The organism is Tessaracoccus luoxuelianae (assembly GCF_054483915.1).
In genome coordinates, this window is sequence record NZ_CM137013.1 from 230,687 (window position 1) to 285,862 (window position 55,176).

54 protein-coding genes (2 of these 54 only partly in view) are annotated in these 55,176 nt (G+C 69.3%); 24 read left to right on the forward strand and 30 right to left on the reverse strand.

The genetic code is table 11. The features are described from left to right. Positions 1–76, reverse strand: partial view of a VOC family protein gene (locus tag ACX1D1_RS00780; protein ID WP_459055518.1) — the 5' portion only. Its footprint begins 812 nt before the window's first position; 76 of the gene's 888 nt are visible here — the first part of the coding sequence; its start codon is at positions 74–76; the stop codon falls past the left edge of the window. A gap of 136 nt (positions 77–212) precedes the next feature. On the opposite strand from ACX1D1_RS00780, the gene ACX1D1_RS00785 reads away from it, so the two are divergent. Beyond that, positions 213–1,610, forward strand: a complete 1,398-nt coding sequence (locus tag ACX1D1_RS00785) for a uridine kinase family protein (protein ID WP_459055519.1) — start codon at positions 213–215, stop codon at positions 1,608–1,610. A gap of 341 nt (positions 1,611–1,951) precedes the next feature. Here ACX1D1_RS00785 and lacZ read toward each other — a convergent pair whose 3' ends face one another. From lacZ to ACX1D1_RS00805, 4 genes are all read right to left on the reverse strand, one after another. Then, positions 1,952–4,960 (reverse strand): beta-galactosidase, LacZ type, encoded by a 3,009-nt coding sequence (gene lacZ / locus ACX1D1_RS00790; RefSeq protein WP_459055520.1) that lies wholly within the window; start codon positions 4,958–4,960, stop codon positions 1,952–1,954. Beyond that, positions 4,957–5,769, reverse strand: a complete 813-nt coding sequence (locus ACX1D1_RS00795) for a carbohydrate ABC transporter permease (protein ID WP_459055521.1) — start codon at positions 5,767–5,769, stop codon at positions 4,957–4,959. Before ACX1D1_RS00795 ends, lacZ begins: the two co-directional genes overlap by 4 nt. Then, on the reverse strand, positions 5,762–6,721 hold the full coding sequence (locus tag ACX1D1_RS00800) for a carbohydrate ABC transporter permease (RefSeq protein ID WP_459055522.1): 960 nt from the start codon (positions 6,719–6,721) through the stop codon (positions 5,762–5,764). The genes ACX1D1_RS00795 and ACX1D1_RS00800 overlap by 8 nt, the downstream gene beginning before the upstream one ends. Before the next feature lie 71 nt (positions 6,722–6,792). Then, positions 6,793–8,097: an ABC transporter substrate-binding protein gene (locus ACX1D1_RS00805; protein ID WP_459055523.1), complete on the reverse strand. Its 1,305-nt coding sequence runs from the start codon at positions 8,095–8,097 to the stop codon at positions 6,793–6,795. Between the two features lie 224 nt (positions 8,098–8,321). On the opposite strand from ACX1D1_RS00805, the gene ACX1D1_RS00810 reads away from it, so the two are divergent. Next, positions 8,322–9,365, forward strand: coding sequence for a LacI family DNA-binding transcriptional regulator (locus tag ACX1D1_RS00810; protein ID WP_459055524.1), 1,044 nt, complete (start codon positions 8,322–8,324; stop codon positions 9,363–9,365). A gap of 48 nt (positions 9,366–9,413) precedes the next feature. Then, positions 9,414–10,133 (forward strand): NYN domain-containing protein, encoded by a 720-nt coding sequence (locus ACX1D1_RS00815; RefSeq protein ID WP_182781268.1) that lies wholly within the window; start codon positions 9,414–9,416, stop codon positions 10,131–10,133. Between the two features lie 25 nt (positions 10,134–10,158). Here the strand turns inward: ACX1D1_RS00815 and ACX1D1_RS00820 are convergent, their stop codons facing one another. The 3 genes from ACX1D1_RS00820 to ACX1D1_RS00830 form a co-directional block, all read right to left on the reverse strand. Beyond that, positions 10,159–11,055, reverse strand: a complete 897-nt coding sequence (locus tag ACX1D1_RS00820; protein ID WP_459055525.1) for an LppM family (lipo)protein — start codon at positions 11,053–11,055, stop codon at positions 10,159–10,161. A 152-nt stretch (positions 11,056–11,207) separates the two neighbouring features. Then, positions 11,208–12,182 (reverse strand): squalene cyclase, encoded by a 975-nt coding sequence (locus ACX1D1_RS00825; RefSeq protein WP_459055526.1) that lies wholly within the window; start codon positions 12,180–12,182, stop codon positions 11,208–11,210. Positions 12,183–12,304: 122 nt separating this feature from the next. After that, the gene (locus ACX1D1_RS00830; RefSeq protein WP_459055527.1) at positions 12,305–12,925 is read right to left on the reverse strand and encodes a LysE family translocator; all 621 of its coding nucleotides are present in this window, start codon (positions 12,923–12,925) and stop codon (positions 12,305–12,307) included. 98 nt (positions 12,926–13,023) lie between these two features. Here ACX1D1_RS00830 and ACX1D1_RS00835 point away from each other — a divergent pair, with 98 nt between their 5' ends. From ACX1D1_RS00835 to ACX1D1_RS00860, 6 genes are all read left to right on the forward strand, one after another. Continuing rightward, on the forward strand, positions 13,024–13,485 hold the full coding sequence (locus ACX1D1_RS00835) for an Lrp/AsnC family transcriptional regulator (RefSeq protein WP_182781264.1): 462 nt from the start codon (positions 13,024–13,026) through the stop codon (positions 13,483–13,485). A gap of 80 nt (positions 13,486–13,565) precedes the next feature. Beyond that, on the forward strand, positions 13,566–14,555 hold the full coding sequence (locus tag ACX1D1_RS00840; protein ID WP_182800220.1) for an alpha/beta hydrolase: 990 nt from the start codon (positions 13,566–13,568) through the stop codon (positions 14,553–14,555). 5 nt (positions 14,556–14,560) lie between these two features. Further along, the gene (locus ACX1D1_RS00845) at positions 14,561–15,475 is read left to right on the forward strand and encodes an alpha/beta hydrolase (protein WP_459055528.1); all 915 of its coding nucleotides are present in this window, start codon (positions 14,561–14,563) and stop codon (positions 15,473–15,475) included. Between the two features lie 166 nt (positions 15,476–15,641). Next, positions 15,642–16,382: a hypothetical protein gene (locus ACX1D1_RS00850; RefSeq protein WP_459055529.1), complete on the forward strand. Its 741-nt coding sequence runs from the start codon at positions 15,642–15,644 to the stop codon at positions 16,380–16,382. Beyond that, entirely contained in the window at positions 16,382–16,627 is a 246-nt protein-coding gene (locus ACX1D1_RS00855; protein ID WP_459055530.1) for a helix-turn-helix domain-containing protein, read from the forward strand. Before ACX1D1_RS00850 ends, ACX1D1_RS00855 begins: the two co-directional genes overlap by 1 nt. Positions 16,628–16,711: 84 nt before the next feature. Then, positions 16,712–17,446 carry an FMN-binding negative transcriptional regulator gene (locus ACX1D1_RS00860; RefSeq protein WP_459055531.1) on the forward strand — a complete coding sequence of 245 codons (735 nt, stop codon included), beginning with the start codon at positions 16,712–16,714 and terminating at the stop codon, positions 17,444–17,446. A gap of 57 nt (positions 17,447–17,503) precedes the next feature. Here the strand turns inward: ACX1D1_RS00860 and ACX1D1_RS00865 are convergent, their stop codons facing one another. The 6 genes from ACX1D1_RS00865 to ACX1D1_RS00890 all read right to left on the reverse strand — a co-directional run bounded on the left by ACX1D1_RS00865 (position 17,504) and on the right by ACX1D1_RS00890 (position 25,408). Then, a complete protein-coding gene (locus ACX1D1_RS00865) occupies positions 17,504–18,436 on the reverse strand; it encodes a putative endonuclease domain-containing protein (RefSeq protein WP_459055532.1) in 933 nt (310 codons plus the stop codon). Between the two features lie 123 nt (positions 18,437–18,559). Then, entirely contained in the window at positions 18,560–21,007 is a 2,448-nt protein-coding gene (locus ACX1D1_RS00870; RefSeq protein ID WP_459055533.1) for a beta-glucosidase, read from the reverse strand. 477 nt (positions 21,008–21,484) lie between these two features. Then, positions 21,485–21,850, reverse strand: coding sequence for an SHOCT domain-containing protein (locus tag ACX1D1_RS00875; protein WP_459055534.1), 366 nt, complete (start codon positions 21,848–21,850; stop codon positions 21,485–21,487). Between the two features lie 64 nt (positions 21,851–21,914). Further along, positions 21,915–23,123, reverse strand: coding sequence for a hypothetical protein (locus ACX1D1_RS00880; protein WP_459055535.1), 1,209 nt, complete (start codon positions 23,121–23,123; stop codon positions 21,915–21,917). A gap of 161 nt (positions 23,124–23,284) precedes the next feature. Then, positions 23,285–24,847, reverse strand: a complete 1,563-nt coding sequence (locus ACX1D1_RS00885) for an SLC13 family permease (protein WP_459055536.1) — start codon at positions 24,845–24,847, stop codon at positions 23,285–23,287. 69 nt (positions 24,848–24,916) lie between these two features. Continuing rightward, complete coding sequence (locus ACX1D1_RS00890) at positions 24,917–25,408, reverse strand: DUF1269 domain-containing protein (protein ID WP_459055537.1); 492 nt, start codon at positions 25,406–25,408, stop codon at positions 24,917–24,919. A 156-nt stretch (positions 25,409–25,564) separates the two neighbouring features. On the opposite strand from ACX1D1_RS00890, the gene ACX1D1_RS00895 reads away from it, so the two are divergent. The 3 genes from ACX1D1_RS00895 (at position 25,565) to ACX1D1_RS00905 (ending at position 29,033) form a co-directional block, all read left to right on the forward strand. Next, entirely contained in the window at positions 25,565–25,789 is a 225-nt protein-coding gene (locus tag ACX1D1_RS00895) for a LapA family protein (protein WP_459055538.1), read from the forward strand. Next, entirely contained in the window at positions 25,759–26,265 is a 507-nt protein-coding gene (locus ACX1D1_RS00900; protein ID WP_459055539.1) for a DUF8691 family protein, read from the forward strand. The genes ACX1D1_RS00895 and ACX1D1_RS00900 overlap by 31 nt, the downstream gene beginning before the upstream one ends. An 80-nt stretch (positions 26,266–26,345) precedes the next feature. Then, complete coding sequence (locus ACX1D1_RS00905; RefSeq protein WP_459055540.1) at positions 26,346–29,033, forward strand: winged helix-turn-helix domain-containing protein; 2,688 nt, start codon at positions 26,346–26,348, stop codon at positions 29,031–29,033. Here ACX1D1_RS00905 and glsA read toward each other — a convergent pair. From glsA to ACX1D1_RS00920, 3 genes are read right to left on the reverse strand one after another with little or no spacing between them, the layout of a single operon-like run. Beyond that, positions 29,030–30,100, reverse strand: a complete 1,071-nt coding sequence (gene glsA / locus ACX1D1_RS00910) for a glutaminase A (RefSeq protein ID WP_459055541.1) — start codon at positions 30,098–30,100, stop codon at positions 29,030–29,032. The two genes, ACX1D1_RS00905 and glsA, sit on opposite strands and share 4 nt — an antisense overlap. Before the next feature lie 20 nt (positions 30,101–30,120). Further along, positions 30,121–31,602 (reverse strand): leucyl aminopeptidase family protein, encoded by a 1,482-nt coding sequence (locus ACX1D1_RS00915; protein ID WP_459055542.1) that lies wholly within the window; start codon positions 31,600–31,602, stop codon positions 30,121–30,123. A 46-nt stretch (positions 31,603–31,648) separates the two neighbouring features. Beyond that, positions 31,649–32,443: an META domain-containing protein gene (locus ACX1D1_RS00920; protein ID WP_459055543.1), complete on the reverse strand. Its 795-nt coding sequence runs from the start codon at positions 32,441–32,443 to the stop codon at positions 31,649–31,651. Positions 32,444–32,605: 162 nt separating this feature from the next. Between ACX1D1_RS00920 and ACX1D1_RS00925 the strand changes: the two genes are divergently transcribed. Both ACX1D1_RS00925 and ACX1D1_RS00930 read left to right on the forward strand, forming a co-directional pair. Further along, complete coding sequence (locus ACX1D1_RS00925) at positions 32,606–33,115, forward strand: flavodoxin family protein (protein WP_459055544.1); 510 nt, start codon at positions 32,606–32,608, stop codon at positions 33,113–33,115. A 28-nt stretch (positions 33,116–33,143) separates the two neighbouring features. Continuing rightward, entirely contained in the window at positions 33,144–33,653 is a 510-nt protein-coding gene (locus ACX1D1_RS00930; RefSeq protein WP_459055545.1) for a mycothiol transferase, read from the forward strand. Positions 33,654–33,780: 127 nt separating this feature from the next. Here the strand turns inward: ACX1D1_RS00930 and ACX1D1_RS00935 are convergent, their stop codons facing one another. Then, entirely contained in the window at positions 33,781–34,500 is a 720-nt protein-coding gene (locus tag ACX1D1_RS00935) for a hemerythrin domain-containing protein (RefSeq protein ID WP_459055546.1), read from the reverse strand. Between the two features lie 248 nt (positions 34,501–34,748). Further along, positions 34,749–35,117: a winged helix-turn-helix transcriptional regulator gene (locus ACX1D1_RS00940; protein ID WP_182781244.1), complete on the reverse strand. Its 369-nt coding sequence runs from the start codon at positions 35,115–35,117 to the stop codon at positions 34,749–34,751. Between the two features lie 87 nt (positions 35,118–35,204). On the opposite strand from ACX1D1_RS00940, the gene ACX1D1_RS00945 reads away from it, so the two are divergent. The 5 genes from ACX1D1_RS00945 to ACX1D1_RS00965 all read left to right on the forward strand — a co-directional run bounded on the left by ACX1D1_RS00945 (position 35,205) and on the right by ACX1D1_RS00965 (position 40,968). After that, on the forward strand, positions 35,205–35,606 hold the full coding sequence (locus tag ACX1D1_RS00945) for a nuclear transport factor 2 family protein (protein ID WP_182781243.1): 402 nt from the start codon (positions 35,205–35,207) through the stop codon (positions 35,604–35,606). A gap of 520 nt (positions 35,607–36,126) precedes the next feature. Further along, a complete protein-coding gene (locus ACX1D1_RS00950) occupies positions 36,127–37,299 on the forward strand; it encodes a serine/threonine-protein kinase (protein ID WP_459055547.1) in 1,173 nt (390 codons plus the stop codon). A gap of 23 nt (positions 37,300–37,322) precedes the next feature. Then, the gene (locus ACX1D1_RS00955; protein WP_459055548.1) at positions 37,323–37,544 is read left to right on the forward strand and encodes a hypothetical protein; all 222 of its coding nucleotides are present in this window, start codon (positions 37,323–37,325) and stop codon (positions 37,542–37,544) included. Further along, positions 37,544–39,211 (forward strand): hypothetical protein, encoded by a 1,668-nt coding sequence (locus tag ACX1D1_RS00960; RefSeq protein ID WP_459055549.1) that lies wholly within the window; start codon positions 37,544–37,546, stop codon positions 39,209–39,211. Before ACX1D1_RS00955 ends, ACX1D1_RS00960 begins: the two co-directional genes overlap by 1 nt. After that, the gene (locus ACX1D1_RS00965) at positions 39,208–40,968 is read left to right on the forward strand and encodes a hypothetical protein (RefSeq protein WP_459055550.1); all 1,761 of its coding nucleotides are present in this window, start codon (positions 39,208–39,210) and stop codon (positions 40,966–40,968) included. The genes ACX1D1_RS00960 and ACX1D1_RS00965 overlap by 4 nt, the downstream gene beginning before the upstream one ends. 164 nt (positions 40,969–41,132) lie before the next feature. On the opposite strand, the gene ACX1D1_RS00970 is transcribed toward ACX1D1_RS00965, so the two are convergent. From ACX1D1_RS00970 to ACX1D1_RS01000, 7 genes are all read right to left on the reverse strand, one after another. Continuing rightward, positions 41,133–41,387, reverse strand: coding sequence for a type II toxin-antitoxin system VapB family antitoxin (locus tag ACX1D1_RS00970; RefSeq protein WP_459055551.1), 255 nt, complete (start codon positions 41,385–41,387; stop codon positions 41,133–41,135). A gap of 344 nt (positions 41,388–41,731) precedes the next feature. Beyond that, entirely contained in the window at positions 41,732–42,550 is an 819-nt protein-coding gene (locus tag ACX1D1_RS00975) for an SDR family NAD(P)-dependent oxidoreductase (protein WP_459055552.1), read from the reverse strand. Positions 42,551–42,569: 19 nt separating this feature from the next. Further along, on the reverse strand, positions 42,570–43,550 hold the full coding sequence (locus tag ACX1D1_RS00980; RefSeq protein WP_459055553.1) for an ABC transporter ATP-binding protein: 981 nt from the start codon (positions 43,548–43,550) through the stop codon (positions 42,570–42,572). A 9-nt stretch (positions 43,551–43,559) separates the two neighbouring features. Beyond that, on the reverse strand, positions 43,560–44,582 hold the full coding sequence (locus tag ACX1D1_RS00985; protein ID WP_182781235.1) for an ABC transporter ATP-binding protein: 1,023 nt from the start codon (positions 44,580–44,582) through the stop codon (positions 43,560–43,562). Next, positions 44,582–45,595 (reverse strand): ABC transporter permease, encoded by a 1,014-nt coding sequence (locus ACX1D1_RS00990; RefSeq protein ID WP_459055554.1) that lies wholly within the window; start codon positions 45,593–45,595, stop codon positions 44,582–44,584. The genes ACX1D1_RS00985 and ACX1D1_RS00990 overlap by 1 nt, the downstream gene beginning before the upstream one ends. Before the next feature lie 67 nt (positions 45,596–45,662). Further along, positions 45,663–47,414, reverse strand: a complete 1,752-nt coding sequence (locus ACX1D1_RS00995) for an ABC transporter substrate-binding protein (protein ID WP_459055555.1) — start codon at positions 47,412–47,414, stop codon at positions 45,663–45,665. Between the two features lie 50 nt (positions 47,415–47,464). Next, a complete protein-coding gene (locus ACX1D1_RS01000) occupies positions 47,465–48,442 on the reverse strand; it encodes an ABC transporter permease (protein WP_459055556.1) in 978 nt (325 codons plus the stop codon). Between the two features lie 413 nt (positions 48,443–48,855). Between ACX1D1_RS01000 and ACX1D1_RS01005 the strand changes: the two genes are divergently transcribed. Together ACX1D1_RS01005 and ACX1D1_RS01010 are read left to right on the forward strand one after the other, a co-directional pair. Further along, on the forward strand, positions 48,856–49,638 hold the full coding sequence (locus ACX1D1_RS01005; protein ID WP_459055557.1) for an IclR family transcriptional regulator: 783 nt from the start codon (positions 48,856–48,858) through the stop codon (positions 49,636–49,638). A gap of 95 nt (positions 49,639–49,733) precedes the next feature. Beyond that, the gene (locus tag ACX1D1_RS01010) at positions 49,734–49,889 is read left to right on the forward strand and encodes a hypothetical protein (protein ID WP_459055558.1); all 156 of its coding nucleotides are present in this window, start codon (positions 49,734–49,736) and stop codon (positions 49,887–49,889) included. Between the two features lie 280 nt (positions 49,890–50,169). Here ACX1D1_RS01010 and ACX1D1_RS01015 read toward each other — a convergent pair whose 3' ends face one another. Both ACX1D1_RS01015 and ACX1D1_RS01020 read right to left on the reverse strand, forming a co-directional pair. After that, on the reverse strand, positions 50,170–50,532 hold the full coding sequence (locus ACX1D1_RS01015) for an HNH endonuclease (protein ID WP_459055559.1): 363 nt from the start codon (positions 50,530–50,532) through the stop codon (positions 50,170–50,172). Between the two features lie 229 nt (positions 50,533–50,761). Further along, positions 50,762–51,310, reverse strand: coding sequence for a DUF488 domain-containing protein (locus ACX1D1_RS01020; protein WP_459055560.1), 549 nt, complete (start codon positions 51,308–51,310; stop codon positions 50,762–50,764). Positions 51,311–51,548: 238 nt separating this feature from the next. Here ACX1D1_RS01020 and ACX1D1_RS01025 point away from each other — a divergent pair, with 238 nt between their 5' ends. Further along, on the forward strand, positions 51,549–52,409 hold the full coding sequence (locus ACX1D1_RS01025) for an NAD(P)H-binding protein (protein ID WP_459055561.1): 861 nt from the start codon (positions 51,549–51,551) through the stop codon (positions 52,407–52,409). Between the two features lie 624 nt (positions 52,410–53,033). After that, positions 53,034–53,504, forward strand: coding sequence for a nucleotidyltransferase domain-containing protein (locus ACX1D1_RS01030; protein WP_459055562.1), 471 nt, complete (start codon positions 53,034–53,036; stop codon positions 53,502–53,504). A gap of 52 nt (positions 53,505–53,556) precedes the next feature. Here ACX1D1_RS01030 and ACX1D1_RS01035 read toward each other — a convergent pair whose 3' ends face one another. Both ACX1D1_RS01035 and ACX1D1_RS01040 read right to left on the reverse strand, forming a co-directional pair. After that, positions 53,557–53,832: a type II toxin-antitoxin system RelE family toxin gene (locus tag ACX1D1_RS01035; RefSeq protein WP_459055563.1), complete on the reverse strand. Its 276-nt coding sequence runs from the start codon at positions 53,830–53,832 to the stop codon at positions 53,557–53,559. Further along, positions 53,829–54,095, reverse strand: coding sequence for a type II toxin-antitoxin system Phd/YefM family antitoxin (locus ACX1D1_RS01040; protein ID WP_459055564.1), 267 nt, complete (start codon positions 54,093–54,095; stop codon positions 53,829–53,831). The genes ACX1D1_RS01035 and ACX1D1_RS01040 overlap by 4 nt, the downstream gene beginning before the upstream one ends. A 181-nt stretch (positions 54,096–54,276) precedes the next feature. Between ACX1D1_RS01040 and ACX1D1_RS01045 the strand changes: the two genes are divergently transcribed. Then, on the forward strand, positions 54,277–55,176 hold the beginning of the coding sequence (locus ACX1D1_RS01045) for a PDDEXK-like endonuclease domain-containing protein (RefSeq protein ID WP_459055565.1). It continues 4,458 nt past the right edge of the window; 900 of the gene's 5,358 nt are visible here — the first part of the coding sequence; it begins with the start codon at positions 54,277–54,279; its stop codon lies off the right edge, out of view.

The window sequence follows — 55,176 nt, forward strand, 5'->3', positions numbered from 1 at the left end:
GAAGAACCGAACAGTAGAAGGCGGCGGCGCTCGCGGCGGAGTGGTCGAACCAGAGGTTCGGCACGATCTTCTGCATCGCATATCCCCTTGTCATCGGGACGTCGACGTCGAGCGTCGACGCTCATCCAGTAGAGGCCCTCGACCTTACGCCGCCATAGCCGGCGGAACCAGGGCCGTCAGGGGTACCGTCGGATGGATCGAAAGGAACCGCCATGCGCGAGACCCACCTCCGCCAGGGGCGGCAGACGGTCAAGCTCGGCTTGATCAAGGTGATTCACGACCTGTTCCCCGACGAGCGCCTCAAGACCTCCTATTCGATCCTCGAGGGGGTCTTCTGCAACCTCGTGGGGTCGGCGCTGTCGACCAGGGAGGTGAGCCTGATCGACGCCAGGCTCAAGGAATGGGCCGCCGACCCGGCGAGCAGCATCGTCTCCCTCGGCCGCGACGGCGGCTACCACGTCTATCAGGTGGGCGATCTCGTGGCCAGGGTGGTGTATCCGGTGATCATGGATCCGACGCAGGTTGAACCCTTCCAAGTGATCCCCTTCGCACAGGGCTTCATCGTGGACTTCGGCGACGTGGACAAGGGCAACGGCGTCCCTCTGATCCCCCCGACCCACCTGTCGGCCGCCTACGCGGAGAGCCAGGAGTGGCTGGACCGCATCGACGTCGAGGTGGTGGCCGACGTCAACGCCTACATCCTCTCCGGACGCTCGACACGACTCATCAGCATCGCGGAGGCCCTCCACGAGAAGCTTCTCGCGGACATCGCCGACGTCATCCTGGCCGAGCGACGGGCGCTGCGCATGCTGGCGATCTCCGGGCCGTCGTCGTCCGGGAAGACCACCACCACGCAGCGCCTCGCGACGCAGCTCGAGGTCAACGGCCTGAAACCCGTATCCTTGTCGCTGGACAACTACTTCCTCAATCGCGATCGCACACCTGTGGACCCCGACGGCAGGTACGACTTCGAGAGCCCCGATGCGCTGGACCTCACCCTCCTCACGCACCACATTGCTGAGTTGGTGGACGGCCGCCCCATCGAGGTCCCTACCTTCGACTTCATCACCGGCAGCAGGATGCCGGACACCACCCGGCTCCAGGTGGGGCCTGCGGAGATCCTCCTGATCGAGGGCATCCACGCGCTCAACCCCAGATTGATGGAAGGTGTCAAGCGCAACGCGGTATTCAAGGTGTACGTGAGCGCCCTTGGCGGGCTCAACATCGACCTGATGAACCGCGTGCCGACGACGGAGGTCCGGCTGCTGCGCCGGATCGTGCGCGATCACAGGGATCGCGGCATCTCCCCTGAGTTCACGATCGGCCAGTGGGACAGCGTGCGTCGCGGGGAGTACGCGCACGTCTTCCTGTTCCAGGAGGACGCGGATGTGATGTTCAACTCCAGCATGCTGTACGAGTTGAACGCGTTGAGGCCGTTCGCGGAGGCGGCGCTGGCGACGATCCCCGACGGTAGCCCAGCCGTGGACACGCGGGACAGGCTGCTGAACCTGCTGACCTTCTTCGAGCCGCTCGACACCGAGAGGGTCCCGTTCAACTCGATCCTGCGGGAGTTCATCGGAGGAAGCCTCTACGCGCCGCCCGCCGGCTGAGGCGCGAGGAGCGCAGCCACGAGCCTCGAAGCCTCAGAAACGTTCCTAGTCAGCTCACGTTTCATAGGCTTCGAGGCCGCTACGCGGCACCTCAGCCCGCTGTAACGCGAGGAGCGAAGCGACGAACCCACACCCCTCCCCGATCCCTGAGGGTCGCCAACGCCGAAGGCGCGGGCGGCGTCTCGAAGGGTCGTGACCCCCACCCGACAAGCAGTCCCGCTGCCGGGTCGCGCCACGACCCTTCGAGACGCCCGCCAGTCGCTGACGCGACGCGGGGCTCCTCAAGGACCGATGGGCCCCCGCCGGCGGGGGTGGCACCCCTCAGCCAGCGGGGGCGGCCGTCAGCGGATGCCCTGGAAGGCGAACCTGAACACCAACTCACCCTGCGGCAGCCGGTATTCCGGATGGGTCATCGCGCCCCAGCTGTCGTCGCCGCCCACGCCGCGACGCATCAACGCCGGGCGCAGCACCGTCTTCTGGATCGGGGGCAGGTCCACCGGGTGGGCCGCGTTCTCGATCTCGAACGGCGTCCACGGCAGCGCCGAGAACTCCATGGGCTCGTCGACGGCGTCGAAACGCAACCCCGCCCCGCGACCGTCAGTCACCGTCGCCCACCGCACCCCGGTGTGGCTGCCCGACTCCTGCGGCCGAATGTAGGGGGTGAGCTCCTCCGCGACATCCGCCGTCCACACGCCCAGGCGTGCCCCCGCGCGACGATCCACGTAGCTCTCCTCCGGACCCTCCCCGTACCACCTGAGCGTGTCCAGCTCCGGGTCCGTGACCAGCATGAGCCCGAACTCCGGCATGTCGGTGAGACCGTCACCGGGTCGCACCGTCAGCGTCACCTGCACGCGACCCTCGCCGTCGACCAGGTACACGACGTCGCACTCCCCCGCCGGGCTGCTCGGCAGCTCGTAGGTGTAGCGGATCTCGACGGCGTCGCCCACCACCGTGGCGGTGGGACCTGCCTCGCTGGCCTCCGCGTAGCGGCTTGCCAGCGCCCATTGCCCGTCCCTGAACGGCATGTTCCAGCCGCGCTCGTTGGAGGTGGGTGCGTGCCAGAAGTTGGGCTTGGGGATGCCGCGCACCAGTTCGCGGCCGCCGTCGGAGCTCAGCCCGTACCGGTACGAGACGAGCCCTCCGTACAGCTTCGAGAACAGGGCCGTGAAGTGCCGCCCCCGCACGCCGAAGTTGTGGATCCCGTCGATGAGGACCGGCGCCGCCGAGGGCGCGACCGGCGCGGGCTCCCCCGCGACAGTGAACACCGCCTGCTCCCACGACACCTCATGCCCCGCCGGAGCCCAGGACGACGCCTGGGGAACCCGGAATGACACCTCGACGGTGTACTCGCCCGCGGCGTCGGGCAGGTCGATGGGCAGCGGGTAGCTGCTTGTCTCCCCCGGCTCCACCGAGGTCTCGACGGTGGCCTCCGCCAGCACGCGACCCTCGCGACCCAGCGTCACCACGCACTCGTAGTTCGACGTCGGCGTGAACAGCAGCCGGTTCTCCACCTCGAACGAATCGCCCGAGATCTGGATGTTGAGGCCCTGGTAGAGCTTCTTGACCTCCTGCAGCTTCGGCGACGGCGAGTGGTCGGCGAACACGATGCCGTTTCCGCTGAACTCGGCGTCGTGGGGCGTCTCACCGCAGTCCCCGCCGTAGCCGAAGTACGCGTTGCCGTGGCGGTCCGTGAGCGCGATGGCCTGGTCCGAGAAGTCCCAGATGAAGCCGCCCTGGTACAGCGGCTCGCGGTAAGCCAGGTCGATGTACTTGTCCACGGCCCCGAACGAGTTGCCCATGGTGTGGGCGTACTCGCACAGGATGTACGGCTTGTCCCGGTTGGCGGCGAGGAACTCCTCGATGGCGGCCGCCGGGGTGTACATGGTGCTGACCACGTCTGTGGTCTCCGGGTAGCGCGGGTCCCAGTGGACGCCCTCGTAGTGCACCGGGCGGGTGTCGAGCGCGCGGAAGTGATCCGCCACGTCCCGCAGGTTGGTGCCGCCGAAGGACTCGTTGCCGCAGGACCACATGACGATGCTGGCGTGGTTCTTGTCCCGCTCCAGCATGTTGCTGGCGCGGTCCAGCAGCGCGTCGCGCCACTCGGGCAGGTCGCCCGGCACCGCCTGCTCCAGCGTGACGCGCCCTCGCACAACGGCGTCCCACATGCCGTGGGACTCGAGGTTCATCTCGTCGATGACGTACAGGCCGTACTCGTCGGTGAGCTCGTAGAGGAACGAGTTGTTGGGGTAGTGGCTGGTGCGCACCGCGTTGATGTTGTGGGCCTTCATCAGGCGGAGATCCGCCTCGGTCTGCTCGCGGCTCATCACCCGGCCCTCAAGCCCGAACTCGTGCCGGTTGACGCCGTTGAACACCACCCGACGGCCGTTGATCTTCATCACGCCGTCCTCGATGCCGAAGCGGCGGATGCCCACGCGCTGCGGGATCACCTCGACGACGGCGCCGGCCGCGTCGAGCACCTCGACGGTGAGGTCGTAGAGCTGCGGATCCTCGGCGCTCCAGAGGAGCGGAGCCTCGACGGCGACCGCAAGCACCCCGTCGTCACCCGCGGTCAGCTCACCGACGCCCGCGAGCCGGGCCCGCACGGAGCCCTCCCCCTGAAGCGACACTGCCAGCCGAACCTCTGCCGACGCCAGGTCCTCCGCCACCGGAGTGGTGATCCGCAGGTCCTCGGCGTGCACCCGGGGGCGGCGGTAGAGCATCACGTCACGGAACAGGCCGGAGAACCGGTAGAAGTCCTGGTCCTCGATCCATGCCGCGCCGCTCCACTTGTACACCTGCGCCGCGAGCTTGTTCTCACCGTCGACGAGGGCCTCGGTGAGATCGAACTCCGACGGGGTGAACGCGTCACCGCCGTAGCCGATGTAAGTGCCGTTCAGCCACACCGCGACCGTCGACTCCGCGCCCTTGAAGGAGACGCTCAGCCGCTCGCCGTCGGCCAGCGGATGGTCGAGCGTGAAGTGGGTGACGTAGCTGCCCACCGGGTTGAACTTCTGCGGGATCTCGCCCGGCCAGATGTCCTCGAGCCCGTCCCACGGGTGCTGGACGTTGGCGTACTGCGGCCGGTCGTAGCCCTGCAGCTGGATGTGGCCGGGGACGCGGATGTCGTCCCAGGCGTCCACGTCGTAGTCAGCGGCCTCGAAGCCCGACGGCGCGAGCGTGAGGTTCTTGGCGTAGTGGAACTTCCACACCCCGTTGAGGCACTGCTCGAAGCTGCTCGAGCCCAGCGACGCCTCGGCCGGGCCCGCGAACCAGCGATGGTCCGAATGCGCGGCGAGCCGGTTCTCGGCGAAGTAGGTGGGGTCTGAGATTCTGGTTGGATCGAATGTCACTTGATAGCTCCTGTGATGCCCTCGGCGAAGGCGCGCTGCAGTACGAGGAAGACGATCATCGTGGGCAGTGACGCCAACAGAACGGCGAGCATCAGCACTCCGTAGTCGGTTACGTAGCCGGCGCGCAGGTTCGAGATGAGCATCGGCATGGTCTGGAAGTTGTTGTTGATCAGGATCACCTTGGGCCACAGGAAGTTGTTCCATGCGGTCATGAAGGTGATGACGGCCGCGGCCGCCAGGGTGGACTTCATCGTGGGGAGGAAGATGCGGAAGAAGATGCTGATCTCGCTCAGCCCGTCGATCCGTGCCGCCTCGATGATCTCGTGGGGGAAGGACCGGGAGGCCTGCCGGAAGAACAGCACCAGGAACGGGGTGGCGATCGCGGGGAGGATCACCGCTCCCACCGAGTTGATCATCCCGAAGTCGGCGAACATCTGGAACAGCGGGATCATCGTGGCGGCGAAGGGGATCATCATCGCCAGCAGCAGGAACCCCATCAGGCGGTCCTTGCCCTTCGAGTGGAACACCTCGAAGCCGTAGCCGGCGATGGAGCACACGAGCAGCGCCAGCACCGTGGTGCCGACGGCGTTGACGGTGGAGTACCACATGGCCGAGGCCACGTCCTGCTGGGAGACCAGCGAGGCGAAGTTGTCGAACAGGGCCGTGCCGGGGATCATCCTCGAGCTGAGGACGTCCTGGCTGGTGTTGGTGGCGGAGACCACCATGAAGTACAGCGGGAAGATCGACACGATCGCCGAGACGGCGAGGAAGGCGTAGGAGGGCACGCGGCGCCACTGGGTCTTAGTCACGCTTATCACCGATCTTCATCTGGATGAACGCCAGGACCGCCACCATGATCAGGATCACGTAGGACAGCGCGGCGCCGTAGCCGAAGTTGGGGTTCCTCTGGAAGGACACCTCGTACAGGTAGTGCGACATCGTCATCGACGTGTACGCCGGGCCGCCCTGCGTCAGGTTCCAGGACTCGTCGAACAGCTGGATGGTGCCGTTGGTCGAGAGGATCGCGGTGAGCAGGATCATCGGCTTGAGCTGCGGGATGGTGACGTACCAGAAGGTCTTGAGCGAGCTGGCGCCGTCGATCTTGGCGGCCTCGAGCGAGGAGTAGTCGATGTTCTGCAGCGCGGCGAGGTAGAACACCATGTTGTAGCCGGTCCAGCGCCACAGCAGGCCGAGGATGATGACGAATCGTGCGGTGTCCGTCTCGCCCAGCCAGTTGACGGGCGAATCGATGAAGTTGAGCCCCATGAGCATGTCGTTGACAAGGCCGTCGTTGGCGAACATGGTGCGGAACACCAGCGAGTAGGACACCAGCGACACCGCGCAGGGCAGGAAGATCGCGGTGCGCCACAGGCCCTTGTACCGCAGGGTCTTGTCGTTGAGCAGGTTGGCCAGCACGAGCGCGACGATCAGCATGATCGGCACCTGAATGATCAGGTAGATGAACGTGTTCTGGACGGTGAGCTTGAAGATCTCGTCGCTGAAGAGGCGCTGGTAGTTGTACCAGAGGGGATCGGCGAAATCGAGCCTGGTGCCTCGCCCTGTCTGCATTGACAGGATGAAGGCCTGGGCCATGGGCCAGAAGTTCATCCAGAGGATGAGGACGGCAGCCGGGATGAGGAAGATCCAGCCGGTGAGGTTGCGCTGCGCCTCGATGCCGAAGCGACGGCGCTTCGCGGGCGGGGAGCCCGCGTCGTCGGGCGGGGCCGTCTTGCGGACGGCCACCCGGGAACGTTCAGTCATATGTATCAGTCCACCTTTCGCGCGGGTGGGGGCCGGTTCACCCGGCCCCCACCACGATGACTAGCGAGGAATCATTCCATCGCGAATTCGACGGCCTGCTGGGCCTCCTCGAGTGCGGCGTCGATGTCTCCACCGGCGACGACCTTGGTGAGCGCGGCGCTGACCGAGTCACGGCCCTCGTAGTAGTAGACGCCGGTGTTGTTGCTGGGCACCTCGGCCGCGAACTCCAGCACCTGGGTGAAGATCGGCTCGCCACCGAAGAACTCCTGCGGCTCGGAGTACACGTCGCTGTCTGCGGCAGGCAGCCAGTTGGCCAGTGCGCCCGAGGCCGGCAGGATCGTGTCGTAGAGCTCGTTGGAGCCGGCGAAGGTGGTGTTCAGGAAGTCAGCCGCCAGGTCCTTGTCCGCGTTGGCGCTGATGGCCCAGGACGAGCCGCCGTTGGCGGAGTAGTGGGTGGCGCCGTCGATGCCGTCCAGCTTGGGCAGGTTGGTGATGGCCCACTTGCCGCTCTGGTCCGCTGCCGACTGGATGGAGCCGAGGATCCACACGCCGTTGATGGTGCCGGCCACGTTGGAGTTCACGAAGGTGCCGATGTACTCGTCCCACGAGTTGACCTCGACGAACACGCCGGAGTCGACGAGCTCCTTGTAGATCTCCATGGACTTGACCAGGGCCTCGTTGTCGACGATCGTGGGGTTGCCCTCGTCGTCGAACAGGCTGCCGTTGGCGCTCTGCAGAATGATCATCAGCTGGTCGGACGCGCCGGCCAGGCCCGAGAGCAGCGGCTTGCCGGTCTTGGCCAGCACATCCTTGCCCTTGGTGATGAACTCGTCCCACGTGATGTCGGTGAAGTCCGCGACGGTGTAGCCCGCCTCCTCGAGCACGTCGGCGCGCAGCGCGGTGATCGCGGTGCCGTTGTCGAACGGGAGGCCGTAGTTGACGCCGTCGACGGTGGAGTAGGCCACCACGCCCTCGGGGAACTCGCTGAAGTCCACGTCGGTGTCTGAGTAGTCGTTGAAGAGGTCCGGGTAGTTGATGACGTTCTTCTGGAACGCGTTGTTCTGCATGAGGAAGATGTCCGGCAGCTCGCCGGTCTCCTGCGACTGCGCCAGGGTGGTGAGCTTGGTCTGCAGGTCATCCCAGGGGGTTTCGATCACTTCGAGCTCGAAGTCGGGGTTGTCCTGCTTATAGATCTTTTCGGCCTCTTCGAGGGCGTAGATGTTGAAGGCGGGGTCCCAGGCCCAGACGGTGAGCTTGCCGTCGCCGGTGTCCCCGTCGGAACCGTTGCTGCCGGTGGAGCCGTTGTCTCCGCCGCAGGCGGTGAGGGCCAGCGGAACCACGACGGCCATGGCCGCGAGCTTCTTCCACGAATTCATGAAAACTTCCTTGTCTGTTGTGGCTGCACCGAGGCACGGGTCGGTGCGTCCCGGAAGGCGTCCTCGCCTACGTCGGTGACCAATGTTTACGTAAACTTAGCACGTCCCCAGGCGGCCGATATAGGGGGTCAGATAACGGTCTGATAACACTTGTTCGCCTGTAGTGCAGGGGCGTGTTGCTGGGATGGTGACGTCAACATCGGAACCGGGCTACACTCCGGGCCATGGGGACCGTCTCGGGTCGAGGACGACGCAAGACCGGCCCGTCGATCGAAGACGTGGCCCGGCTGGCGGGCGTCTCAGCGCAAACCGTGTCGCGCGTGTCGACGGGTGCGGATCCCGTGCGCCCGGAGACCAAGGCGAAGGTGATGGCCGCCATCGCGCAGCTCGGCTACTCCCCCAACCGGGCCGCCCGCGCGCTGCGCAACGGCTCCTTCGGCACCCTCGGGCTCCTGGCCCACCGCTACGAGCGCACCGGCGAGGTGCTCACCACCGGCGCCGTGGTGAAGGCGGCAGACGAGGAGGGCTACACCGTCACGCTCCTCAGCATCGATGACGAGACCGCCGTCGCCGAGGACTGGGAGAGCGCCGCGCACCGCATCTCCAACCAGGCCATCGACGGGCTGATCATCATCCGCGCAGAGGAGGCCACCCCCGAGACACTGACGCTCCCGGCCAGCATGCCGGTGGCCGTGTCGGATTCGCGGCTCGTCGGCCACTATCCGGCGGTGATGGCGGACCAGGTGCAGGGCGCCCGAGACGCGACCCGCCACCTGTTGGGGCTCGGGCACCGGATGGTGCACCACCTGTCCGGACCGGCCGAATCGGAGCCGGCCCTGATGCGACGCGCAGCGTGGGAGCGGGCCCTCGAGGCGGCGGGCATCCACGCTCCACCGGTGTGGCAGGGGGATTGGACGCCCGCGTCGGGCTACGCGGTAGGGAGGAGGATCGCGGAGGACCCGGACGTGACCGCGGTGTTCGTCGCCAACGACGAGATGGCGTTCGGGTTGATCCGCGCCCTCCACGAGGCGGGGCGGCGGGTGCCTGAGGACGTCTCGGTGGTGGGGTTCGACGCCATCGCGCTGAGCGAGTACGCCTATCCACCGCTGACGACGGTGCGGCAGAACTTCGACCAGATCGGCCACGCGCTGGTGAGGCTGGTGCTCTCCCAGATCAGGTCGACGGGTGCGATGGCGCGCCACGACCGGGTCGTCGTCCCGACGGAGCTGATCGTCCGGGCCACCACCGCCCCGCCGCCCCCGCGCTGACGGAGGGCGCGCACGCGGTAGGTTCGTGCACGACGAAGGGGAACCCAGATGAGCAAAGAGACACCGCGGGAAGCACGGCTGGCCGTGCTGATCGACGCCGACAACGCCCGCGCCACCCACATCGACCAGCTACTCGTCGAGGTGGCGAAGTACGGCCGCGCCTCCGTCCGGCGCGCCTACGGCGACTGGACGTCCACGCAGCTCACCTCGTGGAAGACCGAGCTGCTCCAGCACTCGATCCAACCCATCCAGCAGTTCAGTTACACCACCGGCAAGAACGCCACGGACAGCTCGCTGATCATCGACGCGATGGACCTCCTCCACGCCGGCAACCTCGACGGCTTCTGTCTGGTCTCCAGCGACAGCGACTTCACCCGCCTGGCCGCCCGGATCCGTGAGGACGGCAGGTTGGTCTACGGCTTCGGTGAACGCAAGACGCCCAAGCCCTTCGTGGCCGCGTGCGACACGTTCATCTACGTCGAAAACCTGACGACGGCGGCGCCGTCGGTCAACAAGGCTGCGACGGTGACCACCCAGAAGCTCACCACCGACGCTTTCCTGGACAAGCTCCTGGCGGAGGCCGTCAACGCGGCCGCGGGCGACGACAACTGGGCCAACCTCGGCGTGGTGGGCAGCAACCTGTCGCGGTTGGCGTCGGACTTCGACTCCCGCACCTGGGGCTTCGCCAAGCTCAAGGACCTGTTCGCGGCGCACCCCGGGTACGTCATCCAGTCCAAGCCGAACGAGGTGCTGGTCCAGCCCAAGTGACCAGCCCAGGGGCTCGACGGCGGGCTCAGCCCGGCGGGCCCCACGGATTGCGTGGTGGCTCGTTGGGTGGCGGCTCGTGGGCGGGCGGCGACTCCGGCTGCGGCGAGTCCATGTAGGACGTGTCGGCATAGTCGCGCACATCGCGCTGTGGCGGCTGGGCGGCTGACCCACCCGTCGGCGGAGGGGGCGCATAGCCGCCTGCCGGATCAGCTGGGGGTGGATACGCGGGAGCAGCCGGATAGCCCCCGGGCGGTGGCGGGTAGCCCCCGGGCGGTGGCGGGTAGCCCCCGGGCGGTGGCGGATAGCCCGGACCGGGCTGCGCCGGGCCAGACCACGGCGCGGGCCCAGGCGGAGGCGGCTCGCCGGCAGTCGTGCGCTTCCACAGAAGAAGCCCCACGACGATCCCGGCCGCCACCAGGAGCCCTGCCCCCAGCCACGGCAGCAGCGTGAGGAGCGCATTCGCCTCCTTCGCCGTCGCCCTCAGCCCTTCGGCGGACATCAGGTCCGTGGCGTTTGTCCACGTGACGGTGGTGCCGTCCACCGTGCTCGATCCGCTGTGCGAGATCACCTCACCCGGAAACGTCACCGCGACTCTGAAGTCCGTGAACATCGCAGCCGCCATCGTCGAGTCTGCGCCCGATTCCCCACTCAGCTCACTCCCAGCCATGACGAAGGTGTATTCGCCGTCCTGGTGGACGATGGTGAGCGTGTCGGACGAGCCGGCCATGGCATCGAGCGGTGCGTTGCTGGCCTCCTGCACGCAGCCGATGAAGCCCCCCTCGTTGTAGGGCGTGACCGTGACGCCGGGCTCCGCCTCACAGGACCCGTCCAGCGAGTCCGCGTACTCGTCCTGGATGGCGAGCAGCATGGTCATGTTCACGGTGTCCCGCGCGGTGATCTCGATGTCGGCGTCCAGCTTCACGCAACCGGTGACAACGAGGAGCAATGGCAGAAGAACAAGCGCCCGGGCGGGCCCCCCAAGTGGTCTCATGCACTGACCGTAGCCGTGACGTCGGTCCATTTCTCGGCCATAGGGGGGTTATCCACAACCTCGCTCCCCTTGCGTGAGGTTGTTCACAGTTCGTCCCACCAGCGGAGCACCCTGATGGCGTGGAAGGTCAGCCACGGTGACGGCTCACCCTTCGGGACGTCGATGTCGAACCACACCTGGCCCTTGTAGCGCCCTCCCTGCGGCCAACGGCCGTCATCAAGCCGTGCCGCCCGGACCAGCTCGATCGCCTCGGCGGCCCTGGGGTCCGGAGGCACGCCGTCGAACTCCGATGCCTCCCGCAGGTGGTCCAGCACGTTGAGGGCGCTGTAGACCCACCGGAACGGGTAGGCAAAGTAGCCCACCCACTCACCCACCACCTCGCCGGTGCTCAGCCTGTACATCAGCCGGCGTTCCAGCAGGTACTCCTGCGCCCGATGGCGTGCGGCCTTGAGCCCGTCGTGGCCGCCGACCGCCCGCTCGTACGAGAGGATCCCCCGCAGCGAGTTCAGGGTGGAGTGGAAGGAGGACCGCGTCGACCCCTCCACCCACTCGCAGTTCCAGCCCCCGTCGGCCTGCTGGTGGGCCGGGAACCAGTCGGCGATCCCGCTCACGTCGGCCCCTAGCCAGGCGCCGTTGGCCAGGGTGAACGCGTTGATGCAGCAGTCCACCTCGCCGCCCCAGTAGGGCAGGTCGTCGTACTCCCAGCGACTGTTGGCCGCCAGCTTCTCGGCGGTCCCGGACAGCGCCGAGGCGTCCAGGCCCCACTCCCGCAGCGTGTTCAGGGTCCAGGTGGTGGCGGTGTAGGGCTGGCCCTCGTCGTCGTCGGGGTGGTTGAGCGCTCGCGGGTCCGCCCGGGTGGGGAAGTACGCCCCGCCCGCCCACTGCCCGTCGTCGTCCTGGAGTGCAAGGAGGCGAGCGCCCATCCCGCTGGTGGCGATCTGGGCGCGCGTGGCCTGCCAGACGGCGTCGGGTTCGCCGAGAAGGTCGCGTTGGACCTGCCAGCGCAGTGCCGGGTCCGTGTCGAGCAGCCAATCGATGAGTTCGGGGTCCTCAGGCATGCGATGAGCCTAGGCGCCTCTCGCGTGCACGACACGCCGTCGCGAAGGAACCTCGACGACAACTGCGGCATCGCGGGCGCACTCGCACGGCGTGTCGTGCACCCGGGAGCGACGGGGGAAGCTCACGCCAGGTGGAACTGCTCGAGGAGGAGGAACCCGCCGAGAGCCATCATGATCACGCCGCTGGCCCTGCTGACCGCCAGCGCGACGGCGGGGCGGCTACGCAGCATCGCCTTGGCTGAGGCGGCCACCGCGAAGTAGACGACGGCTGTGTTGAGGAGGTGGACCCCGCCGAGCGCGAGCAGCTGCGCCCACATCGGCAGCGCGGCGTCCTCTCGGGCGAACTGCGGCAGCAGGGCGAGGAACAGCAGCACGACCTTCGGATTGAGGCCGCTGACGGCGAACCCGGCGACGGCGTTGCGTAGGGCGCCGGCGTCGCCGTCTGCATCGCCCGCACGGATCGTCGACGGCGCCGCCCATGTCCGGTAGCCCAGCCACAGCAGGTAGGCCGCCCCGACGCCGGTGAGCAGCGCCAGCGCGAGCGGGAGCCGGGCCACCAGCGCCCCCACTCCCGCGGCGACGATGAGCGTCGCGAGGAGATGCCCCGCCAGCATCCCCACGACGGCGGGCGCCACGCTGCGGTGCCTCAGGCCCGCGGCGATGGCGTAGGCCCAGTCCGCCCCCGGCGTCAGCACGAACAGCATCGACACGCCCGCGAACGCCACCGCCGCACTCAGATCCATCTTGTTGCCTCTCCGTCGCCTCGACGCTACTCACGCGAGCGTCCGAAATATTTGCCACTTCTTCGTCGAACCGGCTGGACGGTGGAAGACTTCACGCCATGGACGCTATCGACAGGAAGATTCTTGCTGAGCTCGTCGAGGACGGCCGCCTGTCGCTGACCGAGCTGGCGGATCGGGTGCAGCTCAGCCTGTCGCCCTGTCATCGACGGGTGCGCAAGCTCGAGAGCGACGGCGTCATCGCCGGCTATCACGCCTCCCTGGACCCGAAGGCCCTGGGCCTCGAGTTCGAGGCGCTCCTGTTCATCACGATGCGCAGCGCGGATCACGAGACGATCGACGCCTTCGAGCGCAGCGTCCACGCCATCCCCGCCGTCGTCCAGGCGCAGCGGCTCTTCGGCGACCCCGATTACCTGCTCCGCATCCTCTGCGCCGATCTGCCGGAGTATCAGCGCCTCTGGGACGAGGGACTCTCCACCCTGCCCGGGGTGCAGAAGCTGGTCTCGACCCTGGTGATGAAGACGGTGGTGGACAACCGTCCCCCACCCCTCGGCAGGCGGTGACGGGGCACCCGGTCCAGGCCCGAACACGCGTCGGACGGTCCCAGCTCCCCCGCGCTCGGGCGTGCAGGAAGAATGGGGCCATGCAGATCTTCACCCAGACCGTCGGCCACGACGCCCCCCTCACCTGCTACGTCCAGGAGCCGAGCGCCGAGCTCGCCAACGCAGCCGTCCGCCCCGCCGTCCTCGTCCTCCCCGGCGGCGGCTACTTCATCACCTCGGACCGCGAGGCAGAGCCCATCGCGCTCGCGTACCTCGCTGAGGGCTTCAACGCCTTCGTGCTGCGCTACGCCGTCGGGCCCGAGTCGCCGTTCGAGATGTCGTTCGACGACGCGAAGGCCGCGCTGGCCTGGATCCGCGACAACTCCGCCGAGCTGCACATCGACCCCGCGAAGGTCGCCGTCGTCGGGTTCTCCGCCGGCGGGCACCTGGCCGCGAGCCTCGCCACCGCCGCCGAGGACAAGCCCGACGCGCTGGTGGCCTGCTACCCAGTGACGCTGGAGGAGTTCGGCCCGCCCGTGGGCAAGGAGATCGTCGACGTGCCCAGCCACGTCTCCGCCGACACCCCGCCCACCTTCCTGTTCAGCACCTCAGACGACACCGTCGTGCCCATCCGCAACTCGATCGCCTTCCTCGCTGCGCTGGCCGAGCATGCCGTGCCGTTCGAGTCGCACATCTATCTCCTGGGTCCGCACGGGATCAGCCTCGCCAAGCCGCTGACCGCTAGCGGACAAGGGCCGATGGTGGAGTCGTCGGTCGCGGGGTGGCTGCCGGATTCCGTGCGCTTCCTCCGCACCGTCTTCGGGGACTTCGCCGTGGAGGGCGAGCCCGAGACCTACCAGACCTTGCTCAACCGCCGTCGCGTGAGCCTGGACATGCCGCTCGGACGCCTCGTCGCCGACGAGCGCGCAGCCGACTCGCTCCGCCGGCACGCCCCGGCCCTGGCCGCCGCGATGGAGACCGACCCCTTCGTCGGGTCGGCGTCGATCCGCCAGGCGCTCGGGCATCAGCCGGGCGCGGTCTCGCCCGAAGCCCTGGCGGCGTTGGAGCGCGAGCTCGCCGAGCTCGGCTGACCGCGGTGGACATCTCTCGGGTTGATCCGGAGCTCCGCGCCCGGCTCGGCCGGATGCCCGCCATGCATCTGGAGAACCGTGTGGTCCTGGCCGCGGCAGGGCGAGTGTCGCGGGTGATCCCCGGAAAGCGGGTGGACGGCGTGACCCGACGCATTGTCCGCCTGGGCGACGGGGTGAGCCTGCGGGTCTACACACCCGCGGCCCCGTCGGGCGCCGGGCTGCTGTGGATCCACGGCGGCGGGCTGGTGCTGGGCGCCGCAGCCATGGACGACCGCTTCTGCGGCGACACGGCCCGGCAGCTGGGGGTCGTGATCGTCTCTGTCGACTACCGCCTCGCCCCCCGACACCCCTTCCCCGCGGCCCTCGACGACGCGCATCGCGGCTGGGAGTGGCTGACGTTCCACGCCGGGCAGTTGGGCATCTCGACGGCCCGGTTGGCCGTCGGTGGACAGAGCGCCGGCGGCGGGCTGGCGGCCAGCCTGGTTCAGCGCCTGCACGACGAGGGCGCGGGTGTCGCGGCGCAGTGGCTGTTCTGCCCCATGCTCGACGACCGCACCGCGCGGGATCGCACGCGCGACGTCGAGGACCACTTCGTCTGGAGCAACCGCTCCAACCTGGTGGGGTGGCGTTCCTATCTGGGCGCAGCCTTCGGGACCGACGACGTGCCGCGCTACGCAGTCGCCGCCCGGCGCGAGGACCTCTCCGGGCTTCCGCCGGCGTGGCTGTACACCTCGGACATCGAGCTGTTTCACGACGAGGACGTCGCGTACGCGCAACGACTGCGGGCCGCGGGCGTGGACACCACGCTTGATGTGATCTCCGGGGCTCCGCACGGAGTCGAGGCGTGGGCGGCAGGCAGCGGGATCGCGCGGAGCCTCCTCAAGCGGGCGCGACGCTGGCTCGGCCACGCCTTGGGGTAGTCAGGGCCATCGGCGCTCTGCATCCTGCTATCCAGGGAGCGGTTTGTGTGCATATACACAGAACCCGCCCTCTGGATAGCAGGATGCAGACGACCCCTTGCGCTTTCCCTCCACTGCGCGTACCTTAACGATTATCGTTGTTATCGACAATCGTTAGGGGCACGTGATGTTCGGTGGGGCTGCAGTTCTGGTGCTGGTGGCAGTGGTGATGCTCGCGGCGGCGGTGCTGCTCGTCGGTCGCGGGCGGCTGGGCGGGGACACGGCCACCCTCCGGGTGGTCCGCGGAGGGGCGGTGGTCTACGGCGTCATCGTCCTCATCCTCACCGTCCTTGCGGTGGGGAGCCAGCTCCTCCTCGACACTGTCGAGGTGGCCCTCCCCACCGAGACGTTCTGGCCGGTTCTCCCTGAGGGCGTCGAGATGTTCCCCGGCGGCGACGCCCGCTTCGTGGGCGGCGGCTTCACCGAGGCGTTGGCGTCCGTGACCGGCCTCGGCCTCGCCACCCGGGCGCTGCTCGCAGCCGGCACGCTGGTCCAGGGCCTCACCCAACTCGCCGTCACCTGGGCGGTGTTCCTCATCGCGCACCGCCTCCTCGCCGGCGAGCCGTTCCGCCCCGTCGTGCGCAAGGCGGTCCTGGTGGCCGCGGCCGCGCTCATCGGCGGCGGCCTCCTGTGGCAGGTGCTCTTCGGAGTCGGCGAGTTCATGGCGGCCAGGGAGGTGCTCGGATCGCTTGGGTGGGGCTGGGACGAGAGCCTCGGGCTCGAGGATCCCTCTGTGCTCATGCCCGCACCGCAGCTGAGGCTGACCATCGCGTTCTGGCCGATCTTCAGCGGCCTCGCGCTCGCGGCCGTCGCGGCGGCGTTCCGCTACGGCGAGGAACTCCAGCGCGACACGGCAGGACTCGTCTGATGGTCCCGGCCGAGCCCGACGAGGACACGGGCATCCACTGTCGCCTCGACGCGCTCCTCGCAGACCGCGACATGACGCTGACCCGGTTGAGCGAACTGGTGGGGGTGAGCGTGGTCAACCTCAGCGTGCTGAAGAACGACCGTGCCCGAGCCGTCCGCTTCTCCACCCTGCGAGCCATCTGTCGGGTGCTGGACTGCGAGGTGGGCGACCTGCTCGTCCTCGCCGACGCCGGGTCGCGGCACTGACCCAGCCGTCGCTGAACCCGCGGGGACCAGTGGCCGTCGAGCCCGTGAGTGGGCAGCCGACCGCACCCGGATACCATTCCGCCCATGGACCTCGACCCACCCCCCAGCCAGGTGTACGTGCCCGCCAGCCAGCGGGTGGACGACGTCGAGCGTTGCCGGGCGCTCCTGGAGGAGGTCGGGGCGGCGCTGTGGATCACCGGAGGCGACGGGGCCCCCTCCGCGACACTGCTGCCCACCGTCTGGGGGCAGGGCCGCCTGATCGCCCACGCGTCGGCCAGCAACCCGCAGTTCGACCTCCCCGAGGATGAACTCACGCCCTGCCGGGTGGTCATCCAAGGCGCCCACTCGTACGTGAGCCCGCGGTGGTACCCGAGCGTCCAGCCCTCCGAGCACGGCGGGGATGCCCGCGGCCGGGCGGCGGGCCGCGCCGTCGGGACGTGGGATTACGAGCAGGTGCAGATCGCGGGCTGGCTGCGCGTCCACCGAGACCCCGACCGCCTGTGCGCCGAGGTGATGGCCCAGGCCACCGCGCTCGACGCCGACCGCTTGACCGACGTGCCGGACGCGGCAGATGCCCACCGAGGCCCCTGGTCCCGTGCCGAGGCGCCGAAGGACTTCATGGCGGCCATGCTGAGGGGGATCGTCGGGGTGGAGCTCGAGATCACCGATGTGGTGGGCCGGTTCAAGCTCTCCCGCAACCGCACCGACGCGGATCGCGCCGGCGTGGTCGAGGGATTGAGGGAGCGCGGCCGGGAGCGGGATCACCGTGTGGCCGACGCCGTCGAGGCGGTGGAACCGCTGCCCCGTGGCGGGGCCTGAGCCGACCCCCTTCCAGAGTGTGGCGGGACGGACGGTCTACCCTCCCCGGATCCCCACTCACGAAACCCCTTCCCGCCGGCACCTCCGGCATCGACGCCTGATGCCCGTCCATCCCCTCAATTGGAGTGCCCGGGCGAGCTGGCTGGCCGTCGCGCACGGGCGATGCGTGACGTCATGCCAGCCGTACCGGAGATTGAGATAGCCCTCCAGGGAGAGCCTGTTGTCACGCTGCATGTCGCGGAATTTGTCCTCATGCCCCAGGTGTCCATCCAACTCAGCCACCACGGCGAACTCGTGCCACACGTTGTCAGAGCGGCTCTGGACCAGGAGACTCTCCTGGCGCACGGGCTCCGGGAGGTCATGGGCGTGGATCACCTCGGTGAGGAACCTCCACTCGAGCACGGACTCAACCCCCTGGGCAGCCTCCTCACAGAGGTCGAGCATCAACCGCCGGAGCTGCACGCGCCTGCGGGAGTTGATCTCATCACGAAGCTCGACCGCCGTGATCTTGCCCTGGCTGATGGCCCGCGTGACCACAGCGATGAGGTCGTCCTCGTCGGTCTCTCCCCCAGTGTCCAGGAGCGCCGTGAGCACCTTGGTGCGAATCGGATCTCCTTCGCCCCCACGCTTGCCCCGCCTGAAAACCACCTGGACGGTCGCATCGCTGATGGGATCGATGCGATGACGCCCGGGGTGCCAGACCGTGATCTGCTCTGGAGCCTTGGTCGTCAGCTCGTCCAGATGCAGGGCAGCCAAGCCGCTGATCGCCGAGCCGGCACCGGCCCTGACCAGACCGGCCCAGCACCAGCTGGTGAACGTCGGCGGGGTGACGCAGTAGAGGCCGGGCCCCATCCGGGTCCACTGTTGCCGCCACCGTTTGAGCGCCCCCTTCGGAGCATGCAGGTCCGTCAGTTGGGTGGAGGACACGACACCGGCCTGGGCCTCAGTCAGCTCGAGCAGCTCCTGGGAGGGGTTCTTGCGGGCTATCACGCCTCCACGATCGGCAGCGCGCCCCCCGATTTCCCGCCTCAGCCTGGACCTGTGAACAACTGGTTCGCGGGGTGGGGGTCCTGGGATGGTAGACGATCCCCGGATCCCCACTCCCGAATCACCTCAGCGCGCCGAGCCCTCCATTCCCGGCCGCGATCCCATGACGAAGCGCAGCACCCGCCCCGCGACCGCCTGGATCTCCGCCCGGCGCACGCCGTCGGCCTTCGCCAGCGACCGCAGTAGCGAGCGGTCCTTCCCCTTGCGCAGCCAGTCGACGGTGGAGCCCGGCATTAGCACGTCCACCCCCGCCCGCACCCGGTAGGCGGAGTCCCACACCTCCGGGAAGTGGGGGTCGCGGGAGTGCTGCATCCACCAGTCGGTCATCACCATGCCGTCGTAGCCCCACTGCTCGCGCAGGATGGTGGTGATGAGTTCGTAGTTGTAGTGCGCCCACACGCCGTTGATCTTGTTGTAGGAGGTCATGATGGTCTGCGGCCGCGCCTCCTTGACGCAGATCTCGAAGCCCTTGAGGTAGATCTCGCGCAGCGCCCGCTCGGAGACCCGGGAGTCGTGCCTACTGCGGTTGGTCTCCTGGTTGTTGGCCGCGAAGTGCTTTGGACACGCCGCGACCCCCTGCGACTGCACCCCGGCCACCACCGCGGCCCCCGTCCGCCCGGTGACCAGCGGGTCCTCGGAGAAGTACTCGAAGTTGCGCCCGCACAGCGGGTCGCGGTGGATGTTCATGCCGGGGCTGAGCAGCACGTCGGAGCCCTTGCGGACCATCTCGCGCCCGTGCTCGGCGGCGAGCTCCCGCACCAGTACCGGGTCCCAGGTGGACGCCAGCGCTGTCCCGCAGGGGAGCAGCGACGCGTAGGCGCTCAGCCGGATGCCCGAGGGCCCGTCGGTGCAGGTGACCGGCGGCACCCCCTTGGCGCGGAGCGTCTCCAGAATCCCGCCGAACACGCCAGCGTTGCCGGCGGCGCCGAGCGGGCTGTTCATGCGGCCATGCCCGCGGGTCAGCGCCTCGAGTTCCTCGTCGCTGAGCTGCGCGACGAACTGCTCCATCGACTTCCGCCCCGCCGCGACATCGCCCAGCGCGATGCCCTGGTCCCCCGTCACCGGCACCTCGGCCGGAAGGTGCTCCGCGATCCGGGTCCGGAGGTCGACGGTGCGCACCGGCACGTCCTCCCACCCCGGCCGCGTCACGTCGCCGGCGCGGAAGACCGTCATCCGGCGGAACGCGGCCGCCGGATCGACGGCGCACGCCTCGGCCAACTGCTCCACGACCCGCAGCTCACGCACCGTGAACTCCCCCACCTCGACGGAGGACCGCACGTCCGCGCCGAGGAAGAAGCGGTAAGCCCCGGGCTCAAGCACCCACGCCGAGCGGTGACCGGTGGCCCCGCCGTCGTCGTAGGACGACAGGGCGTCCACCGGCACGGTCAGCTGTACCCGCTCCGACCCCCCGGGTGACAGCTCGCCCGTCTTCGCATACCCCACGAGCGCCCGGGCGGGCTTCCCCAGCGCGCCGTCGGGCGCCTGCACGTAGAGCTGCACCACCTCGCGCCCCGCCCGCGACCCTGTGTTGGTGACATCGACGGCAACCCGCACCTGGTCGTCGGCCACGAGCTCGGCCCCCGAGAACCCGAACGTGGCATACGACAGGCCGAAGCCGAACGGGAACTGCACGGTGTCGCGGGCGAAGGTCTCGAAGTAGCGATAGCCGACGAACACGTCCTCGGCGTAATTGTTGAAGTCCTTGGCGCCGAAGTTGCCCGACGTGGGGTAGTTCTCGTAGTGGCGCGCGATGGTGTCGGTGAGGCGCCCCGATGGCGACACCGCCCCGGCGAGCACGTCGGCCACCGCCCGCGCCCCCTCCATTCCGCCCTGCCACGCGAGGATCAGGCCTGCGAGACGATCCCCGTACTCCTCCACCCAGGACAGGTCCATCACGTTGCCAGTGTTGACGACGGCCACCACCCGCTCGAACCGTGCGACGACGGCGTCCAGCATGGAGCGCTCGGCGTCGGTGAGGTAGTAGGAGCCCTTCTCCAGGACGTTCTCGCGGTCCTCACCGGCGGCGCGTCCGATCACCACGACGGCCACCTCCGCCGTGTTCGCCACCCGCGACACCAGCCCGGGATCCAGCGGCATCTCCTCGAAGTGTCGCGGCCAGTTACCCCAGTACCCCTCGTCGGGCGGGTTGGCGGCGGACCACACCTCGTAGGCGGCGGCCAACTCTCCGCTCACCGCGACACCCGCCTCCCGCAGCGCCTCCAGCAGGGACACGCTGTAGGGCGGCTTCACGTCGCCGCCGGAGCCATAGCCGACGGCGAACCAGTCGCACTGCACGCGCCCGAACACCGCGACCTCCGCGCCCGCCGACAGCGGCAGCACCCCGCGCTCGTTGCGCAGCAACACCAGACCCTCGGCGGCCGAGCGACGGCACAGCTTGACGAGCGCGTCTGAGAGGGTCGGGTCCGTGTCGACGAGGTCCGCCGATTGTTGGGTCAGGCCGTTGACGACGGTGTGCATCGCCTTGCGGTAGGGGCGCCAGAGTTCCTGCGGCATGGGGGCTCCTGGGAGGACTGTTCAGAGTGTGGGTTCTCAGACGGTAGACCGACCCTGAGCCACCACTGTGTGGAGCCCCCATCCTAGGCGAAACGCTTCGACGTCGCCAGGGGGTCCCGCTTCGAGCGTCCGACCAGCGCACCCAGGTTGCGCAAATCCTGCCGGGCTGGGGCTCGGCGCCTGTGTTAGCTCGCGCGGCCCGCGCTATAGCGCGGGCCGCCGAATCGAGGGCGGGCGCCTCGCGACGCAAGGCAGGCGCCGGGAAGGAACGCAGGCACCGGGACGCAAGACAGGCGCCGAGACGCAAGACAGGCGCCGAGACGCGACGCAGGCGTCGGAACGCAACGCAGGCGCCAGAAACGCCGGCGACCCACCCGGGCCGTCAGGCCGGAGTGGGTCGCGGTGGTGCCGTCACCGTGCGCACGTAGGCAATCACCGATCAGTCATGTCCTGGCTGCGGCGCACCGGATCGGCAAGTCAGAGGCCGAGCAGCTTCGCCTTCGCCGCGGTGAACTCCTCAGCCGACAGCAGACCCTTCTCGTGCAGCGCAGCCAAGCGCTCGAGCTGGGCCAGCGGATCCGCAGGGGCCTCAGCCGCGACCGGGGCCGGGGCCGCCGGAGCCGGTGCGACAGCGGCCTGCTGCGCCGCGACCGCGCGAGCCGCCGCATCGTTGATCGCGGCCTCCTGGGCCTGGGCCCGGGCGAAGGCGAGTTCCTGCTCCTGCGCCGCGGCGGCCTGCTGCTTGGCCGCCACGTTTCCGGAGACCTTCGTGGCGGTGCCCGCGATGACGGCCGTGCGGGCCGCGGTGCCGAGGAGCCCGGGGCGCCTGTTGCGTCGAATCATGTCATTCCTCCCTCTGTACAGACGGTCACTCGGCGGCGCCGAGGCCCGGTGGTGCCGACGTGGGTCAGCTTCCGATGCGGGCCGCGATGAGCCCGGTGACGACCACGGATGTGATGGTCACCGTCGAGAAGCCGGCGATGATCATCTTGGGAAGGATCGCGCCCTCGATGGCCGCGACCTCCTCTGGGCTCTCGCCCGCGCCCTTGGCCGCTTCCTGGGACAGGATCATGGTGCCCGGGAAGCCGTACAGCGAGGTGAGGCCGATGGCGATCGACATGGGAATGGTGTAGCCGAGCAGCTTGCCCGCGATCCCGGCGAACAGCGCGATGCCGATCACGCCGAACAGGAAGGCGAGGAGCAGCGGAACCGCGAGCGCCGCGACGTCGGCCGGCTCCACGGTGGCCAGCGGGCCGAACACCAGGATCATGATCGACAGCATCATGAGGCCGTAGGCGTCGATGCCATTGAGGATGCCGGGCTTGAAGATGCCGAACGCGCGCAGCGCGATGCCGAAGATCAGCGCCACCACGAACGTGTTGAGGATGCCGCCGGTGAGGTTGTTGATGAGGATCGACACCAGCACCACCGCACCCACCACGAGCAGCGTGCCGGGCGTGGTGCTGAGGAAGGCGGGCATCTTCGACGGGGCGGCCTCGGCCGTCGAGGCGGCCGCGGCCGGTGCCTCCAGCCGTCCGGCGCGGTATTCGCCCTTGAGCCGGGTGGCCTCCTGGCGCAGGATGATCGAGGTGAGCGGGAAGCCGATCAGCCCCTGGAGGGCAGCGATCAGCACCGGGAAGATCGCCACCGAGGTGAGGCCGACGCCCAGCGCCGCCTCCTGGATGATGAGGACGGAGATGGTGCCGCCGCTGAGCGATCCGATGCCGGCCACCACGTAGTCCATCGCCTGCGACACACCGTCATAGGCCCCCTGGCGCCGGCCACCACCGAAGACGAAGCCGGCGATCCACAGCAGGACGCCGATGCCGACAACCGTCGAAATGCCCACCACCAGCGTCTTCCACTGCCGCTTGAACTCGTCGATGCTGATCAGGGTGCCGAGGTGGACGATGATGAAGCCCACGACGACGCCGCCCAGGCCGAGCAGCGACGAGCTGGCCAGGAGGTCGTCGGGGAAGATGTCGGTGAGGAAGCCGACGAAGAAAATGATCGAGGCGACGAACAGGGAGGACAGCAGGGACTGCGTCTTCTTCGCCACCCAGTCGCTGACCGTCCACACCGCCATGACAATGGCGAAGGCGAGCACCGCGTTCATATGAGTCTTTCCTCCCGATGGGCACAGCTGAACACCGCAACACTTGCGCCAACCACCACCCTGGGCATCACCCGTAGCGGGTGGGTACACCGAGAAATCCGCCACCCGTGGATCGGCTCACGACTCCCTGCTACCACAGGTGGTCCTGCCGGTCCCGATCCTCAGAACGGCCAGAAGAACGGAACCAGGAAGATCCCCGCCAGGCCGTAGAGCAGCAGCAGCGGAAGACCCAGCTTCCAGTAGTCGCCGAACCGGTACCCGGCCGCCTCCATCACCATCAGGTTCGCGGGCGTCGCCACCGGGGTGAGCAGGGCGCCCGCCGCGAACACCGCGATCGACAACAGCACGGGCACCGGGGACACGTCGAGTTGGACCGCCGCGGACAACCCGACGGGGATCACGATCAGCGCCGTGGCTGTGTTGCTGATCAGCTGCCCGAGGACGGCGGTGATGAGGAAGAGGCCGGCCAGCAGCGCGTACGGCCCGGCGTCACCCACCAGCGCCACCAGCCCCTCGGCGAGCGTCTGCGCCGCCCCGCTGGAGACCATGGCCGCCGACAGCGACATCATTCCGCCGACCAGGATCACGGTGGTCCATGAGATGCCCCGATAGGCCTCGTCGACCTTGAGCACGCCCAACGTGACCATCGCCATCGCCGCGACCACTCCGGCAACCGGGGCCGGCACGAGGCCGGTCGCGAGCAGCAGAACCATGCCCGCGAGAACTCCGATGGCACGCTTGGCCCCCTCACCCAGGGGCACGGCCTGGCGGCGGACCACGTCCGGGCTGTCCACCGCGATGATGTTGGGGTCCAGGGCAGCGTTGTCCAACGCAGCCCAGGAGCCCTGGAAGAGCAGTGTGTCTCCAGCGGTGAGGGTGAGCTCCTCACGGACGTCCTGGCCCTTGTGGTGCATGGCCGCGACCACCAGTTCGCCGCTCTCGGTAGTCATCCCCCGGTAGACCACGTCACCGATGAACGACGACCGGGGCGGGATGATGAACTCGGCGGCGCCGCGGCCGCGCTCCATGAGCGTGGCGTGCGAACCCTCGACGCCGTAGTGCTTGGCCAGCGTGTCCCCATGCGCGCCGAAGTCCCGCAGCGCCCGGGCGGGGGTGCGCATCGGGATCAGCTTCGATCCGAAGAGGATCACCATGAGGATGGTGACCAGGACGAGCGGGACGCCGATGGCCGCGATGCTGAACAGCCCGACCCGCTCCCCCGTGACGGACTCCACGTAGTCCGCCACCAGGACCGTCACGGGCGACCCGGTGAGCATCAGAAGGGACCCCGCGTGGGCGGAGAACGCGGTGGGGAGCAGCAGTTCCGACGGGGAGCGCTTCCCCCGGATGGCGATCACGACGACCACCGGTGTCAGTGCCGCGACCGCACCGTTGGGGCTGATCAGCGCGGTCAGCACCGCGACGACGAGCATGACCGTCACCATGAGGCGGGTCTGGCTGTCCCCGCCGTGTTTCATGGCGAAGTCCCCCACCCACGCGGTGACCCCCGTCTTGTCCAGCGCCTCGCTGACCACGAACAGGGCGGCGATGAACAGGACGGTGGGATCTCCGAATCCGGCGGTGGCCTCCCCCAGCTCAAGCACGCCCGCCGCCCACAGGGTGAGCGGGACGAGCAGCGCCACCACCGCGACGGGGAGGCGGTCCAGGATGAACAGGACCACCGTCGCACCGAGGACGACGAGGGTGATCACGCTTTCGGTCAAGGGAGGCTCCGGGTTCCTGGAGTGACGGTGGAGGACGGCCCGCGCTGAGTTCAGGCGGGCCGCCCGGGATCAGGCCTCGGTGCCGGAGAGTTCCTCGGCCAGGGCCTTTTCGTCCTCATCCGACAGGGAGGTCTTGAGGACCGTGCCGCCGAACTCAGCCATGGCGGCGGAGAACTTGTCTTCGGTGATCTTGGAGGCCATGACGACCAGCGCCGCCTTGCCGGGGGTGAGGAGCCCGTCGACGCGTTCGCGCAGGCTGCGGTTCACGCCCGCCTTGCTGGCCGCGCCGGCGAGGGCACCCCAGGCGCCGCCGATGAGCAGGCCGAGCCCGGGGACGAGGAACAGCAGGCCGATGATCATGCCCCACATGGCACCGCCGGTGGCGGACACGCCGACGATGGACCCGGGGGTGTCGATGTGTTTCTTGCCGTCCTCGTCGACCCGCACGACGGCGAGGCCGGAGAGGTTGACGACGAAGTCGCGTTGCAGGCCGATGACGGCGTCCTGCGCCTTCGTCGCGGTGGCGTGGTCGTCGTAGCCGATGATGATGAGTTCAGACATGGCGCACTCCTCAGGAAGCTCGTGTCCGCGCACGACGCACGGATCACTCAGCCAACCCTCCTTCGCCACCCCCCGCCGGGCATCACCCTCCACGGGTAATCCGCGCCGGGCCGTCTCGCGGGAGGATGGCTGAACCGCGTCAGAGAGGTCACCGATATGAGCAGCACCGACAAGCCCTCCGCCGGACTCCTCCGCTCTCCACGAACCTGGGTGGGCATTGCCCTGGCGATCGTCGCCGTGGCGTTCATCCTGCAGAACCGGCAGAGCGTCGCCATCGACCTGCTGATGCTCACCGTCACCGCGCCCATGTATCTGGCGCTCAGCTCGATGTTCCTCGCAGGGCTCGTCACATGCTGGCTCATCACACGCCGGCGGCGGTGACCGGCACCCGCCCGCTGGAGCTCAGGATCCAGGCGGAGGGTGAGATCGACGACGCGCTGGCCGCCGAGCTCGGCGGGTTGTCGACGCGGCGGGTCACGGGCGGGGCGGTCCTGACGGGCACCGTCGTGGATGCGGCCGAGTTCTGGGGCGTCCTGCATCGGCTCCACCGCGCGGGGGTGAAACTGCGATCGGTCGAGCGGCTGGGGCCGGGCGGGTCCTCGCACAGGCAGACCCCCGTCTTCACCCGCGAGGCCGGGTGCCCGTCCGGAGGCGGCGGAGGCGTGGAGGTCCGCATCGAGGTGGAGGGGCACGCCGCCGGTGTGATGTCGGTGGTGCTGGCCGATGCGGACGTGTACCAGACCCCGCCGTCGACCACCCTGGTGATGCGGGTCGCGGGCGACGACGTGCTGTTCTCGGTCCTGGACCTGTTGGAGGATCTGGCCCTGGACCTGCGCGGCATCCACGTGGCCGGCTGAGGCGCGCCGCCTCGATCGCTGCTGCACCCCTGGGTCGCCTAGGATGCCGTTCAGGGCCCAGAGACAGGAACGAGGCCAGGGTGGCAGCTCGCCAGCAAATTCGGTCGTTCAACGAATCCAGATTCCGCGTCCCGGTCCGATCAGACCGGTTCATCCGCCGCGCCCGCGTCGTGGATCTGCTCAATGCGAGCCTCGCCTACCCCGTCATTCTCGTCACCGGCCCGGCGGGGACCGGCAAGACCTTGGCGGTGGCGGACTGGACCCTTCAGGGCCACCTGCCCGGCCCCGTCGCGTGGCTCTCCCTCGATTCCGGAGACGCCGCCGCGTCACGATTCTGGGCGTCGGTCCTGTCGGCACTCAAGGCGGCCGTTCCGGCTGCCCTCCAGGGGCTGGAGATCCCGGACGCGCCGGATGCGGACTTCCTGCACAGCGTCGCGGAGAAAGCCGGCGGGGGCCTGGTGCTCGTCCTGGACGACGTCCAGGAGCTCGACGGCGGCACCACTCTCGATTGGCTCGACCGGGTCCTCCGCTGGCCTCCCAAGGGTGTCCGGTTCGTCCTGGTCTCCCGGCACGACCCCCCGGTGGCGCTGCAGCGGCTGAGGCTCGAGGGGAAGCTGGGCGAGCTGCGCTTCGCCGATCTGGCCTTCACTGCCGCCGAATCCCAGGAGTTGATGGCAGAATCCGGCGTGGAGCTGTCGTCGGCGGCGCTGGACCGGCTGATGGAGACCACCAGCGGCTGGGCGGCGGCGCTCCGGCTGGCGGCGCTGACGCTGCGGATCGCGGACGAGCCGTCTCGCGCGATCGAACGCTTTGGCGGCCTCACCTTCCTGGTGTCCGAGTACCTGTGGGACGAGGTCTTCACCCTGCTCCCGGAGCGCTACGGGGAGTTCCTGCTGCGCACCTCGGTGTCCGGGCGGCTGTGCGCGCCGCTGGCCGCGGCGCTGACCGGGGAGCCGGGGGCCGACGAGATGTTGCGGGCTCTGGCTCGGGAGCAGCTCCTCGCGCACGAGGTGGAGGGCACGGGCTGGTATCGCACCCATTCCCTGCTCAACGAGGTCCTCCGTGCGCGGCTGAAGTCCACCCGGCCCGAGCTGGAGCAGGACCTGCAGCGGAAGGCGGCCCTCTGGTTCGAGGCGAACGACGCTTGGATCGAGGCGCTGGACCACGCCACTGCCTCCGGCGACTGGGACTTCGCCGGCCAGATTGCGATGAGGTCCGGCGCGGTGGCACTCTTCGGCACGGACCGCCATGCCTTCGGCGACGTGATGGCGCGTGTGCCGTCGGCGGCCACGGTGGACTACCCCGAGCTTGCCGTGGCCCACGCCGTCGCGGCCTATTCCCGCAGCGACCGGGGCGCCGCCGACGCCCTCGTGGCGCGTGCCGTGGGCCAGCTGGGCACGCTGCCCGAGCCTCGACGGGCGCTGGCCACTCTCACCCTGCAGACCATCAAGGCCGCGCGGGCCCATCGGCAGGGCGACGCGCTCGCCATGCGCCGCGCGGCCACCCAGGCGCACGACCTGCTGTCGGGCGTGTCCGCGGCGGAGGCCCCTGGATGGTCGGCCCACCGAGGATTCACGCTTGCCCTGCACGGGGTGGCGGAGCTGTGGGCCGGTCGGCCGGACGACGCGTGCCACCTCCTCGAGTCCTCCATCGAGGCGTATCCATCGTCCGGTTTCACGGCGTATGGGGAGGTCTACTACCGCGGGATGCTTGCGCTGGCACAGGCCGGGAGCGGCCGGTTGGCCGTGGCGCGCCCCTCGGCGGAGAGCGCGCTCGCGGTGGCGCGCAGCCAGGGACGTTCGCACTCCTATGAGAGCCAATGGGCCTGGTTGGCCCTCTCCATCACGCTCATGTACGCCGGCGACGGCGACGCGGCGCGCGACGCTCGCCAGCAGTGCGCCGCCGCGGCAGGCGCTGAGATCAACCCCTTCGTCGCGGGCACCCTCCTGGTTCTGAAGGCGCGGCAGGCGCTGGTGTCCGGAGACCTGGGCGGCGCACGCCGGGGGGTGGCGGCGGCCGACGCGGCGGTGGCGAAGCGGCAGGGCATGCTGACGATCGTGGCCCTCCTCACCTCGCTGCGGGTCGACCTCGCCTTGGCTGAGCGTGACATCGAGAAGGCCAGGGCCACCCTGGCCGAGTACGACGCCGGGCCCCTGGGTCGCGATGGCGGCGCCCTCCCAAGACCGGACGCCGTGTCGAACTGCCGCGCCAGATTCCTGCTGGCCACCGGCCAGCCGCAGGGCGTGCGGTCCTCCGTCGAACATCTGCTGGAGGTGGTGGGCGCGGAGGCCGTGCAGGCGTGGCTCTCGGTGGCGGTGGCCGAGGATCGTCTGCGCCACGATTCGCTGGCCACCGAGGCGATGGGCAGGGCCTTGGACCTGGCCGTGTCCGAGGGTGCGGAGCTGTTCGTCCTGCGCCAGTCGAAGCCGCTCGCCTCGGCGCTGCGCCGTCATCGGGAGGTGGTGGGCACCCACCGAAGCCTCGTGGAGAGGGCCCTCGCCGCGGCCGGTGTGCCCACCGCCCCGGCCGCGTCAGCGCCCCTCGCCCCGCTGACGGAGCGGGAGCAGGCCGTCCTGTCCTACCTGCCGACGATGGGGTCCAACTCAGAGATCGCCGCCGCGCTGAGCATCTCCGAGAACACGGTCAAGCAGCACCTGAAGTCCATCTTCCGGAAGCTGTCTGTGAGCAGCCGTCGCGAGGCCGTCCGGATCGCGCGAACTACGGGGCTGCTCGACGGCGTGGCGGGTGGCGGATCAAACCAGTTCTAGAGGTGGGTGGCTGTGCCCTGCGGACTTGAGTCCGCGGCGGTCGCCTTGGCTCTGCGGGGTTCCCTGGTCACCTGGATCTGGGCCGTCGACTGTAGGAGGTCCAACCCGAGCCGTCGGGCCAGGTGCCTTGCCACGAGTTGCCCCCTGACGCTGTTGCCTGCGTCGTCGAGCGGTGGGCTGAACGTGGCCAGGCCGCCCTTCCCGGGGGAGATGGTGACGATCCCGCCGCCGATTCCGCTCTTGCCGGGCAGGCCCACTTCGTAGAGCCAGTTCCCCGAGGTCTCGTACAGCCCGGCCGTCAGCATCACCGCCAGGACGGGATGGCAGAGGTCCTCGTCGAGCACGCGTTCGCCCGTGACGGGGTTCACGCCGCCGTCGGCCAGCGTGGCACCCATCGTCGCGAGGTCGCGGGCGGTGACCTCGACGCAGCTCTGGCGCGTGTAGAGGTCCAGGGCCAGCTCCGGATCGGCGCCCAGGGCGCCGCGGCTGTGCAGCAGGTTCACGGCTGCGCGATTGACGTGGTTGGTGGTTGACGCCGAAGCGTAGGTGTCCTCGTCGACGGCGAGGTCACGGCCGGCGAAGGCCGAGAGTCCCCGGAGGATGGTGTCCCACTTGTCCTCGCCCCTGCCAGGGATGAGGCTGGTGGTGGCGATGGCGCCGGGGTTGACCATGGGATTGGTGCGCCCGTCCGGCACCCGCTCCACAGCCGAGGCGGAGTTGAACGGCAGTCCGGTGGCGTTGACCCCGACGAGACGACGGGCCTCGTCCGCGCCGAGGGCCTGGCAGAGGAGGGCGAACGCGAACGGCTTGGCCACGCTCATGATGGTGAACGGATGGTCCGCGTCCCCTGCGGTGAAGACGGCGCCGTTGACGCCCACCACGCACACGCCGAACAGGGCGGGGTCTGCTCCGGCGAGCGCCGGGTACACCTGCGACGGTTCGCCCTCCGCGGTGAAGCGGTACAGCTCGTGCGCCTCGGCCACGAGGGCCGAGACGATGGGCGCACCCGGGAGGCTCCCCGTCGAGACATGGGAGGGACTGAGGGCAGCCTCCCGGGTGCGGGTCATGGGGTAGGGCCGGCGCGGTCTCAGGCCTTGAAGTTGAGCGCGAAGTCGATGAGGAGGCGGGTGCCGAACCCCGTGGTGCCCTTGTTGCGCCACTTGTCCGCCGACCACGACTGCGCGGTGCCGGCGATGTCGATGTGCACCCACGGCTTGCCGTCGACGAACTCCTCCAGGAAGAGGGCTGCGGTGATGGTGCCGGCGTTGGCGCCGCCCATGTTGCGGAGGTCCGCGAGCTCCGAGTTCAGCTCGGGACGGTACCGGTGCGCCAGGGGAAGCTCCCACACGGGCTCGTCGACGCGCTCGGCGGCGGCCTTCACCTGGTCCATCAGGTCCTCGTTGTTGCCGAGCACGGCCGCGATCTCGGTGCCGAGCGTGCGCATCGCGGCGCCGGTGAGGGTGGCGATGTCCACGATGGCGTCGACGGGTTCCTCCGTGGCCAGCACCAGGGCGTCACCCATCACCATGCGGCCCTCGGCGTCGGTGTTGATCACCTCGACGGTCTTGCCGCCGCGCATGACGACGATGTCGCCCAGGCGGAGCGCGGAGCCCGACGGCATGTTGTCGGTGCACATGAGGTAGCCGGTGACCTGGGCGGTGCAGCCGAGGTCCTTGAGCACGGTCATGGCGGCGAGGATGGCGCCCGCGCCGCCCATGTCGTTCTTCATCACGGCATGCACCTCGTCGCCGGGCTTCAGCGCCAGGCCGCCCGCGTCGTACATGATGCCCTTGCCCACCAGGGCCAGCTTGCCGGTGGGCTCGCCCTGGGGGCGGTAGACCAGTTTGACCATGGCCGGCGGCTCGACGCTGCCGAGGTTGATGCCCAGCAGCCCGCCGCAGCCGAGCTCCACCAGCTCCTCTTCGCCGAAGACCTGGACCTCGAGGCCGGCGTCGGGGCCCATCTCGAGGGCGAGTTCGCCGAGCTTGGTGGCCGTGAGCATGCCGCCCGGGGTGCCAGTGAGGTCGCGGGCGAGCTTGGTGGCCTTCACCAGCAGCAGTCCGCGCGCCACGGCCGCCTCGGCCTCAGGCACGTAGCCCTCGTCGCACACCAGCGCGAGAGCCGTGAGCTTGGCGTCCGGCCCGTCCTGGCCGATGCGGTAGACGTAGCGCGCCAGCGCCGAACCCTCGACGGCGGCGATCACCGTGTCCGTGACGCCCGCCGGGGACTCGGGCAGCACGACGGCCAGCCGCTCCTGCTTGGGCACAGCGCGCGCGAAGTGCGACACAACGTTGCGCAGGGTGGTGGCGTCCGCCTTGTCGCGGTCACCGCCGCCGACGAGCACCGTGAGCGGACCCTCTGCACCTACGAGGACCAGCGTCTTGCCCACCGCGGCGTCGAAACCGAGGGAGGAGGCGCGCTCTCCGGTGATGCCGCTGGCCGCCGGGGGCTGCTCGCCCGCGAAGACGATGTGGGCGACGGCGTCGATGCCGTCAGGCAGTTCGCCGACGGTGACGGTCAGCTCGCGGGTGGGCAGGGAGAACGGGGGGTACGGCGCTGCGTGGGTCATGGTCAGTCCTTCAGTGTCGCGGATGGGTGGCGGTGTGGGCGCGCCGTCAGGCGCGGGTGAACTGGACTGCGATGGCGTCGTCGGCGGTGCGCATCTCTAGCGTGTCGCCCTCGACGCTGAACGTGGCGGCGCTCTCCAGGGCGGCGACGATGGCGGCCTCCTGATCCATGAGGCCCACCGGCGCCTCGCACGCCATCTGGGTGGTGGCGATGGTGCCGAACGAGATGGTGCCGTCGCCGGCGGTGTAGGAGCCGAGGAGGCGGTTGCAGCCCCCCGTGCCGGAAATGGTGCCGTCGTCGGCGAAGGCGAGGTCCGCCTCCGTGCCCTCGAGGAGGCTGACCGCCGCGGAGCCGTCGTTGTAGGAGGTGATGGTCCAGGTGGTGTCCGCCAGATCCTGGGACTGGGCGGTGAAGGTGGCCAGCTCGGCCCCGGCCTCGTCGCTGAGGGTGAGCGAGTCGTCGGCGACCGCGAACTCCCGGGCATCGACCAGGGCCGCGAAGAACGCCGACTCCTGCTCCATCACCGCCTCGTCGCAGGCCATCATCGTGGAGGGCAGCGCGTCACCGACGGTGAGGGCCGAGCCGTCGATCTCGTAGGTGCCCGCGAAGCGGTTGCAGCCGCCGGAACCGAAGAGGGCTCCGTCGTCGGCGAAGTGAACGGTGACAGTGGAGCCCTCCGCGGGCGCCTCCCCGCCGAGGGTGCTCAGGAGCCACGTGGTCCCGACGATGCTGCCGGCCACCTCCTCGCCCGCGGGTACGTCCTGGGGGGTTGCGGAGGGGGCGCATGCGGCCAGCAGCAGTGTGACCCCCACCAGCGCCGTCGCCCACACTGTCTTCGCCATCGAGTAACTCCTTCGTGTCGGTCCGGCCATCCTCCCCGCGAGGGGAAGTCTGGACATCACCCACGTTGGGTAGTACTCGGCCGTGTGTTGCCTGGCGCCGCCGGCCACCGCGGCGGGGGGGTCGCGGCGGGCGTAGGCTGAGGGAGACCGGAAGGACGGGCGATGAAGGCCGTTGTTGTCTACGAATCATTGTGGGGAAACACCGCCGCCGTGGCGCGGGCCGTGGCCGAGGGGATCGGGGCGGGTGCCGTCGCGCTGCCCACCAAGCATGCCGGCGCCGAGGCTGTGGCCGACGCGGACCTGATTGTCGCGGGCGGGCCGGTGTTCGCGTTCCACCTCTCCTCGGAGCGCACCCGCAACGACATCCGGGAGCATCCCGAGCCGGGCTCCCCCGCCCCGGACCTGAGTGGACCGTCGATCCGCGCGTGGATGGACGCCCTGCCGGCCGGCTCCGCGGGGTTCGCCTCCTTCGACACCGAGGTCCGCGGCCCCTTCGGCAAGGGGGCCCCGACGATCGCGAAGGAGCTCGAGGCGAAGGGCTACCGGCGCGTCGCGAAGCCCGAGGGGTTCATCGTGCAGGGCAAGTACGGGCCGCTGAAGGACGGGGAGCTGGACCGCGCCCGACGGTGGGGCGAGACCTTGCGCGGCGCGGTCGCGGGCTCCGCCGGCTGACGGGCGCTGCGCACGCCAGAATGGGCGCATGAACGCCATCGACATCCTGCTCGACGCCGCCTCCCGTCCCCGCGACGCTCTCAGCGCGCTTCACCTCGCTGACGAGACGCTCAACGCGCACCCCGGTGGGCACGCCAACTCGGTGGCCTGGCTGCTCTGGCACACCGGGCGCGAGATCGACCTGCAGCTGGCCCACCTCACCGGCCTCGATGAGGTGTGGACCCGCGACGGCTTCCGTGACCGCTTCGCCCTCGGCGCGCTGGGCGACGGGGTCGGCTACGGCCACAGCGCGGACGAGGCCCGCGCCGTCGTCGTGGTGGATCCGCAGCTGCTGGTCGACTACGCGACGGCCACCGTCGACGCGCTCGTCGACTACATCCGCACGCTCAGCGAGAAGGACCTCGACGGCGTCATCGACCGCCACTGGAATCCCCCTGTGACGCGCGGGGTCCGGCTGGTCAGCATCATCGACGACGCCGCCCAGCACATCGCGCAGGCCGCCTACGTCTGCGGGATGCCCCGGGTGGCCGGCGGCTGAGCAGGTCGCCGTCGCTCTGGCGCGGAGGCAGCGACGACCAACAGCTAAATGTCAGGCTGAGTATCGAGTACGACACTCAGCCTGACACTTAGCTGATCGGAGGGACCCGCTGCCGAGCCCGGACGGGTCAGGTCTGCGGGACGGGACGGCCCGGGAACAGCTCCTGGAACTGGCGCTCGAACTGGCGCTTCCCCACGAGCCGGTACATGAACCTGATCGGCATCGGCAGCTCGTCGAACATCTGGCGCGACTCTCCGGGCGAGGCGGCCAGCATCATGCCCAGCTGGACGAGCAGCCGCGACTTCGGGATGGCGTCCATCGAATGGTCGCCGAGGTGCTTCCACTCCTCGGCCGTGATCACCTTCTCCGCCACCGGCACCACCTCGACGACCTCGCGGCGCAGGTGGACCTTGAGCACCTCCAGAAGCTCCTCGTACGCGGTGGCGAGTTCGTCACCCAACTTCGGATCAGCGCTCGCCCGCCACGCCGTGAGAAGCGGCGCCACCTTGGCCAGCAGCCGCGACACCTCCGCGTGATGAGCCCGCATCTGCCCCACGTGCAGCGCACAGCCCGGCGCGCGTTGCTCGAGGCGGTCCCACAGGAGCTCGTCCTCGGACTCGTGGTGAGTGTGCAGGGTGGCGTCGATCTCCGCGATGTAGTGGCCCACGAACTCGGAGCGTCGCGAGTCCCACGCGGCGGTGGAGCGGATCAGCGCCGGGGCGTCGGTGTACCCGTACAGAAACGCGTTGTGCACCACGCGCATGTCGGCGGTCCCGTTGCATAGCTGGGGCCCGTCGGGAATCGGCGGGGATGTCTCGCCCGGGGCTGCTCTGTAGAAGTCGGTCATGGTTCCCCCTTCGTCCCTGGGGCGACGGCGCCCTCGGGCCATTGTGCGAACAACGGCGCGGGCGGGCAACGGCTGCTCCGATCGCGGCCCCCGCACGCGCGACGGTTGATCGGGCGGAGGGTGCGCCGGGCTACAAAAGAGCCTGTTCGTCAGTCCTCGACCTGGGTCCGTGGATGTCGCGGAGTCGGGTCCCGAACTGGGAGGCGGACGACCACCGAAACCGTTTCCGCCGATTCGGGTGGAAGGGCTCAAGCCTTCTGGTCGTAAGCGTCTCTGGCTGCTTCAACCTCCGCGATGTGCGTCTCGGCCCACAGGCCCAGAGCGGCGAGGGGGTCCCGCAGGGTTTGCCCGAGAGTGGTGAGCTCGTATTCGACTCGCGGGGGCATCTGATCGTAGGCGGTTCTGGAGACGATCCCGTCGCGCTCAAGGTCTCGCAGCGTGTCGGCCAGGACCTTCCCGCTGATTCCGTCCACGGCCCGCCGAATCTCCCCGAAACGCAGGCGACCGTCGCTGAGGGCGATCACGGTCATCGCGGTCCATTTGTTCGCGATGCGCGCCAACGAGGTGCGCGACGGGCACGTTGCGACCATCACATTCCACTGAGGCGGCTGGTCCATCGTCATCCACTCCTGACGGTTACGTTGAGGTAACAGGTTACCAATCGTTACCTTGATCTCACGCACCCCCGAGACAAGGATCATCCGATGAACAACAATGCTCCAGCCGCCGTCGCCGCCGCCTACTTCGAGGCACTGGGAAGAGGTGACGTGCCCACGGCGATGGGCCTGATGAGCCCGCAGGTGGTGTGGCACCAGCCGGGGGCGAACCAGTTCTCAGGCGACCACACCGGCATCGACGGTGTGGGGTCCCTGCTGGGCGGGATGATGGACGTGAGCGCCGGCAGTTTCCAGCTTGTCGTGACCGGGCCCGCGATGGCGAACGGCGAACTCGTTGCGGTTCCGGTCCGCTTCAGCGGGACACGCGCCGACGCGTCGATGGACATGGCCGGGGTGGACCTCCTGACCATCCGGGACGGACAGATCATCGCTGTGCATCTGTTCTCCGAAGACGGTGCCAACGAGGACGCGTTCTGGGGGCGCCGCTGAGCTTCACCCCGCTGCGATTGACCGATATCCGCGACCACGCGATCCAAGCACCGGTCGTCGCAGCGGTGGGCGCCGTCCGGGTTCAGCCGATCTCGTGCACCGCACCTGGAACCAGGTCGGGTACTCCACCGGCGTGCGGTCGAGGGCCGCGGGGTCGAACGTGAGCTCGTCTCCGTCGGAGAGGGCGAACTGGTGGGACGACCACCGCTGCAGGCCGTCGCGAATCGAGTCGTCGTCGTTGGCCGACGCCTGCGCTCCGTCCCGACGCCTGCCCTCCGTCCCGACGCCTGTACTACAGTGCTGGCGCCCCGGAGGCGCCTGTGTCGCGTTCAGCCGCCCGCGCTGTAGCTCAGGCGGCCAGAGCTAACGCAGGCGCCTCCCGCGCAGCGGGCACCGGCCGCGCTCCATCGCGCCCCGGGTCGGACACCCGTCGCGGCCCGGTGTTCCCGCGAGGGGCGCTGGCCCACGGCGGTACCATCGAGGCGGAGACCGCACTTCCAGACCACCCAGGGGGGCCGACATGACGGAGCACGCCGGCTTCGTCGTCGCGGACCGCTACGAGCTGACCGACGAGGTGCCCAAGCGGGGCGGCATGGCCCACGTGTACACCGGCGCGGACCGCCAGCAGGGCGACATGGTCGCGGTGAAGTTCCCCACCGGCGCCATGAGCGTCGACGGCGCCTTCAGGGCGAGGCTCCACAGGGAGCGGGCGCTCCTCTCGCGCATCGAACATCCCAACGTGGTGCGGGTCCGCGACGCCGGAACCGGCCCCGCGCCGTGGGCCGGGCCCCACGAGGATCACCCCTACATCGTCATGGACCACGTCCGGGGCGAGACGCTCCAGGAGAAGCTCAAGGTCACCCGACGGTTCACCGCGGAGGCGGTGGTGGACATCACCCTCCAGGTGCTGGCCGGCCTGCAGGCGATGCACTCGGACCCGCAGGTGATCCTCCACCGCGACATCAAACCCAGCAACGTGATGATCGACGGCGACGGCCGGGTCACCATCATCGACCTCGGCATCGCCAAGTCCTCCTCCGATGCGCCGGTCACGCTCACCGGCCTCCAGCCGGGGAGCCCGCAGTACGCGTCGCCGGAGCAGCTGCTGGGCCAGCCGTTGGATCCACGCTCGGACATCTACTCCGTGGGCTGCCTGATGTACAAGATGCTCACCGGCTCGCTGCCGTTCGGCGCGCTGGAGGCGTCCACCGGGGCGCGCCCCGCCGTCGTCCCGCCCAGCGTGCGGGCGGACGATCCCAGCCTGGAGCTCCTCGACGGCGTGGTGCTGAAGGCCCTGCAGCCCCAGCGCGAGGACCGCTTCGCCAGCGCACACGAGATGGCGGCGGCGATCTCGACGGCGCAGGCCGCGCGGGAGGAGATCACGATCGTCGACGGCGGCGCCACCACCCCCGCGATGCGCGGCGACACCAGGATCGATCCGGCGCGCGTGGATGCCGTTCGCGCCCCGGCCGGCATCCCGGCGGCGCACCTCGTCGTGGCGGAGCAGTCCAAGCGGGCGCTTCGCTCCAGCGTCCACCGGCCCCAGGCAGCCTACGACGAGGTGGTCAGGGCGGCGGTGACGACAACGGTGAAGGAGCGGGTCACGCGCGCGCTCCTCATCGGGGTGGCCATCGGGGTGGGCGCCGCGATCCTGCTGGCGATGATGGGGGTTCTGGCGGTGCTGGGGAAGTGATAGAGCGGCTGACCGCATTCGTCATGGGACTGGTCACCCCCTTCGAGCTCACCCGCGATGAGCTCGGCGCACTCACCGGGCGGACGGGTCGGCGCTCGGATCCGGTGACGGTGCGCCTGTCGACCTACCTCGACGACGTGGACCGGCAGCTGCAGCGGATCTCCACGATGGTGACCGTCGTCAGCGCGGTCGTCACCTTCCTGGTCCTGCTGCTCGTCTTCTGGCTGTGGGGGTCGGTGAGCTGATGGGGCGCGCATGTCTGCTGTGCAGCGCCGAGGAGGGCGACTGGCTGGTGCTGGAGGTCAGCAGCAGGCCCGACGGCGGCTCGTACCGGCTGCGCCACCGCGACATCGTGCTCGGCACGATGCTTCCCCGCGACCCCGTCACCGACAGGTGGGAGGTCTGCCGCTACGGCCACATGCGCCGGGTCACGGCGGCCCAGGCGCCGCCCCCCAACATCGTCATGCGCCTCGTCAGGGCCATCATCGGGACCACCACCCGCGACCAGCCGCGCCCCGACGCCACCGATGACCCCACCGTCGTGCAGATCCTGGGATCCACCGGCGGGGGCAAGTCTCAGCTCGTGCGCGGGCTGTGGCAGGAGGTGCTGCCGCCGTCGCACCTGGGGGCACCCGAGATCGCGCCCGGGCAGGAGCGTCAGGTGCGGCGCGTGCTGACCCCGGAGATGGGGCAGCGGTTCACCACCGGGAGCATCGAACCGACGGCCGACTACCGCGAGACCGCACGGCAACGGCTCACCGCGTACCTGGGTGCGGTGAGCGACGATGTCGCGGCCCCGGACAAGCTGGAGCACGTACTGCGGCAGGCGCTGCTGCTGGAGAATCCGGATCCCGCCAGCATCGAGTACCGGGCCCGCATCTGGGGCAGTACGAGGGCCCCGTACCTGTTCCGCAGCACGCATGGCGGGCGGCAGGTCACCACCGCTCTGGTGGATCTCCCCGGCGAGATCATCGACAGGTTGACCGACCTCGGCGACGGCGGGGTGAAGCTGGGCCGCAGCGAGCGAGCTCAGCTCAACTACTCGCATCACTTCCTCGGCGTCCTCGACTCGTTGTCGCTCTCGTCTGTGTATCACCAGCTGAGCGAAGCCGAGCGGTTGGCATCCTCGCGGGTCCGGGGCGGCCAGCCCGGGCACGTGTTCATGTCCACCCGCCAGCAGGCCCACGAGTTGCTGCACTCGGTGCTGTTGATGAGCGACGGCGAGCTCACGGCCATGGGCCACGCGAAGCTGTCCATCGCGGTGTCCAAGTCCGACGCGATCCACAGTGCTCTCGCCCGGCAGCCCGTAGCCCCCGGTGAACCGGACGCGCTGAGGCGCTGGGCGTGGGCCTTCCGTCGGCCCGAGTCGGCCAGGGAGTTCCAGGGCGCTGCCGCGGATGCGGTTCTGGCGGCGGTGAACCACTACGACCCGGAGTTCATGACGGCCTCCGCGCGCCAACTGCTGGGTGGAGTGCTCAAGGAGAGCGACCGCTATGAGCGCGCCAGGGTGGCCAACGAGGTTGCGCTGGCCGTCCTGGGCCACTTCGGGGATCCGTCGAACTTCTGGGGGCTGGTGGCCACGGACGCCTTCGCGCCGCTGCGCGTCGGCGGGCTGGAGGTGGCCGTCGAGACCTCCGAGCGGTACTGGTTCGCCGGCGCCGACGGGTCCGTCCTGCAGGCCCGCGACATCGTCACCGCCGTCCTCGCCTCTGCCCTGCTCGGCGCCGACTTCGGCAGGAACCTCGTCTCGACGCTCAACGGCACCGCGGCGATCCGCTTCATCCTGACCTGCACGCGCGAGTTCGTCACGCCGGACGGCCGGGTCCGCCAGGTCGGCGACCCTGATGCGGTGATCCCGTCCAACGCCGGGCTGCTGCATCTGATGACGGTGCTGTTCCAGGAGCCCGGATGACGACCCAGGCCTGGCTCGTCTCCACCCGATCGGACCGCGGAGGCGGCTTTCGCCCGGACCCGGAGCGCAGCTCGCCATCCCTCCCGCCCCAGGTCGCGGCCGAGTTCGCGGCGCTCGAACCGCTGTACCCGCAGCTCGCCGTCGCCGGCTCCCCTGACGCGCAGGGCATCGCCGTGACCACCTACCGCTGGTCGCCTCGGGTGGGCTCGTGGGTGGTGGTCGTCCAGGGGTCGGGGGGCCACTACGGTCCCGCCGGCACCGTCCAGCTCGCCGCCCTGTCCGACGGCGGCACCCTGATGGACTGCCTGCCCGGATCGCTGCCGGTGGTGCGGCGCGACGGTTGGCTCCTGCCCGGCCCGACGGTCCGCCCGCGCACCACCCTGAAGGCGCCGGGCCAGGAGGTGGAACGGGCCCTGGCAGGCATGCTGGCGCTGGACCCGTCGCGCCGGGTGCTTCTGCTGCCGGGGAGCCAGGGGCAGGTGGATCAGCTGCTGGGGTGGCTGTGCCGGATCCTGCCCGAGGGCGTGGCGCAGGGATACACCTGGTCCACCTCGCTGGCCGCCTCGCGCATCGAGGCCGGCGAGACCGTGATCTCGGGCGAGTGGCCGGAGGCCCTGCGGGAGCGGCACCGCGACATTTTCCGCGGCTTCTCGGCGCGCGCACCTCACGACGACGGGGCCCGGCCGGACGTGGAGCCACTCCCCACAGGGTTGGCCTGGGCGCTCGGCGAGGCGGCGGAGCGGCGGTATCCCGGCCGGAGGTCGCGGGCGGGGAGCTGGGCCGAGTGGCTGGAGGAGCTCGAAGGGCAGCGGCCGCTGTCGTTGAGTGAGGCGCTGCAGCTGCTCCATGGGCCCATCGTCGGACCTCAGGCACGACGGTGGGCCGACGGAGACCTGTCCAGGCGGCTGCTGTCGGGTGACGTGGATCAGCTCGAGCGGCTGCTGAGCCACCCGTCGACGGTGGTGTCGCGGGGGGCGGTCGACTCACTGGAGCTGCCCGGAGTCTGGGGCCAGCTGGTGCGGATCGAGCGGAGGCGGGCCAGGAAGGGTCAGGCCCCGATGCTGCCGCCTGGCTTGCTGGAGACCGACGCGCTGCTGTTGCTCGCCGAGGATGTCACCACAGGCTGGGACGTGGCGGGGCTCCGGGAGGCGCGGCCATGGCTGGACGGCCTCGGGCTCACGGCCGAGTCCGCGCCCGGCCTGGTGGTGCTGACCGCGGCCGAGCAGGCGAAGGCGCTGCAACGCGACACCCGACGCATCCGGAGGTTCCTCAGCGGCGGGCAAGGCGCGCAGGTGGGGGTGGAGTTCCTCGCCGAGATGGTCGAGCACGACCCTCAGTTGCTGGCGCCGCTGGCCGTCGAGATGACGCGTCCGGGATCGGGCGCGGAACGGGACCTGGCCTCCCTGTTGGCGAGGTTCCCGCAGGTCGTCGTGGGCAGCCGGGCGGCCCCGGCGTTTCTGCGGGACTGCTCCCGGCACCTGACTCCTGCCATGAAGCCGGAGGACGCTCGGGGAATGCGGTGGGGGATCGCCGAGGCGATGGCGACGGCCAACGCCGGGCACCGAACGGGACGGGCCGTGGTCGACGACGCCACCGACGCAGCCATCCTCCGCTTCTCTGTGGGTGACCCGCGCGGTGGTGACGACGCGGAGGCGGCCGACCGCCTCGGCCGGGGGCTCGTGTGGCTCGTGCTGGGCGTGGTCGCGGTCATGGCCGTGGTCCTGATCCTGGTGTTGGTCCTGACGCTGGTGTTGTAGGCCCTGGCCCTGCAGGTGAAGCGACGAACGCCCTGCCACTGTCCCACGCTGGTGCACTGTGATGGCGAGGAGTCACCCGGCTGCGGCGATGTCCGTCTGCGCGAAGTCCCGCTCCGCGTCTGGCTCACCGATGATGATCGCCATCAGGGGAGAGGTGTCGACGATCATGTCGGCAGGCCGTTGTCGTCGTAGCCGAGGATCTCTTCGACTGGACGGGCATCGAGTAGTCGGCGAGCGCGCGCCCGCTCGATGTAGCGGCCGAGGTTGGGTCGGCGCCCGTGCCGCCGCCGCTCCCGCTCCAGGCGTTCGAGCCGCTCCTCCATCGCCACCCGAACGGCGACGGTGATGCTCTCGCCCGTCGCCGCCGCCAGCCGCCTCGCGAGGTCGTCTGTGAACGGATCCTTGATGTTGAGCGCCATCGTTGAATCGTACGAAGAAGTCGACCACATCAGGAAGAAAGTGGGCACGCCCACCGGACGGGAGGAGCGCGAGCCAGGAGGCGGGTCCTTGTGACCGCGGAATCGTGCCCGAACTGCGACCCTCCCTGCCAGGTCCTGAGCGTCGAGCCCCTCACTGGGGTCCCGTCTCCGCGGCGCTGGCCCTCACCCCGAGCCTCCGAAGGCGGGGGTGGGTTTGAGCCGATGGATGGGTTCGCGGAGCGGCCTCCGCTCAGTCCACGCGGGGCCCCTTCGTCGAACCCATCCATCGGCTCAACCCACTGGCCGGCGGGGGCCGGGGGGTCGGATCACGAACCCGGGGGCGCTCAGACGAGCGCGGCCGAGCGGTCCCACAGCTCCCTGGCCAGATCCGTATCCCGCGCCTGCGGGTTGACCTTCCCCGCGACCTTCCTGGACTCGTAGTACGCCCCCGGCTCGAACGTAGCGCCGGGCCTCCCCTCGGCGAACCAGACGAGCTGGTCCGCGCCCTTCTCGTTGGTGATGGTGAACACCTTCTTGAACGGTCCGTGGTAGAAGAAACGCATGGCGGGGGTGCTGTCCGCGCCGAAGTTGCTGCCCACCACCCCGGGGTGGAACGCCACCGCCGCGACACCCTCGTCCCCGTAGCGGCGCTGCAACTCGGTGGTGAAGAGGATGTTGGCCAGCTTCCCGTTGCCGTAGGCCCTCGTCGGGGAGTAGCCGCGGGTGAGCTGCAGGTCCTCGATGTCGAGGCGGCCGAACCCGCGCGCGGCCGCGCTGGAGGTCTGGATGACGGTGGCCTTCCCCGCCACCAGGGCGGGCATCAGCATGCTGGTCAGCAGGAACGGGGCCAGGTGGTTGACCTGGAACGTCGTCTCGTGGCCGTCGACGGTGAGCGTTCGCTCCCCCATGATGCCGCCGGCGTTGTTGGCCAGGACGTCGATGCGCGGGTACGCGGCCAACAACGCGGCCGCAAGGGGGCGGACCTGGGAGAGGTCCGCGAAGTCCGCCACGTGGAACGGAGCGCCGAGTTCGCCCGCGACAGCCTCAGTCTTCGACGGCGAGCGCCCCACGACGACGACGGTGTGGCCGGCGCGGCTGAGCTCCCGCGCGGCCGCGGCCCCGATCCCGTCGCTGGCCCCGGTGATGACGATCGTCTTCTGCATGGTGCCCATTGTGTCGCGGTTACACAACCACGCGGACCGCCGGGTAGTGGCAGGCCACCAGGTGGCCGGGCTCAACCTCCGCCTGGACCGGCACCTCGGCGGCGCACCGCTCGGTTGCGATCGGACACCGGGTCCGGAACACGCAGCCCGACGGCGGGTTCTGCGGGCTGGGCAGGTCGCCCGTGAGCAGGATCCGGTCCCGACCTCGCCGCGGCTCCGGAACCGGAACGGCGGAGAGAAGCGCCTGCGTGTACGGGTGCATCGGCCGCTCGTAGAGCGTGTCGCGATCCGCCACCTCCATCATCTTCCCCAGGTACATCACCAGCACCCGGTCCGAGATGTGGCGCACCACGGACAGGTCGTGGGCGATGAAGAGGTAGGCCAGGTTCCGCTCCGCCTGCAGGTCCTCCAACAGGTTGATCACCTGCGCCTGGATGGACACGTCCAGCGCCGAAACCGGCTCGTCGCACACGATCAGCTTGGGCTTGAGCGCGATCGCCCGGGCCACGCCGATGCGCTGGCGCTGGCCACCGGAGAACTCGTGCGGGTAGCGGTTGTAGTGCTCGGGGTTCAGCCCCACGCGCTCCATCAGCTGTTGGACCGTGCGCTTCACCCCGCCGAGCGGCTTGATGCCCTGGATCTGGAACGGCGCCGCGACAATCGCGCCGATCGGGTGCCGCGGGTTGAGCGAGCCGTACGGGTCCTGGAAGACCATCTGCACCTCGCGACGCAGCCGACGCAGTTCCTCGCCCTTGACCCTGGTGACGTCGCGGCCCTCGAATTCGATGGTCCCCGCCGTCGGCTCGAGCAGCCGGAGGATGGTGCGCCCCGCCGTCGACTTGCCGCAGCCGGACTCCCCCACCACGCCGAGCGTCTCGCCGGAGTCCAGGGTGAGGCTGAGCCCGTCGACGGCCTTGACGGGGGCGCCGGGCGTGCGGATGAGCTTCTGGGTGTGGGTGGGGAAGTGCTTCTTCAGATCGGTGACGTTCAACAGGCTCATCGGACTCTCCTACAGCCTCGGGACGATCTGCTCGGCGAACAGCTCCGCGCGCCTCGCCACGGGGATGTGGCACCGCGAATCGTGCTTGGGGTAGGACTCGAGCAGCTCGGGTACCACCTCGTGGCACGCCACACCCGCGTACTCGCGGAAGGTGCAGCGCGGATGGAAGGCGCAGCCGGGCGGGATGTTGATCAGCGACGGCGGGTTGCCGTCGATCGGCATCAGGCGCTCGGCCTTGAGCCGGTCCAGGCGGGGCATGGAGGTGAGCAGGCCCCACGTGTAGGGGTGGTCGGGTTGGTGGAAGGCGTCGTCGACCTCCGCGTACTCCACGCCCTTGCCGCCGTACATCACCATGACGTCGTCGGCGATCTCGGCCACCACGCCCAGGTCGTGGGTGATCATGATGATGGCCGAGCCGAACTCCTGCTGGAGGCCGCGCATGAGGTCCAGGATCTGGGCCTGGACCGTGACGTCGAGGGCGGTGGTGGGCTCGTCGGCGATCAGCAGCTCGGGGTTGTTGATCAGCGCCATGGCGATCATGGCCCGCTGCCGCATGCCGCCGGAGAATTCGTGGGGGTGCTGGTCCACGCGCTTGTCGGGGTTCGGGATGCCGACGCGGGCGAGCATCTCGATGACGGTGGTGCGGGCGGCCTTCTTCGAGACGTTCTCGTGCACCTGGATGGCTTCGGTGAGCTGCTGTCCGACGGTGTAATAGGGGTGCATCGCCGAGAGCGGGTCCTGGAAGATCATGGCGAGCTTGCGTCCGCGGAGGCGGCGGAGCTCCTCGTCGGAGATCGTGAGCAGGTCCTGCCCGTCGAGCAGGATTTCGCCGCTGACCTGGGCACGTGAGCCGCGGTGGAGACCCATGATCGCCAGCGACGTCACGGACTTGCCGGAGCCCGATTCGCCGACGATGCCCAGCGTGGTGCCCTTGTGGAGGGTGAAGGTGAGGCCGTCGACGGCCTTGACCACGCCGTCGTCGGTGGGGAAGCTGACCCTGAGGTCGGTGACGCGCAGGAACGGTTCGCTCATCAGCCCACCTTCACTCTCGGGTCGATGAAGCCGTAGGCGATGTCGACCACCATGTTCGCGATGACGATGAAGGAGGCGACGATCATCACCATCGCCACGATGGTGGGCAGGTCCATGTTGGTGACGGAGCGGACGGCGAGGAAGCCGAGCCCGTGCATGGAGAACACGCTCTCGGTGATGATGGCGCCGCCGAGGAGGCCGCCGAGGTCCAGGCCGGCCGCCGTGACGATGGGGGTGGTGGCGGCGCGGAGGCCGTGCCTGAACACGACCCGGCGCCTGGTCACGCCCTTGGCGTGCGCGGTGCGGATGTAGTCCTCGCTGAGCGTCTCGATCATGTAGGCGCGGGTCAGCCGGACATAGCTGGCGGCGAAGAAGAACGCCAACGTGATCCACGGCAGGATCAGATTGTGCGCCCAGGCGAGGGGGTTCTCGAAGAACGGCACGTAGTTGGGGATGGGCACCCAGCCCCACTTGATGGCCGGGAAGGTCAGCAGGATCAGGCCGACGAAGAAGGTGGGCAGCGAGAACCCGACGAGGGCGGCGCCGACGATGGTGCGGTCGGGCCATCGGCCCTTGTTGAGCGCGGCGAGGATGCCGCCGCCGACGCCGATGAACATCCAGAGCGAGAAGGCCCCGACGGCGATGGACAGTGAGACCGGCCAGGCCTCGCCGACCATCTCGTTGATGGTGCGGTGCTGGCTGGGCGAGTACCCCAGGCACGGGGCGCCACAGTGGACGACCTGCTCCGGGTTGGACTCGCGGAGCTCCGCGTTGTCCGGGAAGTCGCGGCCGACGAACAGGCCGGCGACGAACTTGCCGTACTGGACGGTGACCGGCTGGTCGTAGCCGAGGGCCTTGCGGTTGCCCTCGAGGATGGTGGGGGTGCAGTTCTTGCCGCAGGTGTACTGGGCTGGGTCGATCGGTGAGGCGTAGAAGAGGACGAAGGTGGTCGCGGTGATCACGAAAAGCATCGCCACGACGGCGATCAGCCGCCTGAGGATGTAGTAGAACATGCCAGCTCCTAGTGTCCCGCGTGGGTGGGGGTGCGCCCGTGGACGCACCCCCACCTCTTGCTCTATGTCAGTTCTTGACCGAGATGGTCGCCACGTCGTAGTAGCCCGTGAAGGTGCCGTTGACGTAGGCGCCCTGCACGTTGCTGCCGCGGACGAACACGAACTGGTCCACGATCAGCGGGATGACCGAGAAGTGCTTGGTCACGGCGTCGGCATCGAGCTGGCCCCAGGCCGCCTCGCGCTCGGCCTGGTCGGCGATCTGGTAGGCGGCATCGATCCCGGCGTTGAACTCGTCGTTGTCGAAGTAGCCGTAGTCCTGGCCGGGGCCGCCGGCGCTGATCTGCGTGCTGCCGTCGAGGAGCTGCGGGATCACCGTCGAGGCCGACGGGTAATCGGCGCCCCATCCGGCCCAGTACGCGTCGTACTTGGGTGCCGAGTCCGGGGACTGCAGCGTGCCGTAGTACTGCTCGGCCGGGATGCCGATGAGGTTGGTCTCGAAGCCGGCCGCGTCCCAGCCCGTCTTGAGGCCGGAGAAGACCTTGTCCATGGTGTCGTTCTTGCGGTAGGCCACGTTGATGGCCACCGGCAGCGTCAGGCCCGACTCTTCCAGCGCCGCCTTGGCGGCCTCGGGATCACCGGTCTCGCCGGCGAGCAGCGGGGTGTCCGGGAAGGCCTCCAGGGCCGGGTTGATCAGCGAGTTGATCGGCTTGGCGACCTGCTCGCCGCCGACGGCGGTGACATACGCGGCGCGGTCAGTGGCCAGGGCCAGCGCCTCGCGGGCCTTGTCGTTGCTCATCACGTCGGACTTGTAGTTCGGCACCAGGTACCGGGTGTAGGGCGAGGCGACGATGTCGGTGCGGCCCTCGGCGCCGGTGGAGACGTTGGCCAGCGCCGTGACCGGTGCCTGGTCGAAGGTGATGGCGTTGGCGTCGTTACCCTGGTTGGCGATCAGGCGCTCGTAGACGGTCTCCTGCGTGAGCGACTCGTCCCACACGATGGAATCCGGGTACGCCTTGCGGACCTCGTCGGTGGCCGGATCCCACTGGTCGTTGCGGACGAAGGTGCCGCCGCTGTTGGGCGACCAGGTGCCCTCCAGCTTGTAGGGGCCGTTGGAGAAGATCTGGAAGTTGGACTTGTCGCCCTGATCCTTGTCCTCGCGGAAGGCGCCGAACGCGGTCATGGTGACCGTGGAGTTGAAGTCCATCACGGGCTGGCTGAGCTTGAACGTGATGGTGTTGCCGTCACAGCTGACGGCCTGGTCGTAGAGCTCCTGGCCGGTGCCGGTGTAGGGGCCGACGTACTGGGAGGAGCCGTCGTCGTTCTTCGGGATGTCGAGGAACTGGATGGCGTAGTTGGGGCCGCCGGTGATCACATCGACGGCGAAGGTGCGGGAGATGCCGTACTTGTAGTCCTCGCAGGTGACGTCCTGGCCGTCCTCCCACTTGATGCCGTCCTTGAGGGTGAACGTCCAGGTCTTGCCGTCCTCGCTCACCGTGCCGGTGTCGGTGGCGGCGTCGGCCACCAGCGTGGCCTGCTCGGTGTTCGAGGTCACCGGCGACCAGGTGGTCAGCGTGCGGCTGAACGTGCGGTTGCCGAACTCGATAGCGACGCCCACGTAGGTGCGCTGCGGATCCCAGTGCTCGGTCGCGGTGCCGATCAGCAGGTTCAGGGTCCCGCCGGCGGTGGGGGTGTCGGTGGCGGCGGACTCGGAGGCCGCCGTCGATCCGCTGCTGGTTGCCGAGGGTGTGGACCCGCAGGATGTGATCAGGCCCAAGGCCATCAGTGCCGCGACGCTCGCGGCGATCTTGCTACGCCTCATTGGCGCTCTCCTTCTTAGGTGGGTGTAGGTGGAAGTTGTGGGTGTGGCCGTCACTGGCGGTCCGCCTTGGGATCCAGGGCGTCTCTGAGCCCGTCTCCGAGGAGGTTGAACGAGAGCACCACCAGGAAGAGGGTGACTCCGGGGAAGATGAAGTACGCCGGGTCCGAGGTGGCGTAGTGCACCGAGTCGTTGAGGATCGAGCCGAACGACGGGGTGGGTGCCTGGATGCCGACCCCGAGGAAGCCCAGCGCCGCTTCGGTGGCGATGTTCTGGGGCATGATCAGCGTGGTGTAGACCAGGATCGGCGCCCACAGGTGGGGAAGCAGTTCGGTGAAGTAGATCCTGAGGCGTCCGGCCCCGAGCGACCGCGCGGCCTCGACGAACTCGCGTTCCTTCAGCGAGAGCACCTGCCCGCGGATGATCCGGGCGAAGTAGGGCCACCCGAAGAAGCCCATCACCGCGATCATGAACAGCATCGACGCCGGCGTGCGGTCCGTGCCGAGGGAGCGCTGGATGAGGTCGATGGCGATGGTGGACAGGGCGATCAGCATCAGCGTCTGCGGGAAGCTGAGCACGAAGTCGATCACGCGGGAGAACAGCCAGTCCACGCGCCCGCCGGCGGTGCCGGAGACGATCCCGATGACGGTGCCCAGAACCACGGAGACCGCGACGGCGCTCGTCGCCACCACGAGGGAGACGGTGAGGCCGGCGAGCACGCGGGAGAGGAGGTCGCGGCCGGTGCCCGGCTCGACGCCCATCGGATGGTCCCAGGACACTCCCCCGAGCGGGCCGAGCGGGAGCGAGCCGAGGCCGCCCACCAGGTCCGTGTTGGAGGAGTAGGGATCGAGCCAGCCGAGCTGGGTCATCAGCGGCGCGGTGACGGCGAGGAGGATGAAGAAGACGGTGGAGCAGAGGGCCACCATGGTGACCTTGTCGCGGGCCAACCGCGATCGCGTGATCTGCCACGGCGTGCGGCCCGCGATCGCGACGGCGCCGTCACGCGCTTCGACGGCGGTGATCTCTGCCATCCGGATCCCTGCTTCCACCCGTGACGCGGCCCTGGGTACTACGGGCCGTCGGCCACACTAGTGGACGCCGTGTTTCGTGTGGGGACGCGGAGGTAACGATTTGATTGCGCGGACACCCAATGTCGCGGGGAGGCGGGTCGGGCCCACACAAAGAGGCGGATCTGGTGGCGACTCCGCTCGCTGGCGCGGTCGTGGTCAGGTTTCGCCAGGGCTCCCGGAACAACCTGACTCCAAGTCCTGTGAGTGACCTGGATGCGTCAAGTTGCATTGAACGCAACGCTCTGAGAATTCTCCGGTCCAGGACGGTACATGTTGCACGTTACGCAACCTATCCATGAGTGCCGGTTGTGCAGTCTCTGCGCGATGTCTAGCCTCGAGTCATCGGAACAACGGGCCCGGAGGGAGGGGTGGACGTGAGTCAGCAGGGCGTCGAACGCAGCAGTCTTGAGCGTGGCCTCCGCGTCATCCGCCTTCTCATCGAGTTGGAGAGTGACCCCGCCCTGCAACACCGTGGCCTCTCCGTTCAGCAGGTCTCCTACGAGCTGGGGGTCCACAAGAGCACTGCCTCGCGCATCCTGCAGACGCTCGCCAAGGAGGGGTTCGCCGTCGCGCCCGCACGTTCCCGGCGGGGCTACCGGCTCGGACCGGCGCTTCGCTCACGGTTCGGCCTCACCAGCGCCCAGCGGCGTTTTCGCCAGCTTGCCTCGCCGTTCCTGCAGGAACTCGTCGGCCTGACCGGGGAATGCGCACACGGGGCGGTGGCCTCGGACGGAGAGGCCCTTGTCGTGGACGCCATCGAGACGGCCCAGTCGCTGCGTGTCGTGCTGGAGAAGGGACGGTTGCTGCCCCTCCACTCCACGTCGGTCGGCAAGTGCCTGCTCGCCTGGGAACTGGCCCCGCTGCCGGACGAGCTGCCTGCCCGCACCGGCCACACCATCACCGATCCGGGCCTGCTGCGCGATCACCTGGCGACGGTCCGCTCTCTCGGCTACGCCGTCGACAGCGAGGAGAACCACACCGGGGGGTGCGGGATCTCGGCGCCGGTGTTCGAAGGCCGGGACGGACCGCCGGTCGGTTGCATCGGCATAGGCGGCCCCGTCCAGCGCATCAACCCATCGACCATCGAGGACCTGGCAAGGCAAGTCACCCTCGTGGCGCACCAACTCACCGAGGCGATCGTCGACACCCCCGACTGATCGCCCGCCCCTCACGCGCCCCGGCTCCCGCCGGGGCGGCAAGCCCAACCACAACCCGGCCTGGCCCCGCCATGCCCGCACAACGGAGGAACACCATGAAGACCTCACCATTCGCCGCCGTCAACGCTCAGGCCGCCGCTGCCGTCATCGCAGTCTTCCTGGTCTTTGCCCTGCTGTTCGGCAACCCCGACGCCGCGCCCGGACCCGACCAGGGCACCGTCGAGGTTTCCCAGCAGCAAAGCCTCGGGTAACACCGGAAGAGGCACGAGACGATCACTACTGCGCGGCGACGCCGGCTCCGTGGATCTCGGTGCCAGTCTGCCCGTCAGAACGGGCAACGAGCCGGTGATGATGGCCATCGCCCCCGTCAGGAGGAGATCCATCCGCGCGAACAGAGGTGCGGGGGGTCGTCGGCCGCCGTCTGCCCCGCCTCGAGGGCGATGCCCCTACCCGACCTGACGAATCCCGACGCGCCCCGTCGCCGACGGAGGGCGGCAGGGTCCCGAACCGCGTGCCCCCCACGCGACTCCGTCAGTCGGCGGTCGGGGCCACGTCGCGCGCGACCACCGACAGGATCTCCCACTGGCGGATGAGGAACGACTCCTCGTCGAGTTTCTTCCGCCGCAGCCAGCCGGTCACCTCGCTGTTGCACTTGCTGGTGTTGCAGCTGCGGCAGGCGGGCACCACGTTGTCGACGGTGTAGCGGCCGCCCCGGGAGATCGGTAGCACGCAGTCCTTCTGCAACGGGACGCCGACGGCGCCGCAGTAGGCGCACCCGCGCCACGCGTCACACAGCCCGGCCCACTGCTCCGCTGTGAGGTCCTGGACCTTGGCGCTCAGCCGGCGCTTGCGTCGTCGCGCGTAGCGCTGCTTCATCGTCGCCCGGGCTGCCATGGGACGCACGCTACCGGTGGGTAGTCCCCGGTCGCCCGCACCGCGCTGATGATCCGCCCGCGCTAGGCCCCACGCCTGCGCTACGTCCCCACGCCTGCGCTACCCGGCGACGCCTGCGTTATGTCCCCACGCCTGCGTTGGGTCCACACGCCTGCAACCCCGCCAGCCCTAATGCGCGACGCCCGCACTGGAGCGCAGGCGGGTCGCGATAAGGCAGGCGCGTCCGCGGTCAGCCCGAGCCAGGCGGGTCGTCGGGGTAGGTCACCCGTGACGACTCGTCGACCACGGGCACGGCGCCCCACTGGCCGAGCTGGTGCCGACGCGGGACCGCCTCGCCCATCAGGTGCCACACGGTCCAGCCCGTGGCGGTCAACGTGTTCGAGATCAGTAGCCGGTGGCACCTCCACGGCATGGGCTCCCCGCACATCACCGCAGTCCGGGTGTCGCGGGCCAGCGCCGACAAACGGGCGATTCCCGCCTCGTACCCCTCGGTGAGCGTGTAGTCCGCGTAGTTCCTGAAGCTCGTGTTCTTCCATCCCGCGTTGACCGTCGGGTCCACCCCCTGCTTGCGACGACGCCCGCCCAGCTCGGCGAGGTGGAGGTAACCGATGCCGGCCTCCGGCAGCCACTGGGCCATCGCGTCGCTGCCGAACTGCGGATTCCGGCGGGACCCGGGGTGGGCGCGCACGTCGACCAAGAGCCCGATCCCGTGTTCCTCCAGGGGCTGGAGGAACTCCGGCACGGGACAGGTCCAGTGTCCGATGGTCCAGATCTCCATGCCTCGCACGTTACGCCGTCGCGCCCCTGGCCAGTCCCCGAACCGGGCGCGAGAGGCATCGACGCAGCCGACGCTCGACGCGCGCATGATCAGCTGGGGTTCAGCCACCGCGACGAGGCAGATCGGGCGGAGACGACGGCGGACCCTCCAATTCAGCGCAGGGCTGAAATTAACTTGAAGTTTCAAGGACCAGCTATCCTGGAGACGTCATCCACGCGTGAGTCTTGAGGAGCCCCCCATGTCATTCGTTATCACGGCCGCCACCGGCCAGCTCGGCACCCTGGTTGTCCAGAACCTGCTCGAGCGCGGGGTCAAGGCCGGCGACATCGTCGCCACCGGGCGGTCGCTGGACCGACTGGAGGCGCTTCGCGCTCAGGGCGTGCGCACCGCCGTCCTCGACTACAACAACCCCGCCGACGGCGTCATCAACGCAGGCGACACGGTGCTGCTGATCTCCGGCAGCGAGGTGGGCCAGCGGATCGCCCAGCACCGGAACGTGGTCGCGGCGGCGAAGGCCGCTGGGGCTGCCCGGATCGTGTACACGAGCGTGGTCGGCGCAGACGCCACCTCCCTGCTCGTCGCCCCCGAGCACGCGGCCACCGAGGATGCCATCAAGGACAGCGGACTCACCTACACCTTCCTGCGCAACGGCTGGTACCACGACAACTACCAGCCCGCCTTCGAGCAGGCCCGCCAGACCGGCGTGGTCGTCTCCAGCGCACAGGAGGGCCGCGTGTCGAGCGCCTCGCGCGCCGACTACGCCGAGGCCGCCGCCGTCGCGCTCATCGGTACCGGCCACGACAACGCCACCTACGAACTCGGCGGGGACACCGCCTGGACCATGAAGGACCTGGCCGACACCTTCGCCGAGGTCCTCGGCCGGCCGGTCACCCTCCGGGAGGTGTCCACCGACGAGCACGTGAGCGTGCTGCGCGAGGCCGGTCTCGACGACGCCACCATCGGGTTCATCACCACGCTGGACAGCAACACCGCCGACGACACCCTCCTGGTCACCAGCGGGGACCTGTCGCGCCTCATCGGCAGGCCCACCACGCCGATCGCCGACGCGATCCGGTCCTGGGCGCGGGCGACGAGCTGAGCCAGCCGTGGCGCAGGCCTTGGCGCAGGCGTGGCGACCGGGGACACTAAGCCCCCTCCCCAACCGCGGCAGCGGGCCGCCAGTGCAGCCCTCCACGCTCAGGCAAGGGCAGGGTGACCCGCACTACGGGCACGTTTCCGCGCGGTGAGACACCCGTCGCTCCGGGCCCCAAGGTCGGAAGCGCGGAATCGTGCCCGCAGTGGCACCCACTGTCGAACTCCCTGAGCATGGGGCCCCGCACTGGCGTCCATTCTCCGCGGCCGTAGCGGCAGTGCCGTCGGAGCACTGCCACATACTGAATAGATGTTGCAGTAGATCGAGTCTGCGAGAGCTCCGTCGGAGTCGCTCGGGCGATCCTGACCGTGCTCGGGCTCCACACCCGCGCATGACACTGGGAGCTGGCCGACCCACCACCGCCTGATGATCTGGCACGACACGCCGTCGGACCGCCGCGTCGCACACCGTGGCGACCTCGACCGCCGGCACAACCGGACATTCGTGCACCGGATGCCCCCGGACTGCGTGACCCTGTTGTCTGGCTATTCACACCTTGTCTGCACTGACCGAGGCGAGCACGCCTCGGGCAACCGGACTGGGACTTATGACACTTGCAATACTTTGGTCATGCCCAGCACTCTGGCGGAGGCAGCGCGCCGCGCGGACCAGCTCATCGCACAGGGCCGCGACGAGTTGGTCCGCGCGGTGCGGCAGGCGTCGGCAGCCGGAATGACCCAAACGCAGATCGCGGCCGAGATCGGGCGGAGCCAGCCTGAAGTGTCCCGCCTGCTCCGCTTCCACGGCACGTCTCCGTTGAGTCGCAGGCTGCGCAAGAACGCAGGCGAAGTCAAGCGCCTGGTGGTCGCTGCTGGTGGCCGCGACGTCCGCGTCTTCGGATCCGTCGCCACCGGCGATGATCACGAGGGGTCAGACATCGATCTGCTGTTCACCATGGATCGTCCCGTTAGTCTGATGCAGCTCGGTGCCCTCGAGCGCGACGTGAGCCAAGTGCTCGGCTGCACGGTGGATCTGGTGCCCGACACGGTGCTGCGTCCTGAGTTTCGAGACGGGATTCTCGCCGAGGCGGTAGCGCTGTGAGCGGGACACGGCGCAGATCCTGGGTTTGATGTCTGCGGAACATCACCCGGACTCAGCGATACACGTCTCGACGATGGTCGATGCGCAGCACCACAACTTCGTTGACGTGATCATTGATGCGGTACAGGACCCGGTAGGTGCCTCGCCGGGCGGACCAGATGCCCTCCAACTCGCGCCGGAGCATCTTGCCCACACGCCGCGGGTTCTCGACCAGCGGTCCGGTCATGAACTCGATGACTGCGGCAGCGACCGCCTCGGGCAATTCTGATTGGATGGCACGGACAGCGGGCGGGGTCAGGACCAGTTCGTAGTTCGCCTCACGGCTCACAGGCGAAGGCTCCGGATCGCGTCAGCCCCCCGCACGACATCGCCCCTGGCATAGGCGGCGTCCGCCTCCCGGATGTCGGCCAGCGCGTCAGGATCCGACAGAACGTCGAGGGTCTCCTCCAGTTCGGCCAGGTCCGCCGGGCTGATCAGCACCGCGACAGGACGGCCGTTCCGAGTCACAGTGACCCGTTCATGGTGGTGCTCGACGCGGTCCACGACCTCGCTGAAGTGGTCGCGGACCTCACGCAAGGATTCGACTGTCATGACCACAATTGTGGCGCCTAATCGTCGGAAGTCAAGGACGGCGTCGGCTTCACTCACGCCGGATAATCACTGCTGCACACGACTGGCTATCACTCCTGCACACCGGGCCCCCGTCCGATGCCTTGTGAGCGCACCGAGCGGCTAAGCTCGCCAGGTCCCGACGAGAGCGAAGTCGTTTCCTGTGTCTGATTCACCCCACTACGTCGACAAGGCCGTCCGCCTCTTCACGTTCCTCGCGAAGGCCCAACAACTCCGGCAGGCCCCCGTCAGCGACATCGACGCCTACCGTCGCGACGGCGCCGTGCACTGGCTCGGCGACCTCCCCGTCGCGGAGGCCGTCCGCTGGGGCACCGACACCGGACAGGCGTGGGACGAGGGTCCACTGATCAGCATCGACCGTCTCATCCCCACCGACCCGCCTCGCATCCCGACGGCGCTCTCCGGGTGGATCACCGGCGACGCCCTCGACGCCACGCAGCGCCCCCAGCTCGCGGAATGGTGCCCGGCGCCCAACGGGTCTCCGCAGCGCGCCGAGGACCACCCCGAGGTGGCGACGGCCTTCGAGGAGTGGGCGGCCGCCTGGGACGGCTGGGCCGAGGTAACCCTCCGCGAGCGGCCCGTCCGCGACGCCTACGCCGAGCTGTTCAAGCTCTACGTCCAGACCACCCAGAAGAGCGAGGAGCTCGAGCTCCTCCTCGGCGTCGGGCTCCTCGCCTGGGCGCCCGAGGGGCATGAGCGGATGCGGCGTCACCTGTTCACCGTGCCGGTGATCCCCAAGCTGGAGGAGTCGAACGGCCGCCTGGACTTCTTCCTCGACGAGGGGTCGGTGGGCGTGCACGTCGAGCTGGACATGCTCGATCCCAGCCTGATCCCGGATCAGTCGCTGGTCGGGCAGCTCGAGACCCGCGGCCACGATTTCACCGGCAACCCGCTCGACGCGCACGACATCGAGGCGCTCGGCCGCACCGTCGCCTTGCAGCTGCACGCCGAGGGCCGCTGGGACGACACCGCGACACTGCCCGCCGCGCACCCCTATCCGACGGTGGCTTGGGCCCCCGCGCTGGTGCTGCGCCCACGCAAC

What these genes read in the sequence shown, in the direction of transcription:
- ACX1D1_RS00970 (WP_459055551.1), bottom strand. Translation starts at nt 41,387, where the DNA reads ATGGCGCTCAACATCAAGGATCCGTTCACAGACGACCTCGCGAGGCGG.
- ACX1D1_RS01030 (WP_459055562.1), top strand. Translation starts at nt 53,034, where the DNA reads ATGCCCAGCACTCTGGCGGAGGCAGCGCGCCGCGCGGACCAGCTCATC.
- ACX1D1_RS00805 (WP_459055523.1), bottom strand. Translation starts at nt 8,097, where the DNA reads ATGAATTCGTGGAAGAAGCTCGCGGCCATGGCCGTCGTGGTTCCGCTG.
- ACX1D1_RS00990 (WP_459055554.1), bottom strand. Translation starts at nt 45,595, where the DNA reads ATGTTCTACTACATCCTCAGGCGGCTGATCGCCGTCGTGGCGATGCTT.
- ACX1D1_RS00920 (WP_459055543.1), bottom strand. Translation starts at nt 32,443, where the DNA reads ATGGCGAAGACAGTGTGGGCGACGGCGCTGGTGGGGGTCACACTGCTG.
- ACX1D1_RS00860 (WP_459055531.1), top strand. Translation starts at nt 16,712, where the DNA reads ATGGACCTCGACCCACCCCCCAGCCAGGTGTACGTGCCCGCCAGCCAG.
- ACX1D1_RS01015 (WP_459055559.1), bottom strand. Translation starts at nt 50,532, where the DNA reads ATGGCAGCCCGGGCGACGATGAAGCAGCGCTACGCGCGACGACGCAAG.
- ACX1D1_RS00840 (WP_182800220.1), top strand. Translation starts at nt 13,566, where the DNA reads ATGCAGATCTTCACCCAGACCGTCGGCCACGACGCCCCCCTCACCTGC.
- ACX1D1_RS00880 (WP_459055535.1), bottom strand. Translation starts at nt 23,123, where the DNA reads ATGAACGCGGTGCTCGCCTTCGCCATTGTCATGGCGGTGTGGACGGTC.
- ACX1D1_RS00890 (WP_459055537.1), bottom strand. Translation starts at nt 25,408, where the DNA reads ATGTCTGAACTCATCATCATCGGCTACGACGACCACGCCACCGCGACG.
- ACX1D1_RS00850 (WP_459055529.1), top strand. Translation starts at nt 15,642, where the DNA reads ATGTTCGGTGGGGCTGCAGTTCTGGTGCTGGTGGCAGTGGTGATGCTC.
- ACX1D1_RS00835 (WP_182781264.1), top strand. Translation starts at nt 13,024, where the DNA reads ATGGACGCTATCGACAGGAAGATTCTTGCTGAGCTCGTCGAGGACGGC.
- ACX1D1_RS01040 (WP_459055564.1), bottom strand. Translation starts at nt 54,095, where the DNA reads ATGACAGTCGAATCCTTGCGTGAGGTCCGCGACCACTTCAGCGAGGTC.
- ACX1D1_RS00985 (WP_182781235.1), bottom strand. Translation starts at nt 44,582, where the DNA reads ATGAGCGAACCGTTCCTGCGCGTCACCGACCTCAGGGTCAGCTTCCCC.
- ACX1D1_RS00930 (WP_459055545.1), top strand. Translation starts at nt 33,144, where the DNA reads ATGAACGCCATCGACATCCTGCTCGACGCCGCCTCCCGTCCCCGCGAC.
- ACX1D1_RS00915 (WP_459055542.1), bottom strand. Translation starts at nt 31,602, where the DNA reads ATGACCCACGCAGCGCCGTACCCCCCGTTCTCCCTGCCCACCCGCGAG.
- ACX1D1_RS00855 (WP_459055530.1), top strand. Translation starts at nt 16,382, where the DNA reads ATGGTCCCGGCCGAGCCCGACGAGGACACGGGCATCCACTGTCGCCTC.
- ACX1D1_RS00800 (WP_459055522.1), bottom strand. Translation starts at nt 6,721, where the DNA reads ATGACTGAACGTTCCCGGGTGGCCGTCCGCAAGACGGCCCCGCCCGAC.
- ACX1D1_RS00815 (WP_182781268.1), top strand. Translation starts at nt 9,414, where the DNA reads ATGAGCAAAGAGACACCGCGGGAAGCACGGCTGGCCGTGCTGATCGAC.
- ACX1D1_RS00960 (WP_459055549.1), top strand. Translation starts at nt 37,544, where the DNA reads ATGGGGCGCGCATGTCTGCTGTGCAGCGCCGAGGAGGGCGACTGGCTG.
- ACX1D1_RS01000 (WP_459055556.1), bottom strand. Translation starts at nt 48,442, where the DNA reads ATGGCAGAGATCACCGCCGTCGAAGCGCGTGACGGCGCCGTCGCGATC.
- ACX1D1_RS00935 (WP_459055546.1), bottom strand. Translation starts at nt 34,500, where the DNA reads ATGACCGACTTCTACAGAGCAGCCCCGGGCGAGACATCCCCGCCGATT.
- ACX1D1_RS00895 (WP_459055538.1), top strand. Translation starts at nt 25,565, where the DNA reads ATGAGCAGCACCGACAAGCCCTCCGCCGGACTCCTCCGCTCTCCACGA.
- glsA (WP_459055541.1), bottom strand. Translation starts at nt 30,100, where the DNA reads ATGACCCGCACCCGGGAGGCTGCCCTCAGTCCCTCCCATGTCTCGACG.
- ACX1D1_RS00945 (WP_182781243.1), top strand. Translation starts at nt 35,205, where the DNA reads ATGAACAACAATGCTCCAGCCGCCGTCGCCGCCGCCTACTTCGAGGCA.
- ACX1D1_RS01020 (WP_459055560.1), bottom strand. Translation starts at nt 51,310, where the DNA reads ATGGAGATCTGGACCATCGGACACTGGACCTGTCCCGTGCCGGAGTTC.
- ACX1D1_RS00870 (WP_459055533.1), bottom strand. Translation starts at nt 21,007, where the DNA reads ATGCCGCAGGAACTCTGGCGCCCCTACCGCAAGGCGATGCACACCGTC.
- ACX1D1_RS00940 (WP_182781244.1), bottom strand. Translation starts at nt 35,117, where the DNA reads ATGGACCAGCCGCCTCAGTGGAATGTGATGGTCGCAACGTGCCCGTCG.
- ACX1D1_RS00900 (WP_459055539.1), top strand. Translation starts at nt 25,759, where the DNA reads ATGCTGGCTCATCACACGCCGGCGGCGGTGACCGGCACCCGCCCGCTG.
- ACX1D1_RS00810 (WP_459055524.1), top strand. Translation starts at nt 8,322, where the DNA reads ATGGGGACCGTCTCGGGTCGAGGACGACGCAAGACCGGCCCGTCGATC.
- ACX1D1_RS01025 (WP_459055561.1), top strand. Translation starts at nt 51,549, where the DNA reads ATGTCATTCGTTATCACGGCCGCCACCGGCCAGCTCGGCACCCTGGTT.
- ACX1D1_RS00955 (WP_459055548.1), top strand. Translation starts at nt 37,323, where the DNA reads ATGGGACTGGTCACCCCCTTCGAGCTCACCCGCGATGAGCTCGGCGCA.
- ACX1D1_RS00995 (WP_459055555.1), bottom strand. Translation starts at nt 47,414, where the DNA reads ATGAGGCGTAGCAAGATCGCCGCGAGCGTCGCGGCACTGATGGCCTTG.
- ACX1D1_RS00980 (WP_459055553.1), bottom strand. Translation starts at nt 43,550, where the DNA reads ATGAGCCTGTTGAACGTCACCGATCTGAAGAAGCACTTCCCCACCCAC.
- ACX1D1_RS01010 (WP_459055558.1), top strand. Translation starts at nt 49,734, where the DNA reads ATGAAGACCTCACCATTCGCCGCCGTCAACGCTCAGGCCGCCGCTGCC.
- ACX1D1_RS00965 (WP_459055550.1), top strand. Translation starts at nt 39,208, where the DNA reads ATGACGACCCAGGCCTGGCTCGTCTCCACCCGATCGGACCGCGGAGGC.
- ACX1D1_RS00825 (WP_459055526.1), bottom strand. Translation starts at nt 12,182, where the DNA reads ATGCCTGAGGACCCCGAACTCATCGATTGGCTGCTCGACACGGACCCG.
- ACX1D1_RS00830 (WP_459055527.1), bottom strand. Translation starts at nt 12,925, where the DNA reads ATGGATCTGAGTGCGGCGGTGGCGTTCGCGGGCGTGTCGATGCTGTTC.
- ACX1D1_RS00785 (WP_459055519.1), top strand. Translation starts at nt 213, where the DNA reads ATGCGCGAGACCCACCTCCGCCAGGGGCGGCAGACGGTCAAGCTCGGC.
- ACX1D1_RS00975 (WP_459055552.1), bottom strand. Translation starts at nt 42,550, where the DNA reads ATGCAGAAGACGATCGTCATCACCGGGGCCAGCGACGGGATCGGGGCC.
- ACX1D1_RS00925 (WP_459055544.1), top strand. Translation starts at nt 32,606, where the DNA reads ATGAAGGCCGTTGTTGTCTACGAATCATTGTGGGGAAACACCGCCGCC.
- ACX1D1_RS00950 (WP_459055547.1), top strand. Translation starts at nt 36,127, where the DNA reads ATGACGGAGCACGCCGGCTTCGTCGTCGCGGACCGCTACGAGCTGACC.
- ACX1D1_RS00875 (WP_459055534.1), bottom strand. Translation starts at nt 21,850, where the DNA reads ATGATTCGACGCAACAGGCGCCCCGGGCTCCTCGGCACCGCGGCCCGC.